Source organism: Bradyrhizobium sp. PSBB068, from assembly GCA_016839165.1.
Lineage (GTDB): Bacteria > Pseudomonadota > Alphaproteobacteria > Rhizobiales > Xanthobacteraceae > Bradyrhizobium.
The window spans coordinates 685,855-740,820 of record CP069300.1; the positions used below are offsets into that span (position 1 = coordinate 685,855).

Here is a 54,966-nt window from a genome sequence, read left to right on the forward strand (position 1 = left end):
GCTTGCTCAAGTCGGCAACCCCACCGACGCCATCGCCGAGATTCAAACACTGATTGATTTTGCGGGGCCAACCCCGGAGCGTCTTGGCCTGATGGGAGGCCGCTATAAACGCCTCGCAGACGATGCCTCGGACGAGGACGATCGCCGACAGCGGCGCGACCAGGCAATCGACTGCTATGAACGAGGAATGCGGCTTGATTTCAATGCTTACTACTGCTCGAGCAATCTGCCTCGGCTCTATCGTGCCCGCGCGGAGAAGGGCGATGAGGATCTTGCACAAGATACTGTCCGATTTGCGATCGCTGCTTGCGAGCGCGCGAGGTCGCTGAAGCTCGCTGACGAATGGCTGCGCCCGACCCTGCTTGCTGCGGCCTTCGATCTCGGTGAGCCGGACAAGGCCGAGGAGTTGGCGGTGCAGGTGATTGCCGAGGGGCAAGCGAAGTGGAAAGTGAGCAGTGTTCTTCGCGACCTCCAGGTCAGCCTCCAGTATGTCAACGACGAGGCAAAGCGCGCGCGGCTGTCCGCCGTCATCGACAAGATCAAGGGGCCACCCTCGCGCGCTCTGCCGGCATCTGCCTCAGCCGAGCCACATCGATAGCTCGACGTCTCCGCCGAACGGCACCGACACGTAACCGCTCTCCGGCGAGCGCACCCGCGCCAGATGGTCGGGGCTGTAATCGGCGTTGTCGGCGACGACGTAGGCGTCCGGCTTCAGGCGGCTCTCGACGAGATCGAGGATGTCGGGATAGAGCGCCTTGGCGCCGTCGAGCAGCACCAGATCGATCGCATCGGTCGGATGTGATCAGCCGGCCGTCGCCATCGTCGCGGCCTTCATGCGCGAGGCATTGCCGCAAACCTCCGACGCGATCCGCGCGATGGCCGGCGATCTGATCAAGACGACGCTGAGCACGGTGGGCCAGAATTTCTCGGAGAGCCCGCGAACGCGCGCGGAGATCAAGGCCTATGCCGACGCCATGGCTGACATGTTCTGCGCCTATCTGAGCAGCCAGGTAAGGCGCTGAGATGCGCCGTCTAGAGATAGCGCTTGGCGGCCAGCAGGAAGCCGAGAACGCCGCCGGTCACAGCGAAAACCGTCACGCCATTGCAGAAGCTGACGTAAGCGGCCGACCAACAGGAAGCAGTCGTGGAGACTGGCGCGGCTTTTTTCGATTTCTGAGGCAAGCTGGTGCATTCCTGAAAAAGCGCCGCCACCTGGTCAACTCAGGTGACGGCGCCCGTCTGAGGGCTTCAGGCGAAACCCCGCTTGAGCGTAAGCCGCGATGATGAACGGTTCGTATACCGCTCGGCGTCGCACGCTCGGATGTCAGCGCTGAAGCGAAGTTCCCTGAAGCGCGATGAGATTGGGTCGAATCGTCATCGCGCTTTGGCTCTTTGTTCGAGCATGATCTTTTCGGAAAACCGCTTCCCACTTTTCCGGATCATGCTCTAGAACTGGGCGTAGGCGTTGCGGAACGCGATGGCGCCGGCGAGCGAACGCGGCCGCGTGCGCACGGCGTGTCCGTCATTCCCGCTCTGCACGATCCACTGGCCGTTCTCTTGACCCACGATCTTGCCGACGTGGTGGCGCCAGACGACGATCGCGCCGACCGAAGGGCCGCCGGCATTGGTGCCGTATCGCGCCCAGGATCGCGCCAGATTGTATTGCGGACCCGGGTCGCTGCCGACCTGCGTGCGCATGAACCAGCCGCACCACGCCGCCGGGCGACCGGAATGTCCGTGTGCGTAATGTCGATGGTTATGATGACGGCCGCGGGCTTCGGCAGCGGATGAAGCAAAGGCCAGGAGCACGGCGACAGCCGCGAGAGTTTTACGCATTACAAAGTCCTCTTGTTGTTGGCAGACCATCCGTGTTGTGGGGGAGGCGCAGCGATGATCTGCGATTTGGTTGCGAAGCGACCGCAGCGGCCGGACGACGCAAAACAGAGGCGGGACATGGCCCGCCCGGGCCTTTAAGAAACGGGCTATGGCCAAAATATGACGGCAAATTCCGTCTGGCGGCCGAGATCTTGCCGAAGGCGTCGGATGCGGGCCGTGCGACGGCGGCCATGATCTGCGCCCGTCTCAGCCGTCGCGTGCGGGGCTGAGTCCGTCAACGCAACCTGCGCGGCACGTAGCAATGCGTGACCGCATTGTCTGGCTTCCCATGCCAATCTTGCGGAGCATCTCAGCCAAAAGCTGCACGCTTACGCGTCTGTGTATTGACGGCTCGCGAGCTTCGGGACGACACTGATGCCAACAAGCAATGAGCTCGTAGGCATCTGGTTGAAGTTCCCGGAGAGGACGCCATGTCGAAGCGAAGCAACTCGCGCCGCGATGGCGCGCCCGATTCCAGCCGCCGCAATTTCCTGAAAGGTGCAACGATCGCCGGCGCGGCAGCGCTGGGCACCCCGGCTGCGGCCAACACCGCGATGTCAGCGTTTCCGGAGCCGCGACCCAAAGCGGCGCCGCCCGGCGCGAAGCTCGCGGCTGCGGATGCGATGCCGCCGCCGGCAGATCCGGTCAATCAGACCTCGAGCGGCGGCGACTTCATGGTCGACGTGCTCAAGACGCTCGACATCGAGTATCTCGCGATGAACTGCGCGTCGAGCTTCCGCGGCCTGCACGAGGCGGTCATCAATCATGGCGGCAACAAGAAGCCCGAGATCATCACCTGCCCGCATGAAGAGATCGCGGTGCATATGGGCCAGGGCTACGCCAAGATGGAAGGCAAGCCGCTCGCCATGATCTGCCATGGCGTGGTCGGGCTGCAGCACGCGTCGATGGCGATGTACAACGCCTGGTGTGATCGCGTCCCCGTCATTGTGATGGGCGGCAACATCATGGAAGCCGACAAGCGCGCGCCGGGCGCCGAATGGCCGCATTCGGCGATCGACCCCGCGGCGCTCACGCGCGACTTCGTCAAGTGGGACGATCAGCCGGCCTCGCTGCAGCACTTCGCTGAATCGGCAATGCGCGCCTACAAGATCTCGACCACGCCGCCGATGGCGCCGGTGATGCTGTCGCTCGACCAGGAGCTGCAGGAAAATCCGATCGAGAATCGCGACCGCCTCCGGATCCCGAAATTCACCCCGGCGACCCCGCCGCAGGGCGACGACGCGGCGCTGGCCCAGCTCGCGAAGATGCTCGTGGCGGCAGAAAATCCAGTGATCCTGTGCGACCGGATGGCGCGCACGCCGGCCGGCATGCCGCGGCTGGTGGAGCTTGCCGAAACCCTGCAATGCGCCGTGATCGACAATTACGGCCGAATGAATTTTCCCTCGCGCCATCCGCTGAACCAGTCGTTCCGCCGCTCGATCCTGTCGCAGGCCGATCTGATCCTGGCGATGGAGGTCAACGACATCTGGGGCTCGCTCAGCGATTTCCACGATCGCATCGTGCGCAGCTCGGAGCCGCGCTACAAGAAGACCGCCAAGATCGTCACGCTCGGCACCCGCGGCCTCTACATGAAGGCCAACTACCAGGATTTCGGCCGCTACCAGGAGGTCGATCTCGACATATCAGGTGATGCCGAAGCGAGCCTGCCGGTGCTGACCGAGCAGGTGAAGCGGCTGGTCGACGAGGGTCGCAAGACCGTGTTCGACGCGCGCGGCAAGAAGCTCGCGGCAGCCAAGCTCGCCACCGTCGAGCAGGCCAAGCTCGACGCCACGATCGGCTGGGATGCGAGCCCGATCACCACGGCGCGGCTGTGCGCCGAGCTCTACAGCCAGATCAAGGACGAGGACTGGTCGCTGGTCGGCACCTCGATCGGCCTCGCATGGCCGCATCGCTTATGGAATTTCACCAAGCCGCATCAATGGAACGGCGTCGCCGGCGGCGGCGGTGTCGGCTACACCTTGCCGGCATCGCTCGGGGCCGCGCTCGCCAACAAGCGGCACGGACGCTTGACGGTTGCGATCGGCGGCGACGGCGACTTCATGTTCGTGCCGTCGACGCTGTGGACCGCCGCGCATCACCAGATCCCGATGCTCTACATCGTGCACAACAACCGCGCTTATCATCAGGAATACATGTATCTGCAGGCGATGGCGGCACGCCTCAGCCGCGGCATCACCAACGCCGATATCGGCACCACGATCAAGGATCCGTTCGTCGACTATGCCACCCTCGCCAAGGGCTTCGGCGTCTATGGCGAGGGGCCGATCCGCGATCCGGATGCGCTGGCGCCCGCGCTGAAGCGCGCGATCGCGATGGTCAAGAGCGGCCAGCCGGCGCTGCTCGACGTCGTGATGGATCAGCGGTGAAGCGGGGGTGGCAGTTATGACCATCAGTCGAACGCTGAAGCGCCTTGCAGCCGTCGCGGCGATCGCGGGAGCTCTCGTTGCCGGCGTCGTCACATCGCGCGCCGAGGACGCGCCGGCCGGCGATCCCGTCAACGGCAAGCGGCTCTATCTTGCCGACGGCTGCTTCGAATGCCACGGCCGCGCCGGGCAGGGCGGCCGCTTCAACTATCTGACGCCGGCGCTGGCGCAGATCGCGCTGCCGGTGGAATCCTTCATCGCCTTCCTGCGCGAGGCGCCGAACGACATGCCGTCATTCTCGGCCGACGTGCTGTCGGACAAGGATGCCGCCGACATCCACGCCTATCTCAGCTCGCTGCCGGGACCGAAGGCGGCCAAGGACATTCCGCCGAACCTGAACCAGTGAGGGATCTCCGCCCCGCACGGTGGCAGCTCATTTCATGTGTTCAAGTTCCGGCGTACGCCGCTCGGGCGCTTAGCTAGACGGCTGTCTCGTATCCGATGTCGAAATCGGAAGCGGCATATCCGCCGCGCATCGCGACATTCTCGCGCGACACTTCGATCAGGATGATCTTGACGTCGTTAGCCGGGACACCGAAGCTTTGCAGCCTGTCCACGATGGCCTTGTAGAGCGTGCGTTTGGTCGCGATGGCTCGGCCGGGAAACATCGTGATCTCGATATGGGTGAAGCGTTCGCTCGCCCAATCCGGAATCGCGAAGTTCTCGTGTGCATGCTGCACGAGCCGAAGAATCTTGTCGTGTAGTGGCGTTCTGAGTGTTGTGCTGATCGCGTCCTGAATGGCGGACAGGAACTGGTCGCTTCGGCCGGCGAGCCAGCCTTCCCTTGTCTCGACGAGAACGTCAGGCATGTTGGTCCCCTTTTGGGCTGCAAGCCGATTGCCGAAGTTCGAGCAAGCGTATGGGACGCGGCGGCGTTCACAATTCGGATGTTCCGATGCCGCGCTTCGATCGTGCCGAAGTTCGCCTGCGATCGCGTTCTCGTCATTTTGGTGAGGTCGCGCGTAACCGCGTCGGACGCCAGCCGGGGTCTTCATCTCCACGCTGAACGTTCAGTAAAATGCCAAACTAAACATCAAGCCGAGCCGGCCCTGGTGTTTTTCGCCATCCGGCATTGCTGCATTGCGGTGGTTCGTGCAGGCATTTATGGCGATCTGTCCATCATCGTTTCTCGTCAGAAACCGGCTTGACGGGTTCCGGAATTTAGTAATACGTTTAGTATTACAAGAACGATAAACATCACGCATCGAGCCGATGTGTGGGAGGAGCCCAGCCCATCCGGACCGCAATGTCCGGATGCGTTTCGTCTCGCTCTCCATCATCGCTCATCAACTCGGTTTCGGAGTGTCGGCGTCAATCCGGCAGGATGCGCCGAGCGGGTCAGGTGCTTCAACGATAGGGAGGAAATGGATTATGCGAACATTGGGATGGTTGCGTAGTACGGCGGCGTCCGCGGTCGTTGCGGTCGCTGCACTCGGCGTTCTCGGCGGCGGGCAAGCCGCGGCGCAAGGCAAGCAGCTCACGCTGTGCTGGGCGGCGTGGGATCCGGCCAACGCGCTGGTCGAGCTCGGCAAGGACTTCACCAAGCAATCCGGCATCGAGATGAAATACGAGTTCGTCCCCTGGACGAGCTACGCCGATCGCTTCCTCAACGAGCTCAACTCCCACGGCAAGCTCTGCGACCTGATCATCGGCGACAGCCAGTGGATCGGCGGCGCCGCCGAGAACAAGTGGTACGTCAAGCTCAACGACTTCTTCGACAAGGAGAAGATCTCGATGGACGACTTCGTCCCGGCGACCGTCGTCGGCTATTCGCAATGGCCGAAGAACACGCCGAACTACTGGGCGCTGCCGGCCATGGCCGACGCGGTGGGCTGGACCTATCGCAAGGACTGGTTCTCGCGACCCGAGATTCAATCCGCGTTCAAGGCCAAGTACGGCCGCGACCTGGCGCCGCCGAAGACCTATGACGAGCTGAAGCAGGTCGCCGAGTTCTTCCAGGGCCGCGAGATCGACGGCAAGAAAGTCTACGGCGCCTACATCTTCACCGAGCGCGGCTCGGAAGGCATCACGATGGGCGTGACCAACGTGCTGTACAATTACGGCTTCGCCTACGACAATCCGAAGAAGCCGTACCAGATGCAGGGCATCGTCAATTCCGCCGACGCGGCCAAGGGGCTCGAGTTCTACAAGGAGCTCTACAAGTGCTGCACGGCGCCCGGCATGACCAACGCCTACATGCAGGAAGGCCTCGATGCCTTCAAGTCCGGCCAGGTCGCGATGCAGATGAACTGGTTCGCGTTCTTCCCCGGCCTCTACAAGGATCCGAATGTCGGCGGCGACAAGATCGGCTTCTTCGTCAATCCGGCCGGCCCGAAGGGGCATTTCACCCAGCTCGGCGGCCAGGGCATCTCGGTGGTGGCAACCTCCGACCACAAGGACGACGCGCTTGCCTACATCAAGTGGTTCGCGCAGCCCGCCGTGCAGCAGAAATGGTGGCAGATCGGCGGCTATTCGGCGTTGAAGGCGGTGGTCGACGCGCCCGAGTTCCCGAAGAGCGCGGCGTTCGCGCCGCAATTCCTGGAGTCGATGGGCATCGTCAAGGACTTCTGGGCCGAGCCGTCCTACGCGCAGCTGCTGCTCGACATGCAGAAGCGGGTGCATGACTACGTCGTTGCCGACAAGGGCACGGCGCAGCAGGCGCTGGATCTCCTGGTCAAGGACTGGACCAAGGTCTTCAAGGAGCAGGGCAAGGAAGTCGCCTCGCAATAGAAGCCCACACTCCACCTGAACCGGCTTCCTCGAGGGCCGCCCCCGGGGAAGCCGAACCAGCCCAGCCGATGGACACGATGACGACGATCTCGCAACCCGATCATGCTACGATGCCAGGCGTGAGCACGCCTGTTAAATCCCGCGACGCCCGGCGCGTCCGCGGCCTGTCTGACCGGGCCATTGCTTGGCTGTTCGTCGCGCCGACGATCGCGCTGCTGCTCGCGATCAACATCTTTCCGCTGATCTGGATGATCCGGCTGTCCTTCACCAACCTCAACCTCAGTATGTCCTATCTGCCGCTGCGGTTCGTTGGTCTCGACAATTTCAGGGACATCCTCACCGACGAGGATGTCTGGTTCCGGCTGCAGACCACGGCGCAGTTCGTGATCTCGTCGGTGGCGTTGCAGGTGGTCGTAGGCTTCGGTCTTGCGCTGCTGATCAACCGGCAGTTTCGCGGCCACAGCTTCTGGACCACGATCATCCTGCTGCCGATGATGCTGTCGCCGGCGGTGGTCGGCAATTTCTGGACGCTGCTGTTGCAGCCGCAGATCGGGCCGTTCAATTATCTGATCAGCCTGTTCACGGGTGTGCCGCCGAGCTCGTTCAGCATGACCGGGCAGGTGTCGCTCGCGCCGTGGACCATCGTGCTGGTCGATACCTGGATGTGGGCGCCCTACGTCATGCTGATCTGCCTCGCCGGGCTGCGCTCGATCCCCGATTACATCTACGAGGCGGCGGAGGTCGACCGTGCCTCGGCCTGGCGGCAGTTCTGGTCGATCACGCTGCCGATGACGGTGCCGTTCCTGATGCTTGCGGTGCTGTTCCGCGCCATCGAGAACTTCAAGATGTTCGACATGGTCAATCTCCTGACCTCCGGCGGGCCGGGCTCGACCACCGAATTGGTGTCGATCTCGCTGAAGCGCGCGGCGTTCGAGAAGTGGCGCACCGGCTATTCCTCGGCGCTCGCCATCATCCTGTTCGTGACCGTGTTCGGTGCCGCCAACATCTACGTCAAGACGCTCAACAAGGTGAAGCAACGATGACCGCTGCCGCCACCAGATCCACCGCACATTCGATCGTCGAAGCCTCGCCGCGGACCAAGGCGTTCGCCGGCGGCCTCGTCATCCTCTACGCCGTGATCACGATCCTGCCGCTGCTGTGGATCGTCGCCACCGCGTTCAAGTCGCAGAGCGATGCGATCGCCTATCCGCCCAAGGTGATCTTCGAGCCGACCCTCGAAGGCTATGTCAACCTGTTCACGGTGCGGACGCGCCAGACGCCGGACTTCATCGCCAAGCTGCCGCCGCCCGAGACATGGTACGACCAGCTGGTGCGCAAGCGGGACATGGTGATCGCAGGTCCCTCGAAGGTCGTGCCGCGCTTCGTTAACTCGCTGATCATCGGTTTCGGCTCGACCTTCCTTGCGGTCTTCCTCGGAACGCTCGCGGCCTATGCGTTCTCGCGCTTCCGCATTCCGCTGGCCGACGATCTGCTGTTCTTCATCCTGTCGACGCGCATGATGCCGCCGGTCGCGGTGGCGATCCCGATCTATCTGATGTACCGGCAGCTCAACCTGACCGACACGCGGCTCGGCATGATCCTGCTCTACACCGCCGTGAACGTCTCGCTTGCGGTCTGGCTGCTCAAGGGCTTCATCGACGAGATCCCGCGCGAGTATGAGGAGGCGGCGCTGGTCGACGGCTATACGCGGCTGCAGGCGCTGCGCAAGGTGGTGTTGCCGCAGGCCGTCACCGGGATAGCGGCGACCGCGATCTTCTGCCTGATCTTCTCCTGGAACGAGTATGCCTTCGCGGTGCTGCTGACCAGCGGCGAGGCGCAGACCATGCCGCCGTTCATCCCCTTCATCATCGGCGAGGGCGGGCAGGACTGGCCGGCGGTTGCCGCCGCGACCACGCTTTTCGTCGTCCCGATCGTCATGTTCACCGTGCTGCTCCGCAAGCATCTGCTGCGCGGCATCACCTTCGGAGCGGTGCGCAAATGAGCGGCGCTGTGGCCACCAAGAGTGGAGTATCTCGCTGGTTTCGTCGCGGGCCGTGGGAGGCCGTCGCGATGACCTTGATCGGTGGCGGCATCATCATGCTGGTGCAGCCGTGGTCGATCGATCTCTACAGCTACTCCTTCGCGACGATCCTGGCCGGCACGGTCGGCTTCGTCATCGTCAGCCATTTTCCGGAATAGGGCCATGGCACAGATCCGCATCGAGAACCTGCGCAAGTCGTTCGATCAGTTCACTGCGGTGGAAGGCTCGACCTTCACGATCGACGACGGCACGTTCTTCGCGATGCTCGGGCCCTCCGGCTGCGGCAAGACCACCACCTTGCGCATGATCGCCGGCCTCGAGCTGCCGACCGAAGGCAAGATCCTGCTCGACGGCGAGGACGTCACGTTCCACCGCGCCGCAGCCCGCGATATCGCCTTCGTGTTCCAGCTGTTCGCGCTCTACCCGCACATGAATGTCGGGGAGAACATCGGCTTCCCGCTGAAGTGCCAGGGCATGGCGAGGCGCGAGATCCGCGAGCGGGTGCAGGAGACCGCGCGGATGCTGCGGATCGAGCATCTGCTGTCGAGCAAGACCTCGAAACTCTCCGGCGGCGACCGGCAGCGCGTCGCGCTCGGCCGCGCGATGGTGCGGCGGCCGAAGGCGTTCCTGATGGACGAACCGCTCGGCGCGCTCGACGCCGAGTTCCGCCATCTGATGTGCGGCGAGCTGCGCGACCTGCACGATCGCATCAAGGCGACCACCGTCTATGTCACGCATGACCAGCTCGAGGCGATGTCGATGGCCGACCAGATCGCCGTCATGAACAAGGGACGGGTCGAGCAGATCGGCACGCCGCAGGAGGTCTACGACCGGCCGGCGAGCATGTTCGTCGCCGATTTCATCGGCTCGCCGCCGATGAACTTCCTGCGCTTCGAGGGCGGCCTGCAATCCGGCGATCGCGCCGTCAGCTTTCATGACACGAGGCTCGCGGTGCCGGAGATCCGCGAGGATCGCGCCAGCGCACCATTGGCGCTCGGCGTCCGTCCGGAGCATATCCGCTTCGCCGACGCTGGCGCCGTGCGCGGCGAGGTGTTCGGCGCGGAATATCTCGGCACCACCCAGATCGTCACCGTCGACACCGCCTATGGCCGGGTCGCGGCGCGGCTGCCCTCCAGCGCATCGGTGCGGATCGGCGAGACCATCGGTCTTGAATTCAACGCCGAGCGGCTGGCGCTGTTCGACATCGGCAGCGGCCTTGCGATCAAGACCGCCAGCAAGGAGAGCCCGCGCCATGGCTGACGTCACCCTGCGCAACGTCACCAAGCGCTTCGGCGCGGTGGAAGCGGTCCGCGACCTCTCGCTGACGGTGAGCGACGGCGAGTTCCTGGTGCTGCTCGGACCGAGCGGCGCCGGCAAGACCACGACGCTGCGGCTGATCACCGGGCTCGAAAGCCCGGATGCGGGCTCCGTGATGATCGACGGGCGCGACGTGACGCACGATCCGCCGGGCTCGCGGGACATCGCCTTCGTGTTCCAACAATACTCGCTGTATCCGCATCTCACAGTCTACGACAATCTGGCGTTTCCACTGCGTTCTCCGGCGCGGCGGGTGGCGGAGCCGATCATCCGCAAGCGCGTCGAGCAGACCGCGGAGCTATTGCATATCGCAAGCAAGCTGAACAACCGCGCCACCCGGCTGTCCGGTGGCGAGATGCAGCGGGTGGCGATCGGCCGCGCCCTGGTGCGCGATCCCTCGATCTATCTGATGGATGAGCCGCTGTCCTCGCTCGACGCAAAACTCCGCAGCGAACTTCGGCTCGAACTCAAGCGGATCCAGATCGAGCTCGGCGCGACTATTCTTTATGTCACCCACGATCAGGTCGAGGCGATGACGATGGCCTCACGCATCGGCGTGATCAAAGACGGCCAGTTGCTTCAGCTCGGCACGCCCCGCGAGATCTACGAAAGCCCGTCCAGCAGCTACGTCGCCTCGCGGCTCGGCACGCCGCAGATCAACTTCCTGCCGGCGCGACTGCTCTCCGATGTGGCGATGCCGCAGGGAACCGAGACGGTCGGCATTCGCACCGAGCATCTTCAGCTCGCCGCGCGCAATGGCGGGCGGATGGTCGCCCGCGTGCATCGGGTCGAGCACCTCGGCGAGCAGAATCATATTCATCTGGACTATAAGGGCGAGACGCTGGTGACGCTGGCGGATCCGCATCAGCCGCTGCAGGCCGGCCAGGAGGTCGATTTGCAGCTGGTGCATCCGTTGTGTTTCGACCGTGCGGGGCAGCGGATTGCCGCGGCGGTTCATTAGAGGGGCGAGAGGATCGAAGAGATGTCGTTGCCATCTGAGACATTCAAATCGTTGGTCAAGGCGGCCGCAGAGCAGGTCATCGCCAGCGCGCCGGAGCTGACGAGCCTCGATCAGGCGATCGGCGACGGCGACCACGGGACCAACATGAAGCGCGGTTGCGAAGCCGTGCTCGGCAAACTCGACGCCATCTCGGCGCAGCCGCTCGACGAGGCGTTCAAGATGATCGGCAAGACCCTGGTGATGACGGTCGGCGGCGCCTCCGGGCCGCTCTATGGCAGCTTCTTTCTCGCCGCGGGCGAGGCGCTCTCGCACGACAAGCAGCTGCCCGACGATCTCGCCGATGTCTTTGGCAGCGCCGTGAACGCGGTGAGCGCGCGCGGCCGCTCGCAGGTCGGCGAGAAGACGATGCTGGATGTGTTGGTGCCCGTGCTGGAGACGCTGAAGACCGCGGCCGGCCAGCCGGATCTGATCGCGCGGGTCCGCGCTGCGGCGACCGATGCAGTCGAACGCACCGCGCCGATGCAGGCCACCAAGGGGCGCGCCTCGTTCCTCGGCGCGCGCAGCGTCGGGCATGTCGATCCCGGCGCGCGGTCGAGCTGTGTGCTGGTGCAGGCGGTGTGCGCCGGCCTGGAGGCACGGGCATGACCGAGACCGTGGGGATCGTGATCGTCTCGCACTCGAGCGACATCGCCAAGGGAACTGCCGACATGGTGCGGCAGATGGTGGGCAGCGAGGTCAAGGTGGCGTTCTGCGGCGGCAATCCCGACGGCGGATTGGGGACCAGCGTGCCGCTGATCATCGACGCCATCAATGCCGCCTGGTCTCCCAAGGGCGTCGCGGTGCTGGTCGATCTCGGCGGTGCCGAGACCAACAGCGAAATGGCGGTCGAGATGCTGGAGCCGGCGCGGCGCGATCTCGTTGTCGTCTGCAATGCGCCGATCGTCGAGGGCGCCGTGATGGCGGCGACCGAGGCGGCGGGCGGCAGCTCGCTGGCCCAGGTCAAGGCGGTGGCCGAGGAACTCTCTGCCGATTGAAATGTCGGCGATGCGATGATGGATGATGAGTATGCTTGATAAAGCGGACGGACAGATCTTCACCGGCAATGTGCGGCTGGTGCATGCGGTCGGCATGCACGCGCGCCCGGCGGTCAAGCTGACCAAGCTCGCCAAGAAGTACCAGGCCCAGATCTCGGTGCGCGTCGCCGGGGCGCCCGAATGGATCAACGCCAAGAGCGTGGCCAAGATCATGGCGATGCGTGCCGCGCACGGCAGCACGATCGAGATCAAGGCCTCCGGCAGCGACGCCGAGGCCGCCGTGGCTGCGCTGGTCGATTTGGTCGCCAGCGATTTCCCGGATGGAGCAGGCTAGCATGCAGGGCGGCGCTGCAGGATCGGCTTACCGCGGCAGGACCGCCTCGATCGGCTTTGCCCATGGTCCGCTGGTCCGGGTCGATGCGGGCGCGGGCGGCGAGCGGGTGGCCGGCACGCTGGTCGAGGAGGCGCTCGCGCTGCGCAAGGCGATCGATCTCGCCAGCGGGCAGATCGCCGATCTTGCCGCCAGCGCCGGCGGCGAAGCTGCTCAGATCCTCGAATTCCAGGTCGCGCTGCTGGAGGACGAGGACCTGATCGAGGCGATCTTCGCGTCGATCGGCGAAGGCCGGCCGGCCGATGTTGCCTGGCGTTCGACGCTCGACGAGCAGATCGCGGAGTACAATTCGGCGGCGGATGAGTATCTGCAGGCGCGCTCGTCGGACCTTGCCGACCTGCGCGACCGCGTGGTCCACATCCTGCGTGGCGACGCGGGCGAGCCGCTGAAGATCCCGAGCGGAGGCGTCGTCTGTGCCGACGACCTGCCGCCGTCGCGCTTCCTGGAGATCGACTGGTCCGGTGGCGGCGGCCTGGCGCTGCTGCACGGCAGTCCGACCAGCCATGTCGCCATGCTGGCGCGGGCGCGCGGCATCCCGATGGTGGTGCAGCTCGGCGCCATTCCGGATGCCGGCGCCACGGCGCTGCTCGACGGCGAAGGCGCGACGCTGGAGCTCGATCCCAGCGCCGAGCAGGTGCGCATCTTCGAGAAGCGGCGCGAGAGCCATCGCAAGAGCCGGGCATCGGCCCGCGCGATCCTGCGGCGGCCGACGGCCTCGTGGCGCGGCGAGCACATCAAGCTCCTGATCAACATCCAGCGCGTCGACGACCTCGAACATGCGGATGCGCAATACGCCGACGGCATCGGCCTGATGCGGACGGAATTCCTGCTCGCCGGACGGAGCGAGCTGCCGGACGAGGAGACCCAGTTCCAGGCCTATGACGCGGTGTTGCGCTGGGCCGGCCAGCGGCCCGTGACGATCCGCACCTTCGACGCCGGCGGCGACAAGCCGGTGCCCGGCTTCACCTTCGACGGCGAAGCCAATCCGTTCCTCGGCGTCCGTGGCTTGCGGCTTTGCCTCGCCCGGCCCGAGATCTTTGCCGTTCAGCTCCGCGCGCTGGCCCGCGCCGCGGTGCGCGGCAATCTCAAGGTCATGTTCCCGATGGTGACGCAGGCCGACGAGCTCGAGGCGGGGCGGAAGCTGTTCGCCGACGTCGTGCAGCGCTTGCAGGCGGACGGCATTGCCGCGATGCTCCCGGAGCTCGGAATCATGGTCGAGGTTCCGGCGGCGGCCCTGGCGATATCGAGCTTCAAGGCGGCATTCTTCTCGATCGGCTCGAACGATCTCGCGCAATATGTTTTGGCTTGCGATCGTTCCAACGGAGCTCTCGCCCCCCTGATGGACCCCCTGCATCCCGCAGTGCTCGAACTGATTTCGCGGACCGCGGAGCACGGCCGCCGCGCTGGAATAAGCGTCAGCCTGTGCGGCGACATGGCCGGCGATCCGCGCTGCCTTCCAGCGCTGCTGAATTGCGGCCTGCGCGAATTGTCGGTGAACGCCTCGGCACTGGCGCAGATCAAGCACACCATCGACCGGCTGAGCAGCGGAGGCAGTGTTGGCTGACACGGCGGCGGATGAAGCACCCGAAGCCGGCGCGGTTGCGGCCTACAAGCGCATCTTCAAGGAAGTGCTTGAGAGCCGCCCGTCGGGGATGCGGCTGCGTCTGGCGCATGCCATCGGCAAGAACCGCAGCTTCGTCAGCCAGATCAGCAACCCGGCCTATCCGGTGCCGATCCCGGTACAGCATCTCAACACGATCTTCGATGTCTGCCACTTCCCGCCGCAGGCGAAGGCCGCCTTTCTGCGCGCCTATGCGCGGGCGCATCCGCGCCGTGTCGGCCGGCTGAGCGAGGGATCGCACGAGCGGACGCTGACGCTGCATCTGCCGGATCTCGGCAGCGCCAAGCGCAATGCCGAGCTCGACACGCTGCTGCAGGAATTCACGCGGCGCCTGATCGGCATCATGCGGGAAAAATAGGCGAGAACGCCACCAAAGCGTTTTCGAGCGAAGCGGATACCGGTTCGCGTGAAGAAAGCGCGTCAAAACAAGAATCTGGAGCTTCGTTCCGATTGATCGGAACGAAGCTTCGGACGAAGCGGGGAGGACACCATGAAGAAGTTCATCAATGCGGTCGACAACGTGCTCGCCGAGAGCCTCGATGGCTTTGCGGCCGCGCATGCCGATCTGGTCGCGCTGGGCGCCGAGCGCAAATTCGTGCGCCGCCGCGAGCCGAACCGCAACAAGGTCGCGCTGGTCTCGGGCGGCGGCAGCGGGCATGAGCCGCTGCATGCCGGCTTCGTCGGCCACGGCATGCTGGATGCGGCCTGTCCCGGACGGGTGTTCACCTCGCCGACGCCGGACCAGATCGTCGAGGCCGCGCAGGCGGTCGCGGGCGATGCCGGGGTGCTGTTCATCGTCAAGAACTATGCCGGCGACCGCATGAATTTCGAGATGGCGGCCGAGATCGCCGAAGGCAAGACCGCCACCATCGTGACCGATGACGACGTCGCGGTCGAGAAATCGACCTACAGCATCGGACGCCGCGGCGTCGCCGGCACCTTGATCGTCGAGAAGATCGTTGGCGCTGCCGCCGAGAAGGGCGCCGATCTTGCGACCTGCGTCGCGCTCGGCGAGCGCGTCAACGCGCGGACCCGTTCGATGGGCGTGGCGCTGACCAGCTGCACGGTGCCTGCCGCGGGCACGCCGACCTTCGCGCTCGGCGAGGACGAGATGGAGATGGGCGTCGGCATCCACGGCGAGCCGGGCCGCCGCCGCGTCAAACTCGCAGCGGCCGACGCGATCGCATCGGAGATGACGACAGCCATTGCAGAGGATCTCGCGGCCCCCGCCGGCTCCGAGGCCCTGCTGCTGGTCAACGGCTTCGGCGGCACCCCGACGATCGAGCTCTATCTGATGTACAACGCCGCGCGCCGCATGCTCGAGCAGCGCGGCCTGCGCATCGTGCGCTCGCTGGTCGGCAGCTACGTCACCTCGCTCGACATGGCCGGCTGCTCGCTCACGGTGAGCCTGCTCGATGCCGAGACGACGGCGCTGTGGGACGCCCCGGTGCGCACGGCCGCATTGAAATGGTGAATGCTGCCATGGTCGGCAGCCACGAGCTTCGTTGAACCAATCCGCCTTCGCCAAGGCTCCGGGGCGACAGCCTTCGCTGCTTCGCATCGATGGAAGCGCGTCGGGCTTGCCGAGCCGTAGCTGCGAAGCAACGAAGGCTGGTGCCCCTGGCCGGAATCGAACCAGCACTCCTTGCGGAACTCGATTTTGAGTCGAGCGCGTCTACCAGTTCCGCCACAGGGGCATTCGCGATGGTCCAGGCCGGGAGCGGCCGGGGGTCACGAAGCGCGGCGGACTATAGCGGGCGGCCCGTCACGGTCAACCCGCGCGGATGTGATTGTCCCGTGCCTCGACAGCGGTATTTTCACGCGATACGACCCGGATCGAGCATGGAGCGGGGCCATGGCCCTCCCGGATGATGCTCGCAGGAGGACCGCCGTGACGACCGCCACCGCCCATCCGTCGCATGCTTCCGCCACCGGCAATCCTGCGCTGACCTCGGCCCTGGCGATTGCCGTGATCGCTGCGGCGACGCTGGCCGGCGCCTGGTTCTTCCAGCTGGTGCTGGAGATCATGCCCTGTCCGCTCTGCCTCGAGCAGCGCTATGCCTATTATCTCGCGGTCCCGCTCGGCGCCCTGGTGGCGATCGCGGCCGCCCGCGGTGCGGCGCGTCCGGTGCTGCTCGCCGGCCTTGCGATCCTCGGCCTCGCCGCGCTCGCCAATGCCGGGCTCGGCGCCTATCACGCCGGCGTCGAATGGGGGCTCTGGCAGGGGCCGACCGATTGCACCGGCCCGATGGTGGATTTCGGCAAGGCCGGCTCGCTGCTGGATCAGCTCGACAAGGTCAAGGTGGTCCGCTGCGATGAGGTGCAGTGGCGCCTCCTCGGCATCTCGCTCGCAGGCTACAACGTGCTGATCTCGCTCTTGATGGCCGCGATCGCCGGCTGGGGCGTGGTGCGGGCTGCGAAGGCCTGAGGTCCAACCGCCCGCTTCCCGTGATCCGTCATGCTGAGGAGGCCGCGTAGCGGCCGTCTCGAAGCATGCGCGGCCAAAAGCCGGGCTGTTCATCCTTCGAGACGCGCTTCGCGCTCCTCAAGATGACGGACCAGCTAAGCTCCACCTAATCGTCGACGTCGTCCTGCGGCCGTCCGAACAGATGGATAATGCCCGGCGTCGAGATGGTGACGAACAGAAACCTCGACAGGTGATGCGCGCCGACGAAGATCGGGTCGATGTGCAGCGTCAGGGCCAGCGCCAGCATCGCGTCCATCGCGCCGGGCGCGAAGGCGACCACGACGTCGGCAAGCCGTACATGGGTGGTGAAGCCGATCACCGCGACGAACACGGCCGATATCAGGATGGCGATCGCAAACGAGCCGAGCCCGGCATTGACGTGGCTGAGCAGGGTCGAGGTCTTCATCCGCGCGAAACGGGTGCCGATCAGCGCGCCGATGCCGACCAGCGCGACATTGCGGAGCCAGGGCGGCAGGCCGCCATCGACCAGGCCCGAGCCGTGCAGCAGGCTGGAGGCGAGCATCGCGCCGAACATCCAGCTGGCTGGGAATTTGATCCAGCGCAACAGGAGTGAGACGCCGATCGATCCGGCGACGAGGGCCGTGAGGCCGAACGGCGAGGCGACCGTGGTCGGCAATGGCGGCGGCGCCGCATGCGTCACCCCGGTCAGCGCCAGCACCAGCGGCAGGGCCGCGGTCAGGATGATGACCCGCATGGTTTGTACCACGGCGATCGCCGCGACGTCGGCGCCCTTCTCCGCGGCGAGGATCGTGATCTGCGAGAGCGCGCCGGGGCTGCCGGCGAGGAAGGCCGAGGTCTGGTCCCAGCCATGGACACGCTGGAGGTACAGGCTCGAGCCGAAGGTCGAGCAGAATGTCGCGAGCGCCAGGAGGGCGATGGTGAGCGGATAGGAGCTCATATGCTGCAGCAATTGCTGCGACATCAGCGAGCCTAGCGAAATGCCGAGCAGCAGCAGCACCGATTGTGTCAGCACCGGCGGCACCGCGAGCGGCCGGCCGGCCAGTGCGGCGATCCCGACTGCGCACATCGCCCCCGAGATCAGGCCGCCTGGCAATCCCGCCCACAAAAACAGCACGCCGCCTGCGGCGCCGATGACGAGGGTCTCGAGCCCGTTCAGAACTTTGCTGCGGTCGGGAATGGCCGTTGCCATCGAAGCGCGGATCAGGGTCACGCCGCCTTATGGCAAATTCGCAACCACGGGACAATTGCATCTCGCGATTGCAGCATTGCGTCCGAAAACGCGGGCACTCTTCCTTCATCCTGCCCTGGAGGGGGAGAGTCGCTTCGCACGAAGCGAAGCGAATCGCACATGACGATCGAATGGCAACGTCATCGGCGGTCGGCTCCCTCTCCCGCTTGCGGGGGAGGGCTGGGGTGGGGGCTCTTTCCGCGCAATGACTCGCGGAGAGAGCCCCCACCCGCCGCGCGCCAGGCGCGCGTCGGCCTCCCCCGCAAGCGGGAGAGGCAAGGAAACTCGCGGAGAATCTCCGCACACGTCATATGTGATTGCCCTGCCCTCCAGGGGAGGGGGCAGCGTTAGCAATCCTACTTCGTGCCCGCGGGCGCGGCAGCGGCGCCGCCGGACTTTTCCTTCTTGCATTCGGAACGGAATTTCTTGCGCTCCTTGCCGTGCAGGCCCTTGGCGTCGGCCTCCTTCGAGCATTCGATCGATTCGGCGGTGTGCGGCTTGGCTTCCTTGGGTGCCTTGGCCGCAGCGGCCGCCGGAGCGGCGTCCTTGGCGGCGGGCGCGGCGGTTTGCGCGAAAGCTCCGCCCATCAGCAGAAAGGAAGCAACGGCGGTTGCGGTCGCGAGCGAGGAAATCTTCGTCATGGGGCACCTCATGAGGGGAAAGAGGCCGAAACGTCGCGCGGCGATGCTGAACCTTGGATGAACATGCCGCGGTCCCGCCGCCACAATATTTTAGCGCCCAGGCGCGCCCGCACATTGTCGCAAGTCGGGGTTGCGCTAGGATAATGGTCTTACGCCGATGCCCCCACGGGAAACCGACGGGAAACCAGGGATGACGGGAGACCAGGGATGACCATTCAGACCAGACTGTTGTGCGTGATTGCGGTGTCGGGCTTTGCAGCCTTTGCGGCGAGCGCGCCGGCGCAGGCCCTGACCGCGCAGGAATGCAGCGCCAAGTATCAGGCGGCCAAGTCGGCCGGCACCCTCAACGGCCAGAAGTGGAACGACTTCCGCAAGGCTCAGTGCGCCGCCGACGCGACCCCGGCTGCGGCCCCCGCTGCTGCGCCGCCGCCCGCTGCCGCCGCGCCTGCTCCGGCCGCGCCGAAGGAAGCCAAGCGGGAAGCCGCTCCCGCGGCAGCACCCGCCGCGCCGTCAGGGCCCGCCGTGTTTCCGAACGCGGTCGATCCCAAATACGCCAAGGAAACCGAGGGCAAGCAGCGCATGCACAGCTGCCTCGATCAGTACAACGCCAACAAGACCACCGGAGGCAATGGCGGCATGAAGTGGATCCAGAAGGGCGGCGGCTACTACAGCGAATGCAACAAGAAGCTCAAGGGCGCCTGAGCCCGGCCGGAGCTGACGTTTGACGAGCGGCCGGCGCAAGCCGGCCGCTTTTCGTTGACGCCATTGCTATTGGCCTTCGGCCAGCAGCTTGTCCGCCGATTGCGCCAGCAGTTGCGCGCGCTTGCGCGGACCGCGCTCGAGGAACAAGAGGCTCTGGCCGAAGATGAAGCAGTAGAACAGGAAGGCCTGCGCATCGGCCGCTTCGGTTGGCAGCCCGGTGGCGCGATAGAGCTGGCCGACCTGCTTCAGCCGTGCCGCATCGACACTCGCGGCGGCTGCGGCGGCGGCCTCGTCGGTGCGCGCCCATTGCCGGATCGCGAGCTCGACCGCCATCGCCTCGGTGTTCATGCGCTCCGAATAGAGCGTGATGATCGCCTTCAACCGTTCGCGCGCGCTCGCACCGTCGAGCGCGGTCTGCTTCTCGATCGCGGCGACGCGGCCATCGCGCCAGCGCGTCAGCATGGCCTCGAGCAGCGCGGCGCGATCCTTGAAGCGGCGGTAGAAGCCGCCCTTGGTGACGCCGAGATTCTTCGCCAGCACCTCGACCCGCACGCCGTCGACGCCGCTATGGGCGAGTTCGGCAAAGCCGGCGGCGACCCAGACATCGCCCTTGCCTTCAGTCATGTGATCTCCGCGGAGCGGCCTTGATACGGTGCCGTATTGCTAGCCCGCTTCCTCCCTGATACGCTACCGTATCAAAATCGAGGGAGGCGACGATGGAGGGCGAGGCGACCTATCGCGGCACGGTCTATCCCTGGCACTGCGACCATATCGGCCACATGAACGTCATGTGGTATGTCGGCAAATTCGACGAGGCGAGCTGGAACATGTTCGCGCGGCTCGGCCTGACGCCGAGCTATCTGCGCGAGTCCGGCCGCGGCATGGCTGCCGTGCAGCAGAACATTGCCTACAAGCGTGAGCTGCTTGCCGGCGACCTCGTCGAGGTCAAGAGCCGGCTGATCGAGTTCCGCGACAAGTCGATCCGGATCCTGCACGAGATGCGCAACGCCGAGGCCGGTGAGATCGCCGCGTCCTGCGAGATCACCGCCGTGCACATCGACCGTGCCGCGCGCAAGGCGGTGCCGTTTGCGCCGGCGATCCGCTACGCGGCGATGCCGCATCTCGTCCCGTCAGAACCCGTGATCGCATGACCGCCCCGCCCCGCTTCGAGCCGAAGAATCCCGATTTTCGCGCGGTTGCGGCCGAGACGTTCGTGCGCCAGCACGCGATGCGGACGCTTGGGATCTCGATCGCGCGCATGGAGCCGGGCGAGGTCGATCTCGCGATGGCCTATGCGCCCGAGTTCACCCAGCAGAACGGCTTCGTGCACGCCGGAATCATCACCGCGGGCCTCGACAATGCCTGCGGGATCGCCGCCTTCACGCTGATGCCGGAAGGCTCCGATATCCTCACCGTGGAGTTCAAGACCAATCTGCTGGCGCCGGCGCGCGGCGAGCGGTTCGTGTTCCGCGGCGTGGTGATCAAGCCCGGCCGCACGCTGACGGTATGCGAGGGCCGTGCCTATGCCGTGCAGGATGGCGTGGAGACACTGGTTGCGACCATGAGCGGCACGCTGATGGCGCTGCAGCGGCGGGCGGGGTAGCTCGAGCGCAGAACACAACGCCGTCATTGCGAGGAGCGATAGCGACGAAGCAATCCACGCCTCCGCTTGCGGGGCTATGGATTGCTTCGCTTGGCTCGCAATGACGCGACTATGTGCAGCCCCGCGCATTGACAAGCCTCCGTCGCACCGACCTGATAGGTGGATGCATCGCGTGAGCCCCTGTCATGATCGCCAGCCTCAGTCTGATCCTGCTCTGCCAGCTCATCGGCGAGGTCGCGGTGCGCGCGCTCGGCGTACCGGTGCCGGGGCCGGTGGTTGGCCTCGTGCTCCTGTTGTTGCTGCTGCTGGCGCGCGACCGCTATCCTGCGCTGGCGCGCGGGCCGCTCGGCAATGACGGCGTCGAAAGCGCAAGCCGCGGCATGCTCGCCAATCTGTCGCTGCTCTTCATTCCGGCGGGCGTCGGCGTGGTGCAGAAGCTGGATCTGCTCGCCGAGCACGGCATCGCGATCCTGGTGATCCTCGCGCTATCGGTCATCGTCACGCTGCTGGCCACGGTCGCGACCTTCGTTGCGGCGAGCAGTCTGTTCTCGCGCGAGGAGGAGCCGTGAGCGGCAATCCGTTCTCGCTCTGGGTTTATCTCTCCCAGTCGCCGCTGCTCTGGCTGACGGTGACGCTGCTGACCTATGCGGCGACCGATGCGGTGTCGCTGCAGACAAGGCGGCATCCGCTCACCAATCCGGTGCTGCATTCGCTGTGGATCATCGGTCTGTTCCTGCTGCTGACCGGGACCTCCTACACCACCTACTTTGCCGGCGCGCAGTTCGTGCACTTCCTGCTCGGGCCGGCGACGGTCGCGCTCGCGGTGCCGCTCTACGAGAACCGCAAGCGGGTCGCAGCGGCGGTGCTGCCGATGCTGGTTGCGCTCGCGGTTGGCTCGCTCACGGCGATCGTTTCGGTGGTGCTGTTGGCGAAGGCCTTCGGCCTGCCGCGCGATATCATCCTGTCGCTGGCGCCGAAATCGGTGACGGCCGGCGTCGCGATGGGCATCAGCGAATCGCTGCATGCCGATCCCTCGCTGACCGCGGTGTCGGTGATCCTCACCGGCATCATGGGGGCGATCATCGTCACGCCGCTGATGAACTTCACCGGGATTACCGACTATCGTGGCCGCGGCTTTGCCGCAGGGATCGCCGCCCATGGCATCGGCACCGCGCGCGCCTTTCAGGTCGACGAGGTCGCAGGCGTCTTTGCCGGCATCGCGATGAGCCTGAACGCGCTGGTCACCTCGCTGCTGGTGCCGTTGGCCGTGACATATCTGCTGCGCTGAGTGTCGTTGCAGGGCAGTTTTGTGCTATTGGTATGGCGCAATATAGTAAATCATTCTATGATGCCGGCTCAAACGCGAGTCTGCTCCCCTTGGTCTTCTCCGCAACCCAGAGCGTGCTTGGGCTGGCATCGGGCATGCTGGTCGGTTTTTCGCTGGGCCTGGTCGGTGGCGGCGGGTCGATCCTTGCCGTGCCGCTGATGGTCTATGTGGTCGGGGTGCCCCAGCCGCATGTCGCGATCGGCACCTCGGCGATCGCAGTCGCCGCCAATGCCGCGATCAACCTCTCCAACCACGCCCGCGGCGGCACTGTGATCTGGTCCTGCGCACTGGTGTTCGCGCTGTCAGGCATGTTCGGCGCGTTCGGTGGCTCGATCCTCGGCAAGATGCTGGACGGGCAGAAGCTGCTGGCGCTGTTCTCGGTCGTGATGCTTGTCATCGCGGGCCTGATGCTGAAGACCCGCGCGCGGGTCGGGCTGACCGACGTCAAGATCTCGATGTCCAACACGCCCGCAATCATCGGCCTCGGGCTCGTCACGGGAACCATGTCCGGCTGCTTCGGGATCGGCGGCGGCTTCCTGATCGTGCCGGCCCTGATGCTGGCGACCGGGATGCCGATCATGAACGCGGTCAGTTCCTCGCTGGTGGCGGTCACCGCCTTCGGCGTGACCACGGCCCTGAGCTATGCGTGGTCCGGGCTGGTGTCGTGGGACCTTGCGGGGCTATTCGTCGCCGGCGGCATCGCGGGCGGCCTGTTGGGCACCCGCAGCGCCCGGCACCTGTCGGAACGGCGCGGTGCCCTCAATATCGTATTTGCGACTGTGATTATCGTGGTGGCGATCTATATGCTGCTGCGTAACATCAATGTGTCCTGAACGTAGAAGGGCGAGGAGCCCTTCCGGAAGCCAGCCATGAACCATCTGACGAAATCACCCCTCGACAACGCCGGCGCCACCCGCCGGGGCGCGCTCGGCCTGATCGGTGCCGGCATCGCGCTTCTTGCCGCCGGCGGCGCGCGCGCCGAGGACGACAAGGTCCTGACCGAGGAGCAGGTGCTGCGCGATCCCGAGATTCCGGTGATCGGCAATGCCAAGGGCGACATCACGATCGTCGAATGGTTCGACTACAACTGCCCGTATTGCCGCAAGCTCGCGCCGGAGCTCCGCCAGGTGGTGCAGGACGACGGCAAGGTCCGCCTGGTGCTGAAGGACTGGCCGATCCTCGGGCCGGTCTCCAAGGTGGCGGCGCGGATGGCGCTGGCGGCGAAGTACCAGGACAAGTTCGAAGCTGCGCATGAGGCGATGATCTCGGTCAATTCGCGCATCACCGAGCCGCGCATCGCCGAGCTGCTCTCGGGCGCCGGCCTCGACATGGACCGGCTGAAGAAGGACCTCGACGCCAACGCCAAGGCGATCGACGCGGTGCTTTCGCGCAACGACCAGCAGGCTCAGGCGTTCGGCTTCAACGGCACGCCGTCATTCATCGTCGGCAAGTACCGCGTGCCCGGCGTGCTCAGCATCGACCAGTTCGAGCAGGTGATCGCCGACGCCCGCAAGGCCAATATGGGCCGCAAGACCGAGCAGAACTAACGCGAGTTCTTGCGCTTGGCATAAGCGCGCCGGGCGCGCTCGCGATTGCCGCAGACTTCGCTCGAGCACCATCTGCGGGTCTGGTTCGGGCTTTCGTCGACAAAGAACCAGCCGCAGCCGTCGGCCTCGCAGCATCCGATCCGCCTGGCGTCGTCGGACGCCAGCAGTGCCGTCAGCGACCACAGCACCGGCCATAGCGGCTCCCTCACGTCAGTCCCAGCGAAGGCGTGGCGATAGGCGCGATCCTGCCGCACAAGGTCGGGTTGCCGGGGCGCCGCTGAAAGCAACTGATTGACGAGACGAAGGTCCGCACCGCGGCCGCCGCGCAGTGCGTCCGAGATGGTCCAGATGTCGCGGCGCAGATCATAGGCCTGCTGCATCGCAGCCGCGGCCTCGCTGCTTGCCGAACGCCCCTTGAGCTTCCTGGTCGCGGCAAGCGGCAAGGTCCCGCGGCGTTCACTCCAGGACAACAGCGCCGCATAATCCGGAATCAGCTCCTGCGGATCGTCCGAGGTGCGCCAATCCAGCGTGTTCGCGAAGTCAAGGCAGACCCGTCCACCGAAGAACTGCGTCGCTGCCCGCGCGGGATCTCTTGACATCACGGCCTCTCACAAAGTCTAATCTAATGGTCATGACCATTACAAGTGTCTCACCACGAGCCTCAACGATGACTGCCGCCGGATTCAGGCGCGGCCTGATCGCGGCGCTGCCGTTCCTGCTCAGCAATGGCGCCGCCGGCCTCGTCATGGGACTGACCTACAAGGGGCTCGGGCTGGGAGCAGAGCACGCCATTCTGTTCAGCCTGCTGGTCTACTCCGCCACGGCGCAAGCGATCACGCTGAGCATGTGGGCTCATCCGCTGCCGGTCGTCGCCATGGTCGTCGCCTGCATTGCCACGAATTCACGATACTTACTGATGGGCGCTCATCTGCGCCAGCTGTTTGGCGGACTGGCCCCGCGGAAGATGCTGCCGACGCTGTTTCTGCTGGCGGATGCGTCCTGGCTGATGACGAGTTCTGACGCCGATCGCAACGGGCCAGATGCGGGTTATCTGCTCGGATCGGGCATCCCGATGGCGATCGGCTGGGTCGGCGGCACCGCGCTTGCCTATGCCGCCCCGCTCGCGACCAACGAACCGCTCAGGCTCGCCGCCGCGCTGCTGCCGACGATGTTCATCGCGACCCTGCTGCCTAGCCAATGGAAGAATGTGAGATCGCTCTGGCCGTGGCTGACCTCAGCCGTCGCGGCGCTGCTCGTGGCCCGGTTCGTGGATCCGAGCTGGTCGATGCTGATCGGAGGCGGATGCGGCACGCTCGTGAGCATGATGGAGCGAAGCGATGGATGATTTGCGGGTGCTCGGCGTCATCTGCATCCTCGGCATCACCTGCTATGCGATGCGCGCCGGCGGCTATGTCCTCGCTGCGTCGATGCGCGATGATGGCATCGCCGCCCGGTTCCTGCGGCTCGCGCCCGGCAATCTGTTCATTGCATTCATCGTCGGCGGCTGCCTGTCGGGCGGGTTGGCAGGCCTTGTCGGCACCGTGGTCGCGCTCGTGACCATGGCGATCACGACGCGAGAATGGGCTGCGCTGGGCGCGGGGTTCAGTGCGGCCCTGGCCGCGTCCTCGATCGGATTGTGAACGTCGATCGCTATTTCGACGCGATCTTGTCCCATTGCTCGCGGGTGCGGGTCTTCAGCAGGTTCCAGTCACGCGCCGCGACGTCCCAATTGACGATGGTGCGCGTGTCCTGCGCCACCTCGCCATTGGCCACGCTCGATGTGCGCATCGAGTCATAGACATACACGCCGCATATCAGCAGCAGCGCGCCCAAGATCATGCCGAAAAACGTCCGCATCACGCAATCCCTCCAGTGTCCGCGGGATAACGTCGTGAGGCTCGGCATGGTTCCGGCGGATGATCTCTGCGTGTGAACGGTCAACCGTTCCTGCGTGCGCTGTACGCCGGGCCGCGACGGTCCCTTCGGCCTCACATGCTGCTCAGCCAGCGAAAAATCTCCGCGTTGATCTCGCGCGGATAGGTGTGGCTGAGATCGTCGATCTCGCGATAGGTCACGCTGGCGCCGGCGGCCGACAGCAGGCCTTGGGTCTGCCGCGCGGTCTGCACCGGGAACATCCAGTCGAGCTTGCCGTGAGTGATGAAGATCGGCAGGCCGCGCAACCGGTCCGCATCGGCCATTTCAGCCATCAGCGGATGGAAGGTCGCCGCGACCGGTGCCAGATGCGTGAAGCGCGAGGCGCCTTCGAGCCCGGTCACATAGCTGAAGGTGCCGCCGTCGCTCATGCCGGTCAGCAGCATCCGTGTCGCGTCGACGTTCCAGCGCGCGGACACCTGATCGAGGATGCGGTTGAGGTTCGGCGTGTCGGTGTCGTCGCCCATCAGCGCCCAGGTCTGGCCGGTCGCGGTCGGCGCCACCAGGATAGCGCCGCGGCTGCGCGCGTCGCGCAGCCAGCTCCACAGGAAGCCGCGGCCGTTGCCGCTGCCGCCGTGCAGCGCCATCACCAGCGGCCAGGCGCGATCGGGCGTGTAGTATTCCGGCACATACATCGAGAAGCCGCCGCGGCTGCCCGGTTCGTTGCGCTCATGAAAGATACCGGTGTCGTCGTTGGGCGTGGCGGCGAGCTTGGCCTGCAGCTCGGCATCCTCGCGCAGGTCGGGCGCGATGAAGAAGCCGCTGACCGGCGGCAATTCCGTCAGCGGATAAAGCGCCTCCTGCGCGCGCGGCAGATAGCGCAGCGCGCGGAATACGCCGACGAGGTCGCCTTCGCCGTTCTGCACTGCGCGCAGCCCTGCATAGGCGGCGAGCGCCGGTTCGATGGCAGCGTCAAGTGCAGTCTTGATGTGCGCGAATTTCTCCGGCCAATCGGCCAGCCGCGGCCGAACCGCCTGCAACGCCTCCTCGGGCTCGCCTGCGATCTGCATCACGCGATCGAAGTCCGGCGGATTCAGGTTGCGGGCGACGAAGGTCAGCGATTCCAGCGTCTGCAACAGCGGCGGCAGCACGGCCACGATGTCGTCAACCACGGCCTCGCTCATCGTTGCTGCCTCTCGTTCTGTACTAATGCAGCCGCGGCGCCTTCAGCAGCTTCATGCGGTCGATCGAGGTCAGCGTCACGTCGAAGGTGACGCCCTCGTGATAGACCGTCAGCGGCACGTCGACGCCGGCGGTGCCGAGCGACCAGAGCTTGCGGTAGAAGCCGGTCTGGCTCGTTACCTTGTCGCCGTCGACCGCGAGGATCACGTCGCCGGTCTTCAGCTCGGCGCGCGCCGCCGGTCCCTTGCTGGCGACGCCGACCACCACGAGGCGGTTGTCGATCTCGGTCGTGTACATGCCGAGCCACGGCCGCGCCGGCTTGTCGACACGGCCGAATCTGCGCAGGTCGCCGAGCACCGGCTTGAGCAGGTCGATCGGCACGATCATGTTGACATGCTCGGCGCGGCCCGAGCGTTCGCGCTCGAGCTGCAGCGAGCCGATGCCGATCAGCTCGCCGGCATTGTTGATCAGTCCGGTGCCGCCCCAGTTCGGATGCGCCGGATAGGTGAAGATCGCCTCGTCGAGCAGATATTCCCAATAGCCCGCGAATTCCTGCTTCGCCGCGATCTGGCTCGCGACCGAGCGCGTGCGGCCGCCGGCGCCACCGAGCACGACATTGTCGCCGACCTGCGTCGCCGCCGACGAGCCGATCGGCAGCGGATCGATGTCGAGCCTGCCGAGCGCCTGCACCAGGCCGAAGCCGGATTCGAAATCGAAGCCGAGCGCGTGACCCTCGACCGCGCGGCCGTCGCCGAGATGCAGCCACACCGTGGCGGCTTCGGTGATCAGGTAGCCGATCGTCAGCACCAGCCCGTTGTCGATCAGGACGCCGTTGCCGGTGCGCTCGGTGCCGAGCGTCTCGGCGCTGAATGCATCAGGCGGAATGATCGAGTGCAGCCCGACCACGCTCATCAGTGCACGATCGAGGTCATAGCGGTAATCTTCGGGGCGAGGCTGAAAGGCCGCTGGCACTTTCGGTTCGGTCGTGGAGGGCATCTGGGATCTCCTGGCGTGCAGGGGCGCTGGAACCTCAAGCTAATCCGAGGTTCTGCCGGCAGGGAAGATGGAATGATATACCCTGCGCGGCGGCCTGCACAGCTCATCTGGCGTGCAGACCTCCCTCTCGCAAGACAAAATGAACTTATTCGCTTTTGGTTGCCGCGCGCGCCGGCATGATGCGGAAGGCGCGGTTGTCCTTGATCCACGCGGCGCGCTCGTCGCGCAGCATCGTGCGGCGGACCTTTCCGGAATCATCGCGCGGCGCGGTGGTGACGCGCTCGAAGCTTTCCGGATGCTTGTAGCGGCTGAGCCGGTCCTTGAGGAAATCACCCATGCCGTCGGCAATCTCCTGCGCGTCGGTGTCGTCGGCGAGCTCGAGGATCGCATGCACGCGTTGGCCGAATTCCGGATCGGGCAATCCGACCACGACGCAGGAGCGCACCTTGGGATGTTCGCTGACCGCGGCCTCGACCTCGGCCGGATAGATGTTGGCGCCGCCGCGCAGCACCATGTCGGCAAGCCGGTCGCCGAGATAGAGATAGCCCTCTTCATCCAGACGTCCGATATCGCCGAGCGATTCCCAACCGTCCGGCCGCCGCTTCGGCGTGGCGCCGAGATAGTGATAGGTCGAGCCGGCGCCGTCATTGGGCAGGAAGTAGATCTCGCCGGTCTCGCCGGGCTTAACGTCGTTGCCGTCCTCGCCGATGATACGCAGCTTGGCGGTCTCGCCGATCTTGCCGACCGAGCCCTTGTGAGCCATCCACTCGACGCCCGAGATCACGCAGGCGCCCTGCCGCTCGGTGCCGCCATAAAGCTCCCACACCCGCTCCGGCCCGAGCCATTCGATCCACTTCTCCTTCAGCCAGGGCGGCATCGGAGCTGCCATATGAAACACGATCTGCAGGCTCGAGACATCGTAGCGGTTGCGCACTTCCTCGGGCAGCGCCCAGATCCGGTGCATCATGGTCGGCACGAAGTTGACCCATTGCACGCGCTCGCGCTCGATCAGCCGCAGCGTCTCCTCGGCGTCGAACTTCACCATGCCGGTCAGCTTGCCGCCGCCGAACAAAGCGGAGTGCGACAGGATGAACGGCGCGTTGTGATAGAGCGGGCCGGGGTTGAGCAGCGAGGCCTGATGCGGAATCCCGAGCATCAGCGGCGTCGTGGTTTCGATCACGGCGGGGTTGTGGTCGAGGATCACCTTCGGCCGCCCGGTCGAGCCACCGCTCGTCATCGCCTTCCAGTAGCGCGCGACCGGCGCGTCGAGCGGCTCCCCGGAAAATCCCTCAGGCACGAAATTCACCGGCAGCGAATTCGGTGCATTCCAGTCGGCTTCACCACCGACCACCAATGACGGTTTCAAAATCTCGAGCACCGCGGCGGCCTCGCCGCGCGGCAGCCGCCACGACAACGAGGTCGGCGTCGCGCCGCATTTCCACACCGCGAAGGTGGTCTCAAAGAATGCGTTGCTGTTGGGCAGCCCGATCGCGACGAAGTCGCCGGGCTTGACGCCCTTGGCGGCGAAGGCGCGCGCCCGCGCATTGGCGCGGCGCTCGAGCTCATGCCAGGTCAGCGCATCCGCGCCGTGGCTGACGGCGATCGAATCAGCGGGCTTGCGTTCGGCATACCAGCGCGGCACGTCGGCCAAGGGGATCAGCATGGATCGTTTCCGTCGGAAAAGGCGGCTTGAAGCGCTCTTGTTGCAGGGATGTGGCCAAAGCCACGGCTGACACTTCACCAACAGTGCGGTCGCGGTGTCAAGGTCCGGAGCGCCAATATGGGCAGTATCCCGCTGAGGGAACTGCGGAATCTCCGTTTGCTAAAAGCCGCGTCAAGATTCCGGTAAAGTTCAAGCGATCACGCTAAGCCGGACTTTACGGGGGAACGGCATTGTGGCCCGTGCGGTGACATGCCGGGCGCGTCGATCGACCTGCGCGGTCCTAAGGTTTTCAATGACCAATGTCTTCAAGGACGACGACGATGGCGAGCAATGGAGCACGTATCAAGGTCAGTCGCGAGCCGCGGCGCCAGCTCAACAATCGCGCGGCGTGGATCACGGTCGACGACGGCGTGACTGAGAACGCCTGCGCCGTGGTCGACATCTCGCCCGGCGGCGCCAAGATCACCACCGAGGTCGAGTTCGACGTGAAGGACCGCCTCGCGCTGACGCTGCTCGCCGACCACGCCAAGCGCTACCCCTGCGAGGTGGTGTGGCGCCGCGGCAAGACCTACGGGCTCAAATTCGTCACCGCGGAGGCGTAGCCGGACGCGCCGGCCGCGGAGCCGGTCGGCGCGGCGTAGCCGAAGGCTCTGCCGCGCGACGGCGAGACCGTACCCGGCGGTTCAGCGATCAACCCGATAGAGCTTTGCGAATTCGCCGTCATGGAGCGGCGAGAGCTTCTCGATCGTCTGAAATCCCGGCTTTGGGTCGATCAGGAGCACATAATCGAAATGCGAGCGCCAGCCGACCAGGTAGCGCGACCACTTTAGGGTTTCCGCCGAGAACGGTTCGTTGGCCAGCGCCTCCCAGTCGACCGGCTCCCGTCAGCGGCTGAGACATTCGATCGAACGGCGGCAGAATGGACACCGGTTGTTGCGCCGGGTCGGCAAACAACAATGGCCAGAACGCCCTGCGCTCAACGGGGAGCAATGCCGGGAGGTGGTTGGTCAGCCGGCCAATGCCGGGCAGCGTGCGGCGCGCCGGAGGCGCCATCGTCCGTTTCCCCGACGAGCCCGTCGCGAGCAGGACGCGCGCGCCGGGCTCGACGCCGTCGATTGCCGCGCGCAGATCGGCAAGGTCGTCCCGGCTGTCGATCCAGGTCGCAGCGACGCTCGCCGAGCGGACGAGAATCAAGGCCGCAACAGCAATGCCGAACATCATTGCCTCCCGCCGCGCGATCCGGGGCTGCACCCCCGCGAACAGCAGCAATGCGACCATCACCGCAGCCCGCAGATCTACGTAGGACCCTCCCTTTATTCGCAGGGGCGCGGCGATGTAGACGATTGCCAGCACGGCGATCGCAAGCCGCAGCCCCGGAGCAAATGCGAGATGACGGCGCATGGCGACCAGCGCGACGATAACGGCGACGGCGGTCACGATCGTCAGCTCGACGTTCGGTATCGTGAATGGGCTGAACGGCCTCATCAGTTTGACGATCGCATGCCACGCGCCGAGCGACGTGGCGGTGTCGCTGAACGGACTGAGCCGATACAGCACGAGCGCCGGCGCGAGAGCGATCAGGATCGGGATCGCGGCCTTCATGAAATCGCGCGCGGTGACCGTGCCCGATGACCAGCGTCTCCGGAGTCCCGATGCCTCTTCTGCACCGATCAGGAGGAATAGAAAGGCGAGCCCGAAGATGTGGATGAAGAAGGTCGCGACCGCGGCGATCGCGCCGGCCAGCGTCTTCCACCCGGAACGGTTCCGCCGGCGCAACGCAACCCAGGCGGCCGCACCGATCAGCGCCAGGCCCAGCGAGAACAGGAAATTCATGAAACCCATGAAGAAGGCCGCGTTGTAGGCGACCAGTCCCGACGCCAGCGGCCAATAGGAACGGCAGCCGAAAGCGACCCGATGGTACACGACCGCGCCGCCCACCGGCGCGAGCAGGCTCAGTGCCAGCAATATTCGGCCACCGGTGTGCGTATCGGTTATGCGCAGCAGCCCGGCCCCGATGACGTCCATGCCGAGATTGGGCAAGATCGTCCAATGCGGCGCATATATCTTCGAGAGCACCGGGTCGTCCGGATGCGCCAGGATGAAGAACCGCGCGAGGTGATTTGGATAGTCCGCGAGCGGCGGCACATCGATGACGAGAAGGGGAGCCAGCAGCACGATCGCAAGCACCACCGCCGTCGCCAGCCACGGCCAGGCCGCTTCGCGCATCAATTGAACGTCGCTGCCAGACGCCTTGGCCAGGGGGGCGTGCATCGGCGGCTATTCCAACTCGCCCGCTGGCGCGCAGTGCATTCGAAAGGCGCAGCCATAGGCCCGCGCCGTGGTCGCAGGCAGCAACGCAAACCAGGCGATGGCCACGATCACGTTCTGGAGCCTGACGTTCAGGATCGTCTGAACGAACCGGATGCGAAATTCTCGCGCGGCGAGATAGGCAGCGAGCAGCACCGCGCAGATCGTGCCGAGCCCATTCCAACCGATCGCGACGTGCCGGAACCCGGAAGCATAGGAGATCGCGAACGCGCCGATCAGGAACAGCACGATCGGCACCCAGAGCACCGCACCGCGCGTTCGTTCGTGGTTGGGGTGCTCTGCTGCATTACCTGTGGTTGTCACGCGGTCATGTCGCACGCAGTCCATTAATGTTCAATTACGCATTTGAAGCGTTTGGTAACGTGCAACCTCTGGAGTTGAAGAAATCAGCCGTCAACCCCGCTTTCGGCGATATGCCTCAAGCGGCGCCTCTCGATCGCGACCGTGATCGGGCTCGACCTGAGGGTTCCACCGCTACGAATCTGATCGATGGGCCCGCGCCAACCAGGCGCTGGTCGATCAACTCGGCCGGATCGCGCCGTGGCAGCGGTCGAAGTGCAGGGCGCGCGCTATCCGGAGCAGTTGCTCGGGATGGTCGGGCGCCGAGAGCGTTCCGCTCTCTTCGCCGGGGCTCGCGAAGCGAGAGCCCGGGATCCATTCCAACGCTTGTTTTGCGGCTCAATGGATTCCGGGCTCAGCCCTTCGGGCTGCCCCGGAATGACGATGGTGAACCATCCCTAGCGTCGTCCTGGCGAAAGCCAGGACCCATTACCCCAAATCTCGATTGTTGCGCGACGCCGTGGCGGCGATCCCGTTCATCACCGAATGCGGTGGTTATGGGTCCTGGCTTTCGCCAGGACGACGGGTGGTTAGAGCCGGAGCGGGTGACCGCTTCTGCCCTAGCGTTCCGTCAGCTTCAGCTCGATGCGGCGGTTGCGCTTGTAGGCGTCTTCGGTCTGCGCGGTGTCGAGCGGCTGGAATTCGGCGAAGCCGGCCGCGACCAGACGCTGCGCGGGCACGCCGAGCGAGACCAGATATTGCACCACCGAGATCGCGCGCGCGGAGGATAGCTCCCAGTTTGACTTGAACAGCGGGCTGTTGATCGGCCGCACGTCGGTGTGGCCGTCGACGCGCAGCACCCAGGCGATCTCGGGGGGGATCTGCTTGTCGAGATCGATCAACGCGTTCGCTACCGTGTCGAGCTCGGTCTTGCCCTCCGGCAGCAAGGTCGCCTGGCCGGTGTCGAAGAACACTTCGGACTGGAATACGAAGCGATCGCCGACGATGCGGATATCGGGGCGGTTGCCCAGGATCGCGCGCAGCCGGCCGAAGAATTCCGAGCGGTACTTCGACAATTCCTGCACCCGCTGCGCCAGCGCGACGTTGAGGCGCTGGCCGAGATCGGCGATCCGGTTCTGCGATTCCTTGTCACGCTTCTCGGAGGCATCGAGCGCCTCCTCGAGCGCGGCGAGCTGGCGGCGCAGAGCGCTGATCTGCTGGTTCAGCACCTCGATCTGTGCCAGCGCGCGCGACGACACACTCTTCTCGGACTCCAGCGCCTTGTTCAGCTCGTTGGCGCGGCCCTGCGCGTCGTTGCCGGAATTGGCGAGCCCTTCATAGAGCCCCTTCATGCGGTCGCGCTCGCCCTCAGCCGAGGCGAGGCCGGCGCGGAGCTGCGACACCTGGTCGTCGAGCGTCAGCCTGGAAAGCTTCTCCAGCGACAAGAGGTCGTTGAGCTGGGCGATCTTGGCGGTGAGCTGCTCCAGCGCCTTGTCCTTGCCGGTCACTTCCTGCGACAGGAAGAACTGCACGACGAGGAACACCGACAGCAGGAACACGATCGACAGCACCAGCGTCGACAGCGCGTCGACAAAGCCGGGCCAGTAGTTGAAGCCGGATTCGCTGCGGCGCGAGCGGGCGAGGGCCATCTGGTTTCCCTTTACTTCCTGTCAGTGCGGCGCGTGGCAGACGGCTTCGATGTTGTGGCCGTCGGGGTCGAGCACGAAAGCACCGTAGTAGTTTGCATGATAGTGCGGCCGAATTCCGGGCCGCCCATTGTCCCTGCCGCCGGCCTTGATCGCGTCGTCGTAGAAGCGATCGACGGTGGCGCGATCGTTTGCCGTGAAGGCGATGTGGGCGCCGGTCTGCGGCGTGCCGCGCCGGCCGATCCAGAAGAAGGCCTTCGGATGGATGCCATAGCCGGCAAACTCGGCACCCTCTGCATAAAGGCGGCTGATGCCGAGGGAGCGCAAGGCCGCATCATAGAAGGCCTTGGACCGCTCGATATCGCTGATGCCGATGGTCACGTGGTCCAGCACATCGGCCTCCGTGGCTCAGCTCTTCTCGGGCTGGCGGGCGAGGCGTTCGAGCAGCCGCTTGATCTCGCGGTTCTGCTCGCCCTGGCCGTCGGCCCATTCGCGGATCATCTGTTGCTCGGTGCGCATATGCGCGACCAGCCCCTGGATTGCCTCCGCCAGATTGGCCATCGCCGCCGTGGTGTTGCGACCACCCGCGCCGCCGCCACCCTCCTCGAAGGTGGCACGCAGCCGGTCGATCGCGCCCTGCAGATCGGCGCCGCCGGTCCCGACGCCGTCACCTGAGATGCCGCGCACCGTGGTGGCGAGCCAGTCCTCGAGGTCGGTGTAGAAGCGGTTCTGGGCCTGGCTCGACTGCAGGTCGAGGAAGCCGAGGATCAGCGAGCCGGCGAGGCCGAACAGCGAGGACGAGAACGAGATGCCCATGCCGCCGAGCGGGGCGGCAAGGCCCTCCTTCAGCGTATCGAACAGCGCGCCGGCGTCGCCGCCGACCTTGAGCCCGTCGATCACCTTGCCGACCGAGCCGACCGTCTCGATCAGGCCCCAGAAGGTGCCGAGCAGGCCGAGGAACACGAGCAGGCCGGTCATGTAGCGCGAGATGTCGCGGGCTTCATCCAGGCGGGTTGCGATCGAATCCAGCAGATGCCGCATGGTCTGCTGCGAGATCGACATCCGTCCGGTGCGCTCGCCGCCGAGGATCGCAGCCATCGGGGCAAGCAACGTCGGCCGGCGCTCGATGGCGAGGCCGGGATCGGCGATGCGGAAATTATTGACCCAGGCCACTTCAGGATAGAGCCGGATCACCTGCCGGAACGCCAGGATGACGCCGATCAGCAGCACCGCGCCGATCAGGGCGTTGAGCCCGGGATTGGCGAAGAAGGCGGTGACGATCTGCTTGTACAGCACGACCCCGACCAGGCCGCAGAGCACCAGGAATACCAGCATCCGCACCAGGAAGATCCTGGGCGAGGACAGCTTGCTCAGTTCGATCTCCATCTCGGAGCGGGAAGGGGGCATTGCCGGATCATCCGTTCGCGAAGGCCGCATCTGTCAGCAATATGGCACAGCGGCGGAGTGAGGAAAGCCGAATCCAAAGGCGGATGGCAGAACCCTGGGTCGAGATCGGGGGGACTGTCGCCGCCTTGCGCAGCTTTGCGGCCGGTCGCCGCATCACCGTTCGCGCGCGCCCCCCGGGGCCACGCGCTGATCGCGAGATCAGGCCGATTTGCAGGCATCGTCGGGCGAGGCGCGCGATGCACGGTGATTCGGCAGGATTGTCGCATCATGATCCGCGGTGCGGCATTCCTGTGCAGGCAAACAGCCCGTTCCCGCTCACGCAGTCCTTAACGCATTCCCACAGCCTGCGATGGAACCCGCTCACAATGCGGTGACGACATGAAAGATGCCGCGAAATCAGGATGATAGCGTTGTGTGACAATGAGCCGCCCGACAAGCGCATTGCTTCGCAGCAGGCAGATTTTATTTTCACGAGCAGAGGCGGCGTCGTGGCGATGCCGCCATTTGTTCATTCCAACCCACAGGGGCGATCATCTCAATGTCTGGACTTCGCGCGCAATCGGCATGCATTGCTCTGATGCTGGCCGTGACGGCGCCACTGCTTGCCGGCTGCAACGAACCGAACTCCGCAACCGCCGCCGTACAAGCATCCGAGCCGGACGTCAGTGTGGTCACCGTGAAGGAGCAGGCGCGCGCGATGGTACGCGAGCTGCCGGGCCGCATCGCCCCGACCCGCGTTTCCGAGGTCCGCCCGCGCGTCTCCGGTATCGTCGTCAACCGCATGTTCCATCAGGGCAGCGAGGTGAAGGTCGGCGACCCCCTGTACCAGATCGATCCGCGCCCGTTCGAAGTCGAGTTGCAGTCGACCGAGGCGGCGCTGGCGCGCGCCAAGGCCGTGCTCGAGCAGACCTCGCTGCAGGCCCGCCGCATCGCAACCCTCACCAACCAGCGTGCGACCTCGGAGGCCGAGAACGAGAAGGCGATCGCCAATTTGAAGCAGGCCGAAGCCGACGTGCAGGGCCGCGAGGCCGACGTCGCGCGTGCCAAGCTCAACCTGGACTATGCGACGATTCGTGCGCCGATCGACGGCACCATTGGCGCTGCTGTGATCAGCGAAGGCGCGCTCGTCGTGCAGAACGACGCCGCGAGCCTTGCGACCATCCAGCAGCTGGATCCGATCTATGCTGACTTCCAGCAGTCGGTGACCGAAATGAACCAGCTCCGCCGCGCCCTCGAGAGCGGCGATCTCGACCGCATCGCGCCCGATGCGATGAAGGTGCGCCTCGTGCTCGACGACGGCTCGATCTATCCGCTGCTGGGCAAGCTGCTGTTCTCCGACGCCAAGGTCGATGCCCATACCGGGCAAGTGACCCTGCGCGGCGAATTCCCGAACCCGAATCGCGTCCTGCTGCCGGGCATGTATGTCCGCGTGCAGATCGAGCAGGGCATTGACACCGATGCGATCGCGGTGCCGCAGCAGGCGATCCAGCGCAATGGCGGCGGCGGCAGCGAGGTGTTCGTCGTCAAGGACGACAATCGCGTCGCGGTCCAGCCGGTGCGCACCGGCTCGCTGCAGGGCGGCACCTGGTTCGTGACCGACGGCCTCAAGGCCGGCGACAAGGTGGTCGTCGAAGGATTCCAGAAATTTGCCGCCGGCGACAAGGTCCGGCCGTTGGCCTGGCGTGAGATCGACGCTGCTGCAGCACAATCGGATTCGCAGCAGACCGCGCACGCGAAGCAGTGATCCGACATGCCTAGCTTCTTCATCGACAGGCCGATCTTCGCCTGGGTCGTCGCCCTGTTCATCTGTCTGGTCGGCGCAATCTCGATTCCGCTGCTCGCGGTCGCGCAGTATCCGATCATCGCGCCGCCCTCGATCTCGATCTCGACCAGCTATCCCGGCGCGTCGCCGGAGAACCTCTACAACAGCGTGACGCGGCTGATCGAGGAGGAGCTCAACGGCGCCGCCAACATCCTGAACTTCGAATCGACCTCCGACTCGCTCGGCCAGGTCGAGATCATCGCCAACTTCAAGCCGGGCACCGACACCGGCCAGGCCTCGGTCGAGGTGCAGAACCGCCTCAAGCGCGTCGAGGCGCGGCTGCCGCGCGCCGTGATCCAGCAGGGCATCCTGGTCGAGGAAGCGTCCTCGGCCGTGCTGCAGATCATCACGCTGAACTCGACCGACGGTTCGCTGGATGAAGTGGGCCTCGGCGACTTCATGATCCGCAACGTGCTGGGCGAGGTGCGCCGCATCCCCGGCGTCGGCCGCGCCACGCTGTATTCGACCGAGCGCAGCTTGCGCATCTGGATCGATCCGGCCAAGCTGGTCGGCTACGGCCTCTCCGCAGACGACGTCAACCGCGCGATCACGGCGCAGAACGCCCAGGTCGCTTCCGGCAGCATCGGCGCCGAGCCGAGCACGGATACGCAAAAGATTTCCGCGCAGGTGCTGGTGAAGGGCCAGCTCTCCTCGCCCGACGAGTTCGGCGCGATCATCCTGCGCGCAAATGCCGACGGCTCGACGGTACGGCTGCGTGACGTCGCGCGGATCGAGATCGGCGGCCTCAGCTACCAGTTCAACACCCGTCTCGACGGCAAGCCGACCGCGGGCCTGTCGGTGCTGCTGTCGCCGAAGGGCAATGCGCTGGCGACCGCGAGCGCGGTCGAGGCCAAGATGAAGGAGCTGTCGCGCTTCTTCCCGGCCAACATCTCCTACGAAATCCCCTACAACATCACGCCGGTGGTGAAGGCCTCGATCGAGAAGGTCCTGATGACCCTGGTCGAGGCGGTGGTGCTGGTGTTCATCGTGATGTTCCTGTTCCTGCAGAACATCCGCTACACCATCATTCCGACCATCGTGGTGCCGGTGGCGCTGCTCGGCACCTGCGCCACGCTGATGGCGGTGGGTTACTCGATCAACATGCTGACCATGTTCGGCATGGTGCTGGCGGTCGGCATCCTGGTCGACGACGCCATCGTCGTGGTCGAGAACGTCGAGCGCATCATGGCCGAGGAAGGCCTGCCGCCGAAGGAAGCGACCCGGAAGGCGATGTCGCAGATCACCAGTGCCATCATCGGCATCACGCTGGTGCTGATGGCGGTGTTCGTGCCGATGGCGTTCTTCCCGGGCTCGGTCGGCATCATCTACCGCCAGTTCTCGGTCACCATGGTGGCGGCGATCGCGTTCTCGGCGCTGCTCGCGCTGTCGCTGACGCCGGCGCTGTGCGCGACCTTGCTCAAGCCGGTCGAGAAGGGCCACGGCCATGCCCGCAAGGGCGTGTTCGGCTGGTTCAACCGCGTGCTCGACACCAGCCGCGCCGGCTATACGCGCACGGTGCAGGGCTCGCTGAAGCGCACCGGCCGCCTGATGGCGATCTATCTCGTGCTGTTCGCGGCCGTCGCCTATGGCTTCGTCCGGCTGCCCGGCGGCTTCCTGCCGGTCGATGACCAGGGCTTCATCACGACCGACGTGCAGACGCCGTCGGAATCGTCCTATGCGCGCACGGAAGGTGCGGTCGAGCAGGTCGAGAAGTACCTGAAGAACCGCGCCGGCATCGAGAACGTCACATTCCTCACCGGCTTCAGCTTCCTCGGCCAGGGCATGAACACCGCGCAGGCCTTCATCACGCTGAAGGACTGGTCGGAGCGCGGCCCGAAGGAGTCCGCTGCCGCCATCGTCGCGGACATCAACCGCGATTTGTCGTCGGTGCGCGACGCAAAAATCTCGGCGCTGCAGCCGCCGCCGATCGACAATCTCGGCAACTCCTCGGGCTTCTCGTTCCGCCTGCAGGACCGCGGCCAGAAGGGCTATGCGGCGCTGATCGCGGCGTCCGACCGGCTGATCGCGGAGGCCAATGCCGGCCCTGTGCTGCAGAAGGTCTATGTCGAAGGCCTGCCGCCGGCGCCGCAGGTCAATCTGATGATCGACCGCGAGAAGGCCGGTGCGTTCGGCCTCACCTTCGAGGACATCAACAACACGATCTCGACCAATCTCGGCTCGAACTACGTCAACGACTTCCCGAACCGCGGGCGCATGCAGCGCGTCATCGTGCAGGCCGACAAGACCAGTCGCATGAACGCGGACGACATCCTCAATTACAATGTAAAGAACAGCCGCGGTCAGCTGGTGCCGTTCTCGGCCTTTGCCAGCATCGAATGGACGAAGGGGCCGACGCAGATCGCGGGCTTCAACTATTATCCGGCGGTGCGCATCTCCGGCGAGGCGAAGCCGGGCTTCACCTCGGGTGACGCGATCGCCGAGATGGAGCGGCTTGCCGACAAGCTGCCGCGCGGCTTCGGCTATGAGTGGACCGGCCAGTCGCTGCAGGAGAAGCTGTCGGGCTCGCAGGCGCCGTTCCTGCTCGGCCTGTCCGTGCTGGTGGTATTCCTGCTGCTCGCCGCGCTCTATGAGAGCTGGACCATTCCGCTCGCGGTGCTGCTGACGATTCCGCTCGGCATTTTCGGCGCCGTGGTGGCGGCGACGCTGCGCGGCCTGTCCAACGACGTCTATTTCACCGTCGGCCTGATCACCATCATCGGCCTGGCCGCCAAGGACGCGATCCTGATCATCGAGTTCGCCAAGGACCTGCGCGCGCAGGGCAAGCCGCTGGTCGAGGCGACCATCGAGGCGTGTAGTCTCCGATTCCGCCCGATCCTGATGACCGGCCTCGCCTTCGTCTGCGGCGTGCTGCCGATGGCGATCGCGACCGGCGCCGGCGGCGCCAGCCAGCAGGCGCTCGGCACCAGTGTGATGGGCGGCATGATCGCCGTCGTCATCCTCGCGCTGCTCCTGGTGCCGGTGTTCTTCGTCAGCGTGCAGCGCGTGCTGGCTGGTGACCGGGAGAAGGTCGAGAAGCCGGAAGTCTACGGCCCGCCGGCGCCGGTAGCGGGCGGCCACTGACATCGAGGCCGGTCCTGATTGAATCAGGGCCGGCTTGCTTTCGCAGCATCGCCAATCCAGACTGCATCTCTGGATTGAATGGATTGTCCTTGGCACGGTGACGGAATGCGCAGGCATCGGCCGATCGAGAGCAGGTGATGCGCCCGACCGACATCGAGATCGCGAATTATCGTTCCATTCGCCGGCTCTTCATGCCCATCCACCCGCTGTCGGTGTTCGTCGGCGAGAACGGCGTCGGCAAATCCAATCTCTACAAGTCGATGTCACTGTTGCGCGACGCGGCGACGGGCCGGATCACCCACACCATCGCCGATGAAGGCGGATTGAATTCGGTCTCCTGGTCCGGCATGCGCAAGCGGGGCGACGATCCCCGGCTGCGGCTGGCCACACGATTCGACGACATCAAATATTCGATCGAGCTCGGATACCCCGGCCCGGTTGAGGCGGCGTTTGCCGGCGAGCCGATGATCAGGTCCGAGCGGATCGAGATGATCCGCGGCAAGCGAAAAGTCCTGATGGTGGAGAGGACGAACGCGCTGGTCAGCATCCGCAACGAGAGCGGCGTGTGGGAAAGCCACAAGGACGCCCTGCTGCCATCCGAAACCGTGCTGGCCGGCTTCTTTGACGGCAAGAACTCCCCCGAGATCGACCAGATCAGAAACGCGATGCTGGGCTGGCGGTTCTATCACGACTTCCGGACCGATCATGCGTCGCCGATCCGAAAGCCCTGCCTCGCGGTCACGACGCCGTCGCTGAGTGCCGACGGCAGCGATCTGGCCGCGACGCTCGCAACGCTCTACTCCATCCGGCAGGATGCCGCCGAGCTGCAGGCCGCGGTCGAGGATGCATTCCCGGATGCGGAGCTCCGCGCATGGGTAGAAAACGGCCCGTGCGAGTTCGATCTAAGGCTTGCGGATATGCCGCGCCCGTTCAAGGCCCACGAATTGTCCGACGGGACGCTGAAATATATCTGCCTGCTCGCCGTGTTCATGGGCTACCGGCTGCCTCCGTTCATCGTGCTGAACGAGCCGGAGGCGAGCCTGCATCCATCGCTGCTGGCGCCGTTGGCGCGGCTGATCGCCAAGGCGTCGCGCCGCGCCGACATCTGGATCGTCACCCACTCGGACCATTTGATGGAGGCGCTGCGTAGCGAGAGTTCGGTCCCGTTGCGCCGGGTGGTCAAGGTGAAGGGCGCCACCGCCATCGAAGGCCTCAGCGCCGGCGGTGAATTTCGCGACGGGGAGGACGACGGCGATAATGACGACGACGAATAGCCTGCGCTGTCGCCCTATTGCCCGAGCGGCTTCAGGATCTTGATCAGCTCGCCGTGCACGAACTCGTTGCCGCCGACGACGTGGCCGGTCTGCAGCGGGTCGTCATTGCCCTGGATGCCGGAGACGGTGCCGCCGGCTTCCCGGATCATCAGCAGGCCGGCCGCGAGGTCCCAGGGCTGCAGATTGCGTTCCCAATAACCGTCGAGGCGGCCGGCGGCGACGAAGGCGAGGTCGAGCGAGGCGGCGCCGAAGCGGCGGAAGCCCGCGACCTTGCTCTGCAGCGCGGCCAGCTCCTGCAACGCCAGCTGGTGGTTGCCGCGGCCGATATGCGGCAGGCCGCAGGCGACCACGCATTCGTTGAGCTGGCGGCGGCCGGCGACGCGCAGCCGCTGGTCGTTGAGGAACGCGCCCTTGCCGCGCTCGGCGATGTAGAGTTCGTCATTGGCGGGATTGTAGATCACGCCCGCGATCACGGTGTCTTCGCGCAGCAGCCCGATCGAGATCGCGAATTGCGGGATGCCGTGCAGGAAATTGGTGGTGCCGTCGAGCGGATCGACGATCCAGGTGTGGCTCTTGTCGGAGCCTTCGCGCTTGCCGCCTTCCTCGCCCAGGAACCCGTAACCGGGCCGGGCCTTTTCGAGGTCGGTGTAGAGCATCTCCTCGGCGCGCTTGTCGGCCAGCGAAACGAAATTCGCCGGCCCCTTCAGCGACACCTGGAGATGCTCGATCTCGCCGAGGTCGCGCTTGAGGCTGCGGCCGGCGCGGCGCGCGGCCTTGACCATGACATTGATGAGGGCGGAGTAGAGCATGATGAGAACTTGTGACCGAGATTGTGAATGTCGATAGAGCGGCGGGCGCAAATCTCAGCCCGTCATCCTGAGGAGCACGAAGCGCGTCTCGAAGGATCGACGGCCCGGTCCGGGGCCGTGCATCCTTCGAGGCTCGCTCCGCTCGCACCTCAGGATGACGGGCGGAAAAAGAACGGAACGCGGCCACCTAGGCTTCGGACTGGGTGCCCTCTGGAAGTGGCGCCGTCAAGGCGTCATTTGACGTTGTTTCCGATCCATTTTCGGGCAGCGGCCTCCCCCTTGGCGCGGTCTTCCGGGGGCATGTCGGCGAGGATGTCGTCGAGTTCGGGGTCGCCCTTGCCGGCGGTCTTGGCGACGGTGTGCCATTTCAGCGCCTCGACCTTGTCGACCGGGGCGCCGGCGCCGGTCGCCAGCACGTGGGCGAGGCGGTTTTGCGCGATCGCGCTGTTCTGCCGGGCCGCCTTGCGCAGCAGCGCCACCGCCGCCGGCACGTTCCGCGGCGTGCCGGAGCCGTTGTAGAGCGCGATGGCATATTCGACCTCGGCATCGACATTGTCGGCCAGCGAGGCGGCCTGCAGCAGCCGTGCGGCTTTCTCGAGGTCTTTCGGCACGCCGGTGCCTTCCTTGTAGAAGGTCGCGAGCGCGTATTGCGCCTCGGGGCTGCCGGCATCCGCCGCCATCCGCAGCAACTCGGCGGAGCGGCGGAGGTCCTGCGGCAGGGTCTGGCCGTCGAGATAGAGCAGCGCGAGATTATAGGCAGCCTTGGGCTCGCCGAGCTTGGCCGCCGATGCCAGCAGCTTGACCGCGGAATCCTTGTCCACGGTGCCGCCGCGGCCAGCGATCCGCATCATGGCGAGCGCGAACATCGCCTCGCGGTCGCCGGCGTCGGAGGCGCGCTTGTACCAGTCGTCGGCCTTGGCATAGTCGCGCTTGACGCCGAGCCCGTTGGCATAGAGCTCGCCCAGCATCGTCATGGCCTTGGCATCGTTGCTGTTCTGCGCGCGCGCCGTGGCGAGGTCGAATGCGGTCTTGTACATGCCGCGCTGATAGGCGCCGTAGACGAGGTCGACATTGGGATCGTCCGGCGTCGGGGAGGGCGTCGGCGTTGCCGATGCGCCGGGCTTCGGCGTCGTCGTTGCGGCGGGCTTCGGCGCAGGCTTCTTCGCGGCCGGCGCATGCACCTTCGGCTTCTCCTTCGGTGCCTCCTTCTTCGCGGGCGTCGGCGGCTGTGCCGGCGGCGTGATCGAGAGCTGCGCCATCGCGCCGCTCGTCAGCATCATGCAGCCGAGCGCAACACCTATCGGACGCAGGCACGTCATTCCGGCATCATCCTTCGGCCTTCGCCGTTCCGAATGTGTCGGCATGCGCTCGCGTAATCGCCTCGCCAATCTCGACCAGAGCGGCCCTGGCACCGCGCGGATCCGACCAGATGACATCGCCAACCAGCACGAAATCCGCGCCGGCCGCCGCGAACGCCTCGGCCTCCTCGCGCGAGGTTGCAAAGCCGACGCAGGGCGGCTCGAACAATTCATCCCACCATTCCAGCCGCTCGGCGATCGCCTCCGCCGAGGGCCGCTGCCCCTTGGCGTCGGGCTCGCCGAACAGCACGTAGTCGGCGCCGGCTTCGCCTGCGGCCATGGAATCGTGCCGTGTCGCGAGCCCGCCGACGCCGACGATGCGGTCGGGCCGCAGCGAGGGCATCGCCTCTTCCATCGCGGCAATGCCGGTCAGATGCGCACCATCGGCACCGGCGCGGGCCACGATGTCGGGATGGCCATCGATCAACAGCGCCGCACCCGCGTTCTGGATCGCAGGCGCCAGCCCCTTGACGGTGGAGATCATGCTGCGCGGGTCGCTCTCGCGCAGCCGCACCAGGACGGCGGCGACGTCGGCCGCGGCGAGCAGCTCGGCAAGCTTGGCTGCAAGCTGCGACGGCTCGTCGACCGGCGGGGTCGCCAGATAGAGGCGCGGCGCCGGCCGCGGCGGAACGGGCTTGGTGGCCAACTATGCCGCCTGTTTCTCGAGGCCGGCTTCCCAATTGCCGGTGCTGGCGAGCCCGTTCATCCGGGCGCGATGCGAGAAGGCGCGCTGGCCTGCGGGGACGTTGTCGGGCTTGCCGGACCACGCCTTCTGCGGCGCCGCCTGCAGCGCACGGCCATAGGAGAAGGTCAGCCGCCACGGCAAATGACCGATCTTGTTCATGGCGTCGAGATGCGCGGTCGCTTCCTCGTCGCTCTGGCCGCCGGACAGGAAGGCGATGCCGGGCACCGCGGCCGGCACGCAGCTCTTGAGCAGGCGGATGGTCTTCTCGGCGACTTCCTGCACCGATGCCTGCTTCGGGCACTTCTTGCCGGATATCGCCATGTTCGGCTTCAGGATCATGCCTTCGAGCGCGACACGCTGCACCCGCAATTCCTGGAAGGTGCGGTTCAGCACGCGCTGCGTCACCTCGTAGCAGCGGTCGATGTCGTGATCGCCGTCCATCAGCACTTCGGGCTCGACGATCGGCACGATCTGCGCGGCCTGGCACAGCGCGGCGTACCGCGCCAGCGCGTGGGCGTTGACGCGGATCGCGGTCATGGTGGGAATGCCCCGGCTGCCGGCGCCGCGGCTGCCCACGCCGGAGCCGATATCGATCACCGCGCGCCATTTCGCAAAGCGCGCCCCGCGGTCGTAATATTTCTTCAGCCGCTCGGCGAGCTTGTCGAGGCCGACGGTGACGAGTTCGCCCGGGCAGTTCGGCAGCGCCTGGGTGCCTTCGTCGACCTTGATGCCGGGGATCGCGCCTGCCTGCTCGATCAGCTTGACCAGCGGCGTGCCGTCCTTCGCGTTCTGCCAGATCGTCTCGTCGTAGAGGATGACGCCGGAGATGTATTTGCTCATCGCCTCCTGCGAGCGGAACAGCATCTCGCGATAGTCGCGGCGATTGTCTTCGGTCGAATCGACCTGGATGGCGTCGAACCGCTTCTTGATCGTGCCGGAGGATTCGTCGGCGGCGAGAATGCCCTTGCCCGGGGTGACCATGGCAAGCGCAACTTTGTTGAGGTCAGCGAGGTTCATCGGGAACGTCCTCCGGGGCCATTGCCTTTGCAAACCAAAATAGGCGGTTCTCGGGCAAATGCCTAGAAAACGTTCGTCGCGGCCGGCGTTTGAACGTTCCACCTCTCCCATCGGGAGAGGTCGCGCCGAAGGCGCGGGTGAGGGGATGCGCTCTATCGAGGGACCTGAACCCCTCACCCGGATCGCTGGCGCGATCCGACCTCTCCCCGATGGGGAGAGGTGATCGCGGTCCTCGGCGGGTGAAGAGCGCTCAGGCGACCTTGGGATCGAGCTCGCCCTTGGCGTAGCGCTTGGCCATCTCAGCCGTGGTCAGCACCTTCTTGATCTTGCTGGCTTGGCCCGCGGTGTTGAATTCCTGCAGGCGCTGCTTGCACAGCTTGGTCATCGCCTCCATCGCGGGCTTGAGGTACTTGCGCGGATCGAACTCTTCCGGATTGTCCTTCAGAACTTTCCGAATCTGGCCGGTCATCGCCATCCGGTTGTCAGTGTCGATGTTGATCTTGCGCACACCGTTCTTGATGCCGCGCTGGATCTCGGCGACCGGCACGCCCCAGGTCGGCTTCATCTTGCCGCCATTGGCGTTGATGATCTCCTGCAGCTCCTGCGGCACCGACGAGGAGCCGTGCATGACGAGATGCGTGTTCGGCAGCTTGCGATGGATTTCCTCGATCACGTTCATGGCGAGGATGTCGCCGTCGGGCTTGCGGGTGAACTTGTAGGCGCCGTGCGAGGTGCCCATCGCGATCGCCAGTGCGTCGACCTTGGTCTCCTGGACGAACTTCACGGCCTCGTCGGGGTTGGTCAGCAGTTGGTCGTGCGACAGCTTGCCCTCGGCGCCGTGGCCGTCTTCCTTGTCGCCCATGCCGGTCTCGAGCGAGCCGAGCACGCCGAGCTCGCCTTCCACCGAGATGCCGCCGAGATGCGCCATGCCGGTCACCGTCCGGGTGACGCCGACATTGTAGTCCCAGTCGCCGGGGGTCTTGCCGTCGGCCTTCAGCGAGCCGTCCATCATGACCGAGGTGAAGCCGGCCTGGATCGCGGTCATGCAGGTGGCGGGCTCGTTGCCGTGGTCGAGGTGCACGCAGACCGGGATCTGCGGGTAGATCTCGGTGACGGCGTCCATCATGTGCTTGAGCATGACGTCGTTGGCGTAGGAGCGCGCGCCGCGCGAAGCCTGGATGATGACCGGCGCGTCGACCTCGGAGGCCGCCGCCATGATCGCCAGCGCCTGCTCCATGTTGTTGATATTGAAGGCAGGTACGCCGTAATCATGCTCGGCCGCGTGGTCGAGCAGTTGTCGCAATGTGATGCGAGCCATTCCATTTCTCCCTGTAGTGCGTTCGCGGATTTGAACTAAATCAACGGTTTTTCAAAACTTCGACGCCCGGCAGCGGCTTGCCTTCCATCCATTCAAGAAACGCGCCGCCCGCGGTCGAGACATAGGAAAAATCACCGGCTACGCCGGCCTGGTTCAGCGCCGCGACGGTATCGCCGCCGCCGGCAACCGAGATCAGCTTCTTGGCCCTGGTGCGCTCGGCGGCGTGCTTGGCCGAAACCACGGTGCCGCGGTCGAACGGCGTCAGCTCGAAGGCGCCGAGCGGCCCGTTCCAGACCAGCGTCGCGGCGTCGTCGATCGCGGCGTGGATGCGCGCGATCGATTGTGGGCCGACGTCGAGGATCATGCCGTCGGCCGGGATCGCATCGAGGCCATAGGCATGCGACGGCGCGTTGGCGGCGAACTGGTTGGCGACGACGGCGTCGACGGGGAGGATGATCGCGCAGTTGGCGGCGTTGGCCTTCTCCATGATTCGCAGCGCGGTCGCGGCGAGGTCCTTCTCGGCGAGCGACTTGCCGACCGCGACGCCCTGCGCGTGCAGGAAGGTGTTGGCCATGCCGCCGCCGATCACCAGCGCGTCGACCTTGTTCACGAGGTTTTCCAAAAGGTCGATCTTGGTCGAGACCTTGGCGCCGCCGATGATCGCGATCACGGGCTTGGTCGGGGCTTCCAGCGCCTTAGCCAGCGCGTCGAGCTCGGCCTGCATGGTGCGGCCGGCATACGCCGGCAGCTTGTGGCCGAGGCCTTCGGTCGAGGCGTGGGCGCGATGCGCGGCGGAGAAGGCGTCGTTGACCCAGATGTCGCCGAGTTTTGCCAGTTCAGCAACGAAGCCGGCGTCGTTCTTTTCCTCTTCCTTGTGGAAGCGGGTGTTTTCCAGGCAGAGGATGTCGCCATCCTTGAGGGCTGCAACCGCGGTGGCGGCTGCTTCGCCGATGCAGTCCTCGGCGAAGGCGACCGGACGATTGATCACCTTCGACAGCGCTTCCGCGACCGGCTTCAGCGAGTCCTTGGCATCGCGGCCCTTGGGTCGGCCGAAATGGGCGAGCAGGATCACCTTGCCGCCCTTGTCGGAAATCTCGGTGATGGTGGGGGCCACGCGCTCGAGCCGGGTGGCGTCGGTGACGCGGCCGCCATCCATGGGAACGTTGAGGTCGACGCGCAGCAGCACGCGCTTGCCCTTCACGTTGACGTCGTCGAGGGTGCGGAACGATTTTGTCATGAGCGTTTCCTGTGCGGCCGGACACAGCCGTCCGATGGACGGCGTTGCGTTCGCTTGCCGATGTCGCGGCCGTTGCGGCCGCGAATGCGGAGGGCAAAGACGCAGATGCCCGGCTTTGGGCCGGGCATCGCGAACAGTCGAACTTAAGCCAGCTTGCCGATCGCGACGGCGGTGTCCGCCATGCGGTTCGAGAAGCCCCACTCGTTGTCGTACCAGGCCATCACGCGCACCAGCATGCCGTTCTGCACCTTGGTCTGGTCCATGTGGAAAGTGGCCGAGTGCGGATCGTGGTTGAAGTCGATCGAGACGTTCGGCGCGTTGGTGTAGCCGAGGATGCCCTTGAGCTGCTGCTCGGCGGCGCGCTTCATCGCCTCGTTGATCTCAGCGATGTTGGTTTCGCGCTTGGCCACGATCTTGAGGTCGATCACGGAGACGTTCGGGGTCGGCACGCGGACCGAGACGCCGTCGAGCTTGCCCTTCAGCTCGGGCAGCACCAGGCCGATCGCCTTGGCGGCGCCGGTCGAGGTCGGGATCATCGACATCGCAGCGGCGCGGCCGCGATAGAGGTCCTTGTGCAGGGTGTCGAGCGTCGGCTGGTCGCCGGTATAGGCGTGGATCGTGGTCATGAAGCCGGTCTCGATGCCGACGGTGTCGTTCAGGACCTTGGCGACCGGCGCGAGGCAGTTGGTGGTGCAGGAGCCGTTGGAGACGACCAGCTGATCCTTGTTCAGCGTGTCGTGGTTGACGCCGTAGACGATGGTGGCGTCGGCGCCGTCGGCGGGCGCCGAGACCAGCACGCGCTTGGCGCCGGCGGTCAGGTGCGCGGAGGCCTTGTCCTTCGAGGTGAAGATGCCGGTGCATTCCAGCGCGACATCGACGCCGAGGGCCTTCCACGGCAGCTTGGAGGGATCGCGCTCGGCCGAAACCTTGATCTTGTTGGCGCCGAGGCTGATCGAGTCGCCGTCGACGGTCACGGTACCCGGGAAGCGGCCGTGCACGGAATCGAAGCGCAGCAGATGCGCGTTGGTCTCGACCGGACCGAGGTCGTTGATGCCGACCACCTCGATATCCTTGCGGCCGGACTCGGCGATGGCGCGCAGGATGTTGCGGCCGATGCGCCCAAACCCGTTGATCGCGACGCGGATTGCCATGCTCGTCTCCTCTAAAGCTGTTGTCAGCCCCGCGGGAGGGCTCCCACGAGGTTTTTACGGCGGAACGCCCGGTTCAGCCGGGCGCGTACGGAAAAGATGGAGCTTTGGTAATCCTTTTTCGCGACAAGCTCAACCGTAGGCCGCGGGTGCCAGCCCAGCGTCAGACGCGCTTGGTGGCAGCGTTAACGACGGCCTCAGCGGTAATGCCGAAATGCGGGAAAAGGTCCTTGGCCGGGGCGCTGGCGCCGAATCCGTGCATGCCGATGAATTCGCCGTCGTGGCCGATCACGGCGTCCCAGCCCCAGCGCACCGCGGCTTCGATCGCGATCTTGACCGGAGCCTTGCCGATAATGGCATTTTGCCGCTCGGCGGGCTGCGCCAGCAGCAATTCCAGCGACGGGACCGAGACGACCCGCGTCGCGATGCCGCGCCCGGCCAGCTGCTTCTGCGCCTCGACCGCGATCTGGACCTCGGAACCGGAGGCGAACAATGACACTTTTGCCTCACCCTGCGCCGCGACCAGCTCGTAGGCGCCGTGGCTGCACGGGTTGTCGTTCGGCGCCGTGGTGCGGAGCTGCGGCAGGTTCTGGCGGGTCAGCGCCAGAACCGTCGGTCCGTCCACGCGGTTGAGCGCCAGTTCCCAGCACTCGGCGGTCTCGACCGCGTCGCAGGGACGGAACACGCGCATGTTGGGAATCGCGCGCAGCGCCGAAAGGTGCTCGACCGGCTGGTGGGTCGGGCCGTCTTCGCCGAGGCCGATCGAGTCGTGGGTCATGACATAGACCACGCCGGTGCCCATCAGCGCCGACAGGCGCATCGCGCCGCGCGCATAGTCGGTGAACACCAGGAAGGTGGCGCCGTTCGGCGCGAAGCCGCCATGCAGGAAGATGCCGTTGAGGCACGCCGCCATGCCGTGCTCGCGGATGCCGTAATGGATGAAGCGGCCCTTCGGCGTCTTGGCGCCGAACGCGGTTGCCGACTTCGCCTTGTTGTTGTTGGAGCCGGTGAGGTCGGCCGAGCCCGCGACGAACTCCATCGGCATCGCGGCCGCGATCACCTCGATCGCGGCTTCCGACGACTTGCGGGTCGCGACGTTGAGCGGATTTTCCAGGAGGCCCTTCTTGAAGGCGCGCAGGCCCTTGGCGAGCGAGGCCGGCCGCTCGTGACGGATGCGGCGCTCGAACTCGGCGCGCTTGCGGTTGCCGAGCTGCGCGAACTGCTCGCCCCAGGCCTTGTGCTCGGCCGCGCCGCGGCTGCCCGCCTCGCGCCAGGCCTTCAGCACGTCGTCCGGCACCGAGAACGGCTCGAGCGAGATGCCGAGCTTCTCCTTGGCGCCCTTCAGCTCAGCGGCGCCGAGCGCCTCGCCATGCGCCTTGGCGGTGCCGGCCCTGGTCGGTGCGCCGAAGCCGATCGTGGTCTTGCAGGCGATCAGCGAAGGCTTGCTGGATTTCTGCGCGCGGGTGATTGCAGCCGCGATCGCCTCCGGATCGTGGCCGTCGATCAATTCGGCGGCCCAGCCGGCGGACTTGAAGCGCTTCACCTGGTCGACGGAATCGGCGATCGAGGTCGGGCCGTCGATCGAGATGCCGTTGTCGTCGTACAGCACGATCATCTTGTTGAGGCGCCAGACACCGGCGAGCGCGATCGCTTCCTGCGAGATGCCTTCCATCAGGTCGCCGTCGGAAGCGAGCACATAGGTGTGGTGATTGACGATCTTCTTGCCGAACTCCGCGGCGAGCATCTTCTCGGCGAGCGCCATGCCGACCGCTGTCGCAATGCCCTGGCCGAGCGGGCCGGTGGTGGTCTCGATGCCCTTGGTGTGGAAGTTCTCCGGGTGTCCCGGCGTCAGCGATCCCAACTGGCGGAAATGCTTGATCTGGTCGAGCGTCATGTCCTTGTTGCCGGTGAGGTACAGCAACGCATAGAGCAGCATCGAGCCGTGGCCGGCCGACAGCACGAAGCGATCGCGATCGGGCCATGCCGTGTCGGCCGCGTCGAATTTCAGGAATTTCGTGAACAGCACGGTCGCGATGTCGGCGGCGCCCATCGGCAGGCCAGGATGTCCGGAATTCGCCTTCTCGACGGCGTCCATGGCAAGGCCACGGATCGCATTGGCCATACGGGTGTGATCGACCTGCGTCATGATGAAAAGTCCGCCTGGAATGAGGAGCTGATTGCTGGACGCATCGGGGCGGGCAGCCGCGATACGCGCGTGGATGGCCTTACGGGTTGGAGGGTGGATTAGCACCTCAATTCCGCAAGTCCAAGGCGATGAAACGCCCCAAAACGGGGAAAAGTTGCTCGAAATGGCCCTATTTCATTGAACGGTGCATAGTTCAGCGCCGCCGTTGCGCTTCGCTCGCTTGCCACGTAAATTTCGTCCGCTAAACGCTTGCCGAACCGCCAGTTTTGCCGTGTGGCAGGGCTGTCTCCAGCGGAATTGAAGGGTCCACGCCGCGTGTCATGAGTGATCGTCTCGCCAACGGGTCTGGCAATACCGAGGCACCGCTTGCCGATATCGATGCTGCGACCAAGCGGCTGATGGCAGCACTTGATGCGCTGGAAAGCTCGGTGGAGCGGCGCCGCGAGGCCGACCGCGACGAGAACGAATTGGCGAGCCGGATCCAGGCGCTCGGCGCCGATCGCTCACGACTTGCCGACGAACTCGACGGTTCGCTGGTGAAGACGCGCAAGCTCGAGCGCGTCAATCGCGACATCGCGGAGAAGCTCGACGCGGCGATCGGCACCATTCGCGCCGTGCTTGCGGGCGGAGAAGGCAGATGAGCCACATCAACGTCACCATCAATGGCCGGCAATACCGGATGGCCTGCGAGGAGGGCCAGGAGGTGCGGCTGCTGAAGCTCGCGGAGAATCTGCAGCAGCGCGTCGAATCGCTGCGCGGCAAGTTCGGCGAGATCGGCGATGCGAGGCTCACCGTGATGGCGGCGCTGACCGCCTGCGACGAGCTGGTCGATGCGAGCGCGCGCATTCGCAGCCTCGAGGAAGAGGTCGAGCAGCTGCGCAATGCCCGCACCGCCGCCACCGATCGCGCCCGCGCGACCCAGACCGCGGTCTCCAACGCGCTCAACGCAGCAGCCGAGCGGATCGAGCGCACCACGCAGGTGCTCAACCGCACCATCGGCGGCGGCATCGCGATCGGGTGATCCTGCTCCGCCCTCCCCCGGAGGGGCAGGCCTGGCGCATTTGGCTGCCGGCTATGACGACGTGGAAGCGTCGGTTGCAGAAGCATGTAAATGCCATGCGCGCCCCCTGGGCGGGTGCCGGCTTGCCGGAATTCGGAATACCGGAAGAGTATCGGTGAGTTGCCCGACGCGTCAAGTCGTTTGGACAGTCGTTTGGTCGATCGCCGGCCGCCGCCGCTGCTTTGCATGGGGTTGTTTTCGATATTTTGGCGGCGCGCCCCCGCGGATGCTCTCAAGTGGACAATGAAGTGGAGCAGGAGCTCCGCGTCGTCCTTACCGCTGGCGGATTTGGCCAACGATAGCTAGATTAGCCCCGCGAAGCTGCGTCGTGCGTCAGGAGCCATATATCCCCGGGGCCTTATCGATCCTTTAGGGAACTGTCCCTGGCCGGGTCCGTGGACCCGGACATATGGTGCCCACCTACTTTCGTAGGGAACTCCGGGATCGAGCGCTCCAACGGCCTCTGCGGCTTCGCACTATTTTTGCTGTTGCCTGGTCGTCGCGCGGCGGCGGTTCGATTGTGGTGCACCGCTGTCCCCTGCGAAGCAGGGCGTCCAGTGCGCCGCGGCCTGGCCCTTTGAATGCGAGCGTCTCTGAATGATGGATCGTCCGTTGTCGCGGACGACGACAGCGGAAGATGGATCATGCACGCATCTCCATCGAAGGCCGAGCTTCGGGCGCTTGCTCTCGCCAAGCGCGACGCGCTGAGCGACGAGCAGCGTGCGGCCGCGGCCGAGGCGCTCGCCAAGCGCCGCGTGCCATTCGAGATCACGCAAGGCATGATCATCTCCGGCTATGCCCCGATCCGTAGCGAGCTCGATCCGGCGCCGCTGATGAAGAAGCTTGCGGAAAAGGGGGCGCGGCTCGCGCTGCCCTGCATCAATGCGCGCGGCCAGTCGCTGACCTTTCGCAGCTGGTCGCCGCAGGACCGGCTGATGCTCGGGCCGCTCGGCATTCCCGAGCCGTCGCCGGCTGCGGCCGAGGTGCATCCCGACGTGATGCTGGTGCCGCTCGCCGCATTCGACAAGCTCGGCCACCGCATCGGCTACGGCGCCGGCTATTACGACTATACCTTTGCGCATCTGCGCAAGGCCAAGCATGTGATCGGGGTGGGAATTGCCTTTGCTGCACAGGAAACCAAGGCTATCCCGGCGCTGTCGCACGACGTCCCGCTCGATTATGTGCTAACGGAGCGCAAGACGTTCGATTTCCGGAGTAGCTAGCCTTGCGTATCCTCTTCGTTGGTGACGTCGTCGGCAGGACCGGCCGCACCGCCATTTCAGACCATCTTCCCGGCATGATCAGGGACTGGTCGCTCGACCTCGTCGTCGTCAATGGTGAGAATTCCGCCGGCGGTTTCGGCATCACCGAGGCGATCTACCAGGAGTTGCTGGATGCCGGTGCCGACGCGATCACGCTCGGCAACCACGCCTGGAATCAGAAGGAGGCGCTGGTCTTCATCGAGCGCGCGCCGCGCCTGATCCGCCCGCTGAACTTCCCGCGTCATTCGCCCGGCCGCGGCGCCACCCTGGTCGACACCAAGAACGGCAAGCGCGCGCTCGTGCTCAATGCCATCGGCCGCGTGTTCATGGAGCCGTCCTCGAACGATCCGTTCAGCGCGATCGATCGCGAGCTCGAGGCCTGCCCGTTGCGCCAGGGCGCAGATGCCATCGTGCTCGATTTCCACGCCGAGGCGACCAGCGAGAAGCAGGGCGTCGGCTTCTTCTGCGACGGCCGGGTCAGCCTCGTGGTCGGCACCCATACCCATGTGCCGACTGCCGATCACCAGGTGCTGCCCGGCGGCACCGCCTATATGAGCGATGCCGGCATGACCGGCGATTATGATTCGGTGATCGGCATGCAGAAGGAGGAGCCGCTGCAGCGCTTCCTCACCGGCATTCCCTCCGGCCGTTTCGAGCCGGCGGGCGGTGTTGCGACGCTGAGCGGTATCGCGGTCGAGACCGACGATGCCACCGGGCTTGCGGTCAAGGTCGCGCCGGTGCGCGCCGGCGGCCGGCTCGAGCCTGCGGTGCCGGGATTCTGGACCAGCTAGCCTGCGACACCTTGTCGTGCTTTGATGGGCAGTGATTTTGATGGGGTAGTGATTTTTCAGTCCCAATGATTTTTCGATATCGGTGATTTGCTTCCGGAGATTGCAGTGTCCGAGCGCGTCGAACGTCGTTTGGTGGCCTTGGTGGCGGCCGATGTTGCCGGCTACAGCCGCCTCATGGGCCGCGACGAGGAGCGGACGCTTGGCGACCTGAAGGGCGCCCGCCAGACGCTGGTCGATCCGACCATCGCGGCATGCCGAGGCCGTATCGTCAAGACCACCGGCGACGGGATGCTGGTCGAGTTCGCCAGCGCCGTCGACGCTGCGCGGTGCGCCATCGAGGTTCAGCGAGGCATGGCCGAGCGGAACGTCGCGGTGCCGCCCGATCGCAGAATCGAATTCCGTATCGGCATTCACGTCGGCGACATCATCATCGACAGTGACGATATCTTCGGTGAGGGCGTCAACATCGCGGCGCGCCTCGAGGGGATGGCCGATCCCGGCGGAATCTGCATTTCGGACGATGCCCATCGGCAAATCCGAGGCAAGGTCGACATCGATTTCGGTGACATGGGCTCACAGTCGCTGAAGAATATCGCCGAGCCGATGCGCGTTTGGCAGATTCGGATCGGCGGCGAGCCTGGCTCGCAGCGCTCGACAGTGCCGGTCCAACCGCT

General features: G+C 65.5%; 58 protein-coding genes, 1 tRNA gene, 1 other RNA gene and 2 pseudogenes (2 of these 62 cut by a window edge). 36 read left to right on the forward strand and 26 right to left on the reverse strand.

All coding sequences use genetic code 11. The features are described from left to right. Nucleotides 1-598, forward strand: the end of a protein-coding gene (locus JQ507_03175; protein QRI70557.1) for a DUF4071 domain-containing protein. Its footprint begins 785 nt before the window's first position; the window shows 598 of its 1,383 coding nt (coding positions 786-1,383); the start codon falls outside the window, past its left edge; its stop codon occupies nt 596-598. Here JQ507_03175 and JQ507_03180 read toward each other — a convergent pair. Further along, a pseudogene (locus JQ507_03180) lies at nt 578-790 on the reverse strand (O-methyltransferase). The gene JQ507_03175 and the pseudogene JQ507_03180 overlap by 21 nt on opposite strands. Before the next feature lie 43 nt (nt 791-833). On the opposite strand from JQ507_03180, the gene JQ507_03185 reads away from it, so the two are divergent. Beyond that, nucleotides 834-1,022: a hypothetical protein gene (locus JQ507_03185; GenBank protein QRI70558.1), complete on the forward strand. Its 189-nt coding sequence runs from the start codon at nt 834-836 to the stop codon at nt 1,020-1,022. 10 nt (nt 1,023-1,032) lie between these two features. On the opposite strand, the gene JQ507_03190 is transcribed toward JQ507_03185, so the two are convergent. After that, nucleotides 1,033-1,212 carry a hypothetical protein gene (locus JQ507_03190; GenBank protein ID QRI70559.1) on the reverse strand — a complete coding sequence of 60 codons (180 nt, stop codon included), beginning with the start codon at nt 1,210-1,212 and terminating at the stop codon, nt 1,033-1,035. Between the two features lie 234 nt (nt 1,213-1,446). Beyond that, a complete protein-coding gene (locus JQ507_03195; protein ID QRI70560.1) occupies nt 1,447-1,698 on the reverse strand; it encodes a hypothetical protein in 252 nt (83 codons plus the stop codon). Between the two features lie 608 nt (nt 1,699-2,306). Here JQ507_03195 and JQ507_03200 point away from each other — a divergent pair. Both JQ507_03200 and JQ507_03205 read left to right on the forward strand, forming a co-directional pair. Beyond that, nucleotides 2,307-4,262, forward strand: a complete 1,956-nt coding sequence (locus JQ507_03200) for a twin-arginine translocation signal domain-containing protein (GenBank protein QRI70561.1) — start codon at nt 2,307-2,309, stop codon at nt 4,260-4,262. Between the two features lie 16 nt (nt 4,263-4,278). After that, nucleotides 4,279-4,665, forward strand: coding sequence for a cytochrome c (locus JQ507_03205; protein QRI70562.1), 387 nt, complete (start codon nt 4,279-4,281; stop codon nt 4,663-4,665). A 73-nt stretch (nt 4,666-4,738) separates the two neighbouring features. On the opposite strand, the gene JQ507_03210 is transcribed toward JQ507_03205, so the two are convergent. Beyond that, nucleotides 4,739-5,320, reverse strand: coding sequence for a tautomerase family protein (locus tag JQ507_03210; protein ID QRI70563.1), 582 nt, complete (start codon nt 5,318-5,320; stop codon nt 4,739-4,741). Between the two features lie 370 nt (nt 5,321-5,690). Here JQ507_03210 and JQ507_03215 point away from each other — a divergent pair, with 370 nt between their 5' ends. The 12 genes from JQ507_03215 (at nt 5,691) to dhaK (ending at nt 15,888) form a co-directional block, all read left to right on the forward strand. Continuing rightward, complete coding sequence (locus JQ507_03215; protein ID QRI70564.1) at nt 5,691-7,049, forward strand: extracellular solute-binding protein; 1,359 nt, start codon at nt 5,691-5,693, stop codon at nt 7,047-7,049. A gap of 68 nt (nt 7,050-7,117) precedes the next feature. Beyond that, a complete protein-coding gene (locus JQ507_03220) occupies nt 7,118-8,092 on the forward strand; it encodes a sugar ABC transporter permease (protein QRI70565.1) in 975 nt (324 codons plus the stop codon). Beyond that, nucleotides 8,089-9,051: a carbohydrate ABC transporter permease gene (locus JQ507_03225; protein QRI70566.1), complete on the forward strand. Its 963-nt coding sequence runs from the start codon at nt 8,089-8,091 to the stop codon at nt 9,049-9,051. Before JQ507_03220 ends, JQ507_03225 begins: the two co-directional genes overlap by 4 nt. Continuing rightward, on the forward strand, nt 9,048-9,248 hold the full coding sequence (locus tag JQ507_03230; protein QRI70567.1) for a hypothetical protein: 201 nt from the start codon (nt 9,048-9,050) through the stop codon (nt 9,246-9,248). Before JQ507_03225 ends, JQ507_03230 begins: the two co-directional genes overlap by 4 nt. A gap of 4 nt (nt 9,249-9,252) precedes the next feature. Next, nucleotides 9,253-10,350 (forward strand): ABC transporter ATP-binding protein, encoded by a 1,098-nt coding sequence (locus JQ507_03235; GenBank protein ID QRI70568.1) that lies wholly within the window; start codon nt 9,253-9,255, stop codon nt 10,348-10,350. Further along, nucleotides 10,343-11,368 (forward strand): ABC transporter ATP-binding protein, encoded by a 1,026-nt coding sequence (locus JQ507_03240; protein ID QRI70569.1) that lies wholly within the window; start codon nt 10,343-10,345, stop codon nt 11,366-11,368. The genes JQ507_03235 and JQ507_03240 overlap by 8 nt, the downstream gene beginning before the upstream one ends. 21 nt (nt 11,369-11,389) lie before the next feature. Beyond that, a complete protein-coding gene (gene dhaL, locus JQ507_03245) occupies nt 11,390-12,013 on the forward strand; it encodes a dihydroxyacetone kinase subunit L (GenBank protein QRI70570.1) in 624 nt (207 codons plus the stop codon). Then, entirely contained in the window at nt 12,010-12,402 is a 393-nt protein-coding gene (locus JQ507_03250; GenBank protein QRI70571.1) for a PTS-dependent dihydroxyacetone kinase phosphotransferase subunit DhaM, read from the forward strand. Before dhaL ends, JQ507_03250 begins: the two co-directional genes overlap by 4 nt. A 22-nt stretch (nt 12,403-12,424) precedes the next feature. Beyond that, nucleotides 12,425-12,736, forward strand: a complete 312-nt coding sequence (locus tag JQ507_03255) for an HPr family phosphocarrier protein (GenBank protein QRI70572.1) — start codon at nt 12,425-12,427, stop codon at nt 12,734-12,736. Between the two features lies 1 nt (nt 12,737). Beyond that, nucleotides 12,738-14,357 carry a phosphoenolpyruvate--protein phosphotransferase gene (ptsP, locus tag JQ507_03260; protein ID QRI73156.1) on the forward strand — a complete coding sequence of 540 codons (1,620 nt, stop codon included), beginning with the start codon at nt 12,738-12,740 and terminating at the stop codon, nt 14,355-14,357. After that, nucleotides 14,350-14,772: a hypothetical protein gene (locus JQ507_03265; protein ID QRI70573.1), complete on the forward strand. Its 423-nt coding sequence runs from the start codon at nt 14,350-14,352 to the stop codon at nt 14,770-14,772. The genes ptsP and JQ507_03265 overlap by 8 nt, the downstream gene beginning before the upstream one ends. Before the next feature lie 132 nt (nt 14,773-14,904). Further along, nucleotides 14,905-15,888 carry a dihydroxyacetone kinase subunit DhaK gene (gene dhaK, locus JQ507_03270; GenBank protein ID QRI70574.1) on the forward strand — a complete coding sequence of 328 codons (984 nt, stop codon included), beginning with the start codon at nt 14,905-14,907 and terminating at the stop codon, nt 15,886-15,888. Nucleotides 15,889-16,026: 138 nt separating this feature from the next. On the opposite strand, the gene JQ507_03275 is transcribed toward dhaK, so the two are convergent. After that, nucleotides 16,027-16,111, reverse strand: a tRNA-Leu gene (locus JQ507_03275). 194 nt (nt 16,112-16,305) lie between these two features. Here JQ507_03275 and JQ507_03280 point away from each other — a divergent pair. Beyond that, nucleotides 16,306-16,842 (forward strand): disulfide bond formation protein B, encoded by a 537-nt coding sequence (locus JQ507_03280; protein QRI70575.1) that lies wholly within the window; start codon nt 16,306-16,308, stop codon nt 16,840-16,842. Between the two features lie 145 nt (nt 16,843-16,987). Here JQ507_03280 and JQ507_03285 read toward each other — a convergent pair whose 3' ends face one another. Beyond that, complete coding sequence (locus tag JQ507_03285; protein QRI73157.1) at nt 16,988-18,052, reverse strand: AbrB family transcriptional regulator; 1,065 nt, start codon at nt 18,050-18,052, stop codon at nt 16,988-16,990. 395 nt (nt 18,053-18,447) lie between these two features. Further along, nucleotides 18,448-18,732: a phosphate starvation-inducible protein PsiF gene (locus JQ507_03290; GenBank protein QRI70576.1), complete on the reverse strand. Its 285-nt coding sequence runs from the start codon at nt 18,730-18,732 to the stop codon at nt 18,448-18,450. A gap of 207 nt (nt 18,733-18,939) precedes the next feature. Between JQ507_03290 and JQ507_03295 the strand changes: the two genes are divergently transcribed. Continuing rightward, nucleotides 18,940-19,434, forward strand: coding sequence for a hypothetical protein (locus JQ507_03295; GenBank protein QRI70577.1), 495 nt, complete (start codon nt 18,940-18,942; stop codon nt 19,432-19,434). A 66-nt stretch (nt 19,435-19,500) separates the two neighbouring features. On the opposite strand, the gene JQ507_03300 is transcribed toward JQ507_03295, so the two are convergent. Next, the gene (locus JQ507_03300) at nt 19,501-20,058 is read right to left on the reverse strand and encodes a TetR/AcrR family transcriptional regulator (protein QRI70578.1); all 558 of its coding nucleotides are present in this window, start codon (nt 20,056-20,058) and stop codon (nt 19,501-19,503) included. A 92-nt stretch (nt 20,059-20,150) separates the two neighbouring features. On the opposite strand from JQ507_03300, the gene JQ507_03305 reads away from it, so the two are divergent. The 6 genes from JQ507_03305 (at nt 20,151) to JQ507_03330 (ending at nt 23,911) form a co-directional block, all read left to right on the forward strand. Continuing rightward, nucleotides 20,151-20,585: an acyl-CoA thioesterase gene (locus JQ507_03305; GenBank protein ID QRI70579.1), complete on the forward strand. Its 435-nt coding sequence runs from the start codon at nt 20,151-20,153 to the stop codon at nt 20,583-20,585. Beyond that, nucleotides 20,582-21,037: a PaaI family thioesterase gene (locus JQ507_03310; GenBank protein QRI70580.1), complete on the forward strand. Its 456-nt coding sequence runs from the start codon at nt 20,582-20,584 to the stop codon at nt 21,035-21,037. The genes JQ507_03305 and JQ507_03310 overlap by 4 nt, the downstream gene beginning before the upstream one ends. Before the next feature lie 185 nt (nt 21,038-21,222). Continuing rightward, nucleotides 21,223-21,606 (forward strand): CidA/LrgA family protein, encoded by a 384-nt coding sequence (locus tag JQ507_03315; protein QRI70581.1) that lies wholly within the window; start codon nt 21,223-21,225, stop codon nt 21,604-21,606. Next, complete coding sequence (locus JQ507_03320; protein ID QRI70582.1) at nt 21,603-22,325, forward strand: LrgB family protein; 723 nt, start codon at nt 21,603-21,605, stop codon at nt 22,323-22,325. Before JQ507_03315 ends, JQ507_03320 begins: the two co-directional genes overlap by 4 nt. A gap of 134 nt (nt 22,326-22,459) precedes the next feature. Continuing rightward, nucleotides 22,460-23,197: a sulfite exporter TauE/SafE family protein gene (locus JQ507_03325; protein ID QRI73158.1), complete on the forward strand. Its 738-nt coding sequence runs from the start codon at nt 22,460-22,462 to the stop codon at nt 23,195-23,197. Between the two features lie 36 nt (nt 23,198-23,233). After that, a complete protein-coding gene (locus tag JQ507_03330) occupies nt 23,234-23,911 on the forward strand; it encodes a DsbA family protein (protein QRI70583.1) in 678 nt (225 codons plus the stop codon). Here the strand turns inward: JQ507_03330 and JQ507_03335 are convergent. Beyond that, nucleotides 23,908-24,510: an ABATE domain-containing protein gene (locus tag JQ507_03335; protein ID QRI70584.1), complete on the reverse strand. Its 603-nt coding sequence runs from the start codon at nt 24,508-24,510 to the stop codon at nt 23,908-23,910. The genes JQ507_03330 and JQ507_03335 overlap by 4 nt on opposite strands. A gap of 68 nt (nt 24,511-24,578) precedes the next feature. Here JQ507_03335 and JQ507_03340 point away from each other — a divergent pair, with 68 nt between their 5' ends. Beyond that, a complete protein-coding gene (locus JQ507_03340; GenBank protein ID QRI70585.1) occupies nt 24,579-25,256 on the forward strand; it encodes an AzlC family ABC transporter permease in 678 nt (225 codons plus the stop codon). Then, on the forward strand, nt 25,249-25,551 hold the full coding sequence (locus JQ507_03345; protein ID QRI70586.1) for a hypothetical protein: 303 nt from the start codon (nt 25,249-25,251) through the stop codon (nt 25,549-25,551). The genes JQ507_03340 and JQ507_03345 overlap by 8 nt, the downstream gene beginning before the upstream one ends. Nucleotides 25,552-25,561: 10 nt before the next feature. On the opposite strand, the gene JQ507_03350 is transcribed toward JQ507_03345, so the two are convergent. The 4 genes from JQ507_03350 to JQ507_03365 all read right to left on the reverse strand — a co-directional run bounded on the left by JQ507_03350 (nt 25,562) and on the right by JQ507_03365 (nt 29,624). Further along, nucleotides 25,562-25,768: a hypothetical protein gene (locus tag JQ507_03350; GenBank protein QRI70587.1), complete on the reverse strand. Its 207-nt coding sequence runs from the start codon at nt 25,766-25,768 to the stop codon at nt 25,562-25,564. 131 nt (nt 25,769-25,899) lie between these two features. Then, entirely contained in the window at nt 25,900-26,967 is a 1,068-nt protein-coding gene (locus JQ507_03355) for a phospholipase (protein QRI70588.1), read from the reverse strand. Between the two features lie 22 nt (nt 26,968-26,989). Further along, on the reverse strand, nt 26,990-27,961 hold the full coding sequence (locus tag JQ507_03360) for a serine protease (protein QRI70589.1): 972 nt from the start codon (nt 27,959-27,961) through the stop codon (nt 26,990-26,992). Nucleotides 27,962-28,106: 145 nt separating this feature from the next. Next, nucleotides 28,107-29,624 carry an AMP-binding protein gene (locus JQ507_03365; GenBank protein ID QRI70590.1) on the reverse strand — a complete coding sequence of 506 codons (1,518 nt, stop codon included), beginning with the start codon at nt 29,622-29,624 and terminating at the stop codon, nt 28,107-28,109. A 320-nt stretch (nt 29,625-29,944) separates the two neighbouring features. Here JQ507_03365 and JQ507_03370 point away from each other — a divergent pair, with 320 nt between their 5' ends. Continuing rightward, the gene (locus JQ507_03370; protein ID QRI70591.1) at nt 29,945-30,226 is read left to right on the forward strand and encodes a PilZ domain-containing protein; all 282 of its coding nucleotides are present in this window, start codon (nt 29,945-29,947) and stop codon (nt 30,224-30,226) included. Between the two features lie 81 nt (nt 30,227-30,307). On the opposite strand, the pseudogene JQ507_03375 reads toward JQ507_03370, so the two are convergent. From JQ507_03375 to JQ507_03395, 5 genes and pseudogenes are all read right to left on the reverse strand, one after another. Continuing rightward, nucleotides 30,308-31,826: pseudogene (locus JQ507_03375) on the reverse strand (hypothetical protein). A 75-nt stretch (nt 31,827-31,901) separates the two neighbouring features. Then, nucleotides 31,902-32,180: a hypothetical protein gene (locus JQ507_03380; protein ID QRI70592.1), complete on the reverse strand. Its 279-nt coding sequence runs from the start codon at nt 32,178-32,180 to the stop codon at nt 31,902-31,904. A gap of 671 nt (nt 32,181-32,851) precedes the next feature. Beyond that, entirely contained in the window at nt 32,852-33,880 is a 1,029-nt protein-coding gene (locus JQ507_03385; GenBank protein ID QRI70593.1) for a peptidoglycan -binding protein, read from the reverse strand. A gap of 21 nt (nt 33,881-33,901) precedes the next feature. Beyond that, nucleotides 33,902-34,270 carry a VOC family protein gene (locus JQ507_03390; GenBank protein ID QRI70594.1) on the reverse strand — a complete coding sequence of 123 codons (369 nt, stop codon included), beginning with the start codon at nt 34,268-34,270 and terminating at the stop codon, nt 33,902-33,904. Between the two features lie 15 nt (nt 34,271-34,285). Beyond that, complete coding sequence (locus JQ507_03395) at nt 34,286-35,284, reverse strand: flagellar motor protein MotA (protein QRI70595.1); 999 nt, start codon at nt 35,282-35,284, stop codon at nt 34,286-34,288. Between the two features lie 538 nt (nt 35,285-35,822). Between JQ507_03395 and JQ507_03400 the strand changes: the two genes are divergently transcribed. From JQ507_03400 to JQ507_03410, 3 genes are all read left to right on the forward strand, one after another. After that, the gene (locus JQ507_03400) at nt 35,823-37,028 is read left to right on the forward strand and encodes an efflux RND transporter periplasmic adaptor subunit (GenBank protein QRI70596.1); all 1,206 of its coding nucleotides are present in this window, start codon (nt 35,823-35,825) and stop codon (nt 37,026-37,028) included. Nucleotides 37,029-37,034: 6 nt separating this feature from the next. After that, on the forward strand, nt 37,035-40,187 hold the full coding sequence (locus JQ507_03405; protein ID QRI70597.1) for a multidrug efflux RND transporter permease subunit: 3,153 nt from the start codon (nt 37,035-37,037) through the stop codon (nt 40,185-40,187). A 137-nt stretch (nt 40,188-40,324) separates the two neighbouring features. Then, entirely contained in the window at nt 40,325-41,461 is a 1,137-nt protein-coding gene (locus JQ507_03410) for an AAA family ATPase (protein QRI70598.1), read from the forward strand. A 14-nt stretch (nt 41,462-41,475) separates the two neighbouring features. Here the strand turns inward: JQ507_03410 and JQ507_03415 are convergent, their stop codons facing one another. The 8 genes from JQ507_03415 to tkt all read right to left on the reverse strand — a co-directional run bounded on the left by JQ507_03415 (nt 41,476) and on the right by tkt (nt 51,179). After that, nucleotides 41,476-42,270 carry an inositol monophosphatase gene (locus JQ507_03415; GenBank protein ID QRI70599.1) on the reverse strand — a complete coding sequence of 265 codons (795 nt, stop codon included), beginning with the start codon at nt 42,268-42,270 and terminating at the stop codon, nt 41,476-41,478. Between the two features lie 233 nt (nt 42,271-42,503). Next, nucleotides 42,504-43,589: a sel1 repeat family protein gene (locus JQ507_03420; GenBank protein QRI70600.1), complete on the reverse strand. Its 1,086-nt coding sequence runs from the start codon at nt 43,587-43,589 to the stop codon at nt 42,504-42,506. Nucleotides 43,590-43,596: 7 nt separating this feature from the next. Then, on the reverse strand, nt 43,597-44,274 hold the full coding sequence (locus JQ507_03425) for a thiamine phosphate synthase (protein QRI70601.1): 678 nt from the start codon (nt 44,272-44,274) through the stop codon (nt 43,597-43,599). Beyond that, nucleotides 44,275-45,330, reverse strand: a complete 1,056-nt coding sequence (locus tag JQ507_03430) for a fructose-bisphosphate aldolase class I (protein ID QRI70602.1) — start codon at nt 45,328-45,330, stop codon at nt 44,275-44,277. A 250-nt stretch (nt 45,331-45,580) separates the two neighbouring features. Continuing rightward, complete coding sequence (locus tag JQ507_03435) at nt 45,581-46,648, reverse strand: fructose-bisphosphate aldolase class II (GenBank protein QRI70603.1); 1,068 nt, start codon at nt 46,646-46,648, stop codon at nt 45,581-45,583. Nucleotides 46,649-46,688: 40 nt separating this feature from the next. Next, on the reverse strand, nt 46,689-47,885 hold the full coding sequence (locus tag JQ507_03440) for a phosphoglycerate kinase (protein ID QRI70604.1): 1,197 nt from the start codon (nt 47,883-47,885) through the stop codon (nt 46,689-46,691). Between the two features lie 143 nt (nt 47,886-48,028). Then, entirely contained in the window at nt 48,029-49,036 is a 1,008-nt protein-coding gene (gap, locus tag JQ507_03445; protein QRI70605.1) for a type I glyceraldehyde-3-phosphate dehydrogenase, read from the reverse strand. 160 nt (nt 49,037-49,196) lie between these two features. Beyond that, nucleotides 49,197-51,179, reverse strand: coding sequence for a transketolase (tkt, locus tag JQ507_03450; GenBank protein QRI70606.1), 1,983 nt, complete (start codon nt 51,177-51,179; stop codon nt 49,197-49,199). A 320-nt stretch (nt 51,180-51,499) separates the two neighbouring features. Between tkt and JQ507_03455 the strand changes: the two genes are divergently transcribed. The 6 genes from JQ507_03455 to JQ507_03480 all read left to right on the forward strand — a co-directional run. Then, on the forward strand, nt 51,500-51,820 hold the full coding sequence (locus JQ507_03455) for a DUF4164 domain-containing protein (GenBank protein QRI70607.1): 321 nt from the start codon (nt 51,500-51,502) through the stop codon (nt 51,818-51,820). After that, nucleotides 51,817-52,200 carry a cell division protein ZapA gene (locus JQ507_03460; GenBank protein QRI70608.1) on the forward strand — a complete coding sequence of 128 codons (384 nt, stop codon included), beginning with the start codon at nt 51,817-51,819 and terminating at the stop codon, nt 52,198-52,200. The genes JQ507_03455 and JQ507_03460 overlap by 4 nt, the downstream gene beginning before the upstream one ends. Nucleotides 52,201-52,554: 354 nt before the next feature. After that, nucleotides 52,555-52,715, forward strand: a non-coding RNA gene (gene ssrS, locus JQ507_03465) — 6S RNA. Between the two features lie 168 nt (nt 52,716-52,883). Then, complete coding sequence (locus tag JQ507_03470) at nt 52,884-53,462, forward strand: 5-formyltetrahydrofolate cyclo-ligase (protein ID QRI70609.1); 579 nt, start codon at nt 52,884-52,886, stop codon at nt 53,460-53,462. A 2-nt stretch (nt 53,463-53,464) separates the two neighbouring features. After that, the gene (locus tag JQ507_03475; GenBank protein QRI70610.1) at nt 53,465-54,292 is read left to right on the forward strand and encodes a TIGR00282 family metallophosphoesterase; all 828 of its coding nucleotides are present in this window, start codon (nt 53,465-53,467) and stop codon (nt 54,290-54,292) included. Nucleotides 54,293-54,466: 174 nt separating this feature from the next. After that, nucleotides 54,467-54,966, forward strand: partial view of an adenylate/guanylate cyclase domain-containing protein gene (locus tag JQ507_03480; GenBank protein ID QRI73159.1) — the 5' portion only. Its footprint extends 1,195 nt past the window's final position; only the first 500 of its 1,695 coding nucleotides appear in the window; its start codon is at nt 54,467-54,469; its stop codon lies off the right edge, out of view.

What these genes read in the sequence shown, in the direction of transcription:
- JQ507_03185 (QRI70558.1), top strand. Translation starts at nt 834, where the DNA reads ATGCGCGAGGCATTGCCGCAAACCTCCGACGCGATCCGCGCGATGGCC.
- JQ507_03195 (QRI70560.1), bottom strand. Translation starts at nt 1,698, where the DNA reads ATGCGCACGCAGGTCGGCAGCGACCCGGGTCCGCAATACAATCTGGCG.
- JQ507_03200 (QRI70561.1), top strand. Translation starts at nt 2,307, where the DNA reads ATGTCGAAGCGAAGCAACTCGCGCCGCGATGGCGCGCCCGATTCCAGC.
- JQ507_03205 (QRI70562.1), top strand. Translation starts at nt 4,279, where the DNA reads ATGACCATCAGTCGAACGCTGAAGCGCCTTGCAGCCGTCGCGGCGATC.
- JQ507_03215 (QRI70564.1), top strand. Translation starts at nt 5,691, where the DNA reads ATGCGAACATTGGGATGGTTGCGTAGTACGGCGGCGTCCGCGGTCGTT.
- JQ507_03220 (QRI70565.1), top strand. Translation starts at nt 7,118, where the DNA reads ATGGACACGATGACGACGATCTCGCAACCCGATCATGCTACGATGCCA.
- JQ507_03225 (QRI70566.1), top strand. Translation starts at nt 8,089, where the DNA reads ATGACCGCTGCCGCCACCAGATCCACCGCACATTCGATCGTCGAAGCC.
- JQ507_03230 (QRI70567.1), top strand. Translation starts at nt 9,048, where the DNA reads ATGAGCGGCGCTGTGGCCACCAAGAGTGGAGTATCTCGCTGGTTTCGT.
- JQ507_03235 (QRI70568.1), top strand. Translation starts at nt 9,253, where the DNA reads ATGGCACAGATCCGCATCGAGAACCTGCGCAAGTCGTTCGATCAGTTC.
- JQ507_03240 (QRI70569.1), top strand. Translation starts at nt 10,343, where the DNA reads ATGGCTGACGTCACCCTGCGCAACGTCACCAAGCGCTTCGGCGCGGTG.
- dhaL (QRI70570.1), top strand. Translation starts at nt 11,390, where the DNA reads ATGTCGTTGCCATCTGAGACATTCAAATCGTTGGTCAAGGCGGCCGCA.
- JQ507_03250 (QRI70571.1), top strand. Translation starts at nt 12,010, where the DNA reads ATGACCGAGACCGTGGGGATCGTGATCGTCTCGCACTCGAGCGACATC.
- JQ507_03255 (QRI70572.1), top strand. Translation starts at nt 12,425, where the DNA reads ATGATGAGTATGCTTGATAAAGCGGACGGACAGATCTTCACCGGCAAT.
- ptsP (QRI73156.1), top strand. Translation starts at nt 12,738, where the DNA reads ATGCAGGGCGGCGCTGCAGGATCGGCTTACCGCGGCAGGACCGCCTCG.
- dhaK (QRI70574.1), top strand. Translation starts at nt 14,905, where the DNA reads ATGAAGAAGTTCATCAATGCGGTCGACAACGTGCTCGCCGAGAGCCTC.
- JQ507_03285 (QRI73157.1), bottom strand. Translation starts at nt 18,052, where the DNA reads ATGGCAACGGCCATTCCCGACCGCAGCAAAGTTCTGAACGGGCTCGAG.
- JQ507_03290 (QRI70576.1), bottom strand. Translation starts at nt 18,732, where the DNA reads ATGACGAAGATTTCCTCGCTCGCGACCGCAACCGCCGTTGCTTCCTTT.
- JQ507_03295 (QRI70577.1), top strand. Translation starts at nt 18,940, where the DNA reads ATGACCATTCAGACCAGACTGTTGTGCGTGATTGCGGTGTCGGGCTTT.
- JQ507_03300 (QRI70578.1), bottom strand. Translation starts at nt 20,058, where the DNA reads ATGACTGAAGGCAAGGGCGATGTCTGGGTCGCCGCCGGCTTTGCCGAA.
- JQ507_03305 (QRI70579.1), top strand. Translation starts at nt 20,151, where the DNA reads ATGGAGGGCGAGGCGACCTATCGCGGCACGGTCTATCCCTGGCACTGC.
- JQ507_03310 (QRI70580.1), top strand. Translation starts at nt 20,582, where the DNA reads ATGACCGCCCCGCCCCGCTTCGAGCCGAAGAATCCCGATTTTCGCGCG.
- JQ507_03315 (QRI70581.1), top strand. Translation starts at nt 21,223, where the DNA reads ATGATCGCCAGCCTCAGTCTGATCCTGCTCTGCCAGCTCATCGGCGAG.
- JQ507_03325 (QRI73158.1), top strand. Translation starts at nt 22,460, where the DNA reads ATGCTGGTCGGTTTTTCGCTGGGCCTGGTCGGTGGCGGCGGGTCGATC.
- JQ507_03330 (QRI70583.1), top strand. Translation starts at nt 23,234, where the DNA reads ATGAACCATCTGACGAAATCACCCCTCGACAACGCCGGCGCCACCCGC.
- JQ507_03335 (QRI70584.1), bottom strand. Translation starts at nt 24,510, where the DNA reads ATGTCAAGAGATCCCGCGCGGGCAGCGACGCAGTTCTTCGGTGGACGG.
- JQ507_03340 (QRI70585.1), top strand. Translation starts at nt 24,579, where the DNA reads ATGACTGCCGCCGGATTCAGGCGCGGCCTGATCGCGGCGCTGCCGTTC.
- JQ507_03345 (QRI70586.1), top strand. Translation starts at nt 25,249, where the DNA reads ATGGATGATTTGCGGGTGCTCGGCGTCATCTGCATCCTCGGCATCACC.
- JQ507_03350 (QRI70587.1), bottom strand. Translation starts at nt 25,768, where the DNA reads ATGCGGACGTTTTTCGGCATGATCTTGGGCGCGCTGCTGCTGATATGC.
- JQ507_03355 (QRI70588.1), bottom strand. Translation starts at nt 26,967, where the DNA reads ATGAGCGAGGCCGTGGTTGACGACATCGTGGCCGTGCTGCCGCCGCTG.
- JQ507_03360 (QRI70589.1), bottom strand. Translation starts at nt 27,961, where the DNA reads ATGCCCTCCACGACCGAACCGAAAGTGCCAGCGGCCTTTCAGCCTCGC.
- JQ507_03365 (QRI70590.1), bottom strand. Translation starts at nt 29,624, where the DNA reads ATGCTGATCCCCTTGGCCGACGTGCCGCGCTGGTATGCCGAACGCAAG.
- JQ507_03370 (QRI70591.1), top strand. Translation starts at nt 29,945, where the DNA reads ATGGCGAGCAATGGAGCACGTATCAAGGTCAGTCGCGAGCCGCGGCGC.
- JQ507_03385 (QRI70593.1), bottom strand. Translation starts at nt 33,880, where the DNA reads ATGGCCCTCGCCCGCTCGCGCCGCAGCGAATCCGGCTTCAACTACTGG.
- JQ507_03395 (QRI70595.1), bottom strand. Translation starts at nt 35,284, where the DNA reads ATGCCCCCTTCCCGCTCCGAGATGGAGATCGAACTGAGCAAGCTGTCC.
- JQ507_03400 (QRI70596.1), top strand. Translation starts at nt 35,823, where the DNA reads ATGTCTGGACTTCGCGCGCAATCGGCATGCATTGCTCTGATGCTGGCC.
- JQ507_03405 (QRI70597.1), top strand. Translation starts at nt 37,035, where the DNA reads ATGCCTAGCTTCTTCATCGACAGGCCGATCTTCGCCTGGGTCGTCGCC.
- JQ507_03410 (QRI70598.1), top strand. Translation starts at nt 40,325, where the DNA reads ATGCGCCCGACCGACATCGAGATCGCGAATTATCGTTCCATTCGCCGG.
- JQ507_03415 (QRI70599.1), bottom strand. Translation starts at nt 42,270, where the DNA reads ATGCTCTACTCCGCCCTCATCAATGTCATGGTCAAGGCCGCGCGCCGC.
- JQ507_03420 (QRI70600.1), bottom strand. Translation starts at nt 43,589, where the DNA reads ATGACGTGCCTGCGTCCGATAGGTGTTGCGCTCGGCTGCATGATGCTG.
- JQ507_03430 (QRI70602.1), bottom strand. Translation starts at nt 45,330, where the DNA reads ATGAACCTCGCTGACCTCAACAAAGTTGCGCTTGCCATGGTCACCCCG.
- JQ507_03435 (QRI70603.1), bottom strand. Translation starts at nt 46,648, where the DNA reads ATGGCTCGCATCACATTGCGACAACTGCTCGACCACGCGGCCGAGCAT.
- JQ507_03440 (QRI70604.1), bottom strand. Translation starts at nt 47,885, where the DNA reads ATGACAAAATCGTTCCGCACCCTCGACGACGTCAACGTGAAGGGCAAG.
- gap (QRI70605.1), bottom strand. Translation starts at nt 49,036, where the DNA reads ATGGCAATCCGCGTCGCGATCAACGGGTTTGGGCGCATCGGCCGCAAC.
- tkt (QRI70606.1), bottom strand. Translation starts at nt 51,179, where the DNA reads ATGACGCAGGTCGATCACACCCGTATGGCCAATGCGATCCGTGGCCTT.
- JQ507_03455 (QRI70607.1), top strand. Translation starts at nt 51,500, where the DNA reads ATGAGTGATCGTCTCGCCAACGGGTCTGGCAATACCGAGGCACCGCTT.
- JQ507_03460 (QRI70608.1), top strand. Translation starts at nt 51,817, where the DNA reads ATGAGCCACATCAACGTCACCATCAATGGCCGGCAATACCGGATGGCC.
- JQ507_03470 (QRI70609.1), top strand. Translation starts at nt 52,884, where the DNA reads ATGCACGCATCTCCATCGAAGGCCGAGCTTCGGGCGCTTGCTCTCGCC.